A 57,671-nucleotide genomic window follows, 5' to 3' on the forward strand; every position below is an offset into this window, starting at 1 on the left:
GTTTTCTATGAATGAAATTCCCGCAAACGGTGCAATCGCAAAGAAAAGCAAAGCCATCGTAATGGAGATGGCCACCGATGTATCTCTTAGAAAGCCGAGTGACTTAGGCACTTGAATGGTTTCCGTTGATTTCTCTGGGCGCCCGACCCATTTGCCGATCATTCCCGCTGTAAAATAGCCGAACGTACTGAAATGACCGAGCGCCAAATCATCACTTCCAGTGACTTTCCTTGTAAACGGCTGAAGGATTGCGGGAGCAATGACCATCGCTGCACCTAATACGATTGAACCAGTGGTGATCAGCAGCGTCCCTTGCATGCCGGCTGTTGAAAGAACAACTGCAAGCATAGCCGCCATATATAGCGTATGATGACCAGTTAAAAAGACGTATTTAAAGGGTGTGAATTTTGCCAAAAGCAAATTGACCAACATACCAAAAATCATAATGAGCGCTGTCTGTGTACCGAATTCCTTTTGGGCAATGGCCGCCATGGCATCTGTATTTGGGACAACCCCTTGAATGTGAAAGGCTGCTTCAAACATCTTCCTGAAAACCCCAAGTGAATCAGATACGACTGTGGCGCCCGCTCCTAATATTAAAAAACCCATTGTTGTTTTTAAGGTGCCTGATACAGTATCGGCAGCTGACTTTTTCTGCAAAAGCAAACCAGCGAGTGCAAACAAACCGATGAGAATTGCGGGTGTGCCCAATATATCGTTCATGATCAGTTCTATCATGATGTGAATCCCCCTTTTTCCGTCGATTATATGTGTTTACGAAGGACGTCTTTAATGGCTTCCTGGTCTAACAAGTTATTTAATCCAGCGACCTTTCTTGTGCCGTCATCCAGCTGATCGATAATATCTGTTGCGCCAATATAGAGGTCTGCTTGTTCATTTTTGCTTGTACTGAGATCGGTGTGATCTACTTCTGCTAAAAGTCCTAATTCTTCTAATGCCTTTTTGACATTCATTTCAACAATAAAGCTGCTTCCTAAACCGTTTCCGCATACAACTAGAATTTTTTTCATCTTCTTTTTCCTCCTTTATACTTGTGAAAATTGATTGATTAGTTGTTGAATGGCTGCTAATTCCTCTGCTTCAATCAATTGTCTCACCCGTTTTTCTTCACTTAACAGCATCGTCAGCTGTTTGAGTGCTTTCAGGTGGGTCATACTGTCAATGGCAGCTAATACAATGATGAGACGAACTTGCTTTTTTCCATCCTTTGAAAAGGAAACGGGCTGATGACATGACATAAGTGACATGCTTAATTTGTTCACGCCATCCTCTGGTCTGGCATGCGGAATCGCCACTTGTGGCGCAATCACAATATAAGGGCCATTTTGATGAACAGACTGGATCATCGCTTTCACATAACTTTCCTGAATCGCTTGTTGATCAAGCAAAGGCTGCGCTGCTTTTGTAATGGCCTCCTGCCATGTGTCTGCTGTTTGCTGGAGCTGAATGGTTTCTTCTGTTAATAAATCGTTTAACACTGGTTTCCACCCTTTCTGGTGTGATACATATGTGGGATGAAGCAGCTCCTTCAGGTCATGAAGCAATGCTTTTTCATTTTGAACGATGGTATGCTGCTGAATGATATTGAATAAAGCATTCACATGGTGCTCATCAAGCTTAGGTTCTGAGCCTTCTCCATATTGAAGCAATGTTTTTTTCTCATAAGCAGTGAGAATAGGGTGAACGAGATGAACAGGTTTTCCTTTAAACGAAATAGGTGTCGTTGACACAACAAAGTCGGCATCAATGGATGTTAATTCTTCATATGAACGTTTTGATAACAGTCCGCGTATGTCGATGTAGCCGATTAATTCAAGAAGCTGCGTTTTCAGCATGTGACTTGTGCCAATTCCTTCTCCGCAGACAATGTAAACAGAACGTTTCGCAATCGATGAAATCCCTTCTCTTCTCATCCAGCCGCCAAAATGCATCGCCACATAGGCAATTTCATGATCGCTCATCTTTGAACAGGTCGCCTTCTCTAAATGGCAAGCAACCTTTTGCGTGATGTCAAACACCTCTGGCTGTGCATGTTTAATGGAATCTGTTAATTCATTGATGATATCAATGTGATAGATGAGCCTATAATAGGCCGGAATTAAATGCATGGTTAAGTTTTGTTCCAAGACTTCTACTTCCTGGAAGGAAATACACGCATAACGCTGAAAGTCAATGGTCATTTGTCTCGCAATGGTTCGAATGAGATGTTCTTCTGGTTTTTGACTTGTTGGAAGTTTTTGTTTTTTGGCACTGAGCCATAGCGTACTAAGAAAATAGATTTCATCATCATGAACCAAAAGACTGGTTTCTTTTTGAATTTGCGCCATGAAACGAATAGCAGCCAAGCATTCATCTGTTTCCTGCAATGTTCGTTTTTCTTCTGTTGAAATGTGTACAGCACGTCCTAGCTTCATCCGTTTAAAGTAGAAAAAGAGATCCATAGACAGCTGATCCAGCATGTCATCTGCAAACTCAAGCTTCAGATCTTGTTCGGACTGTTGAAGGAGAGCATGTATTCTCTTATATGAAATAGGACCCTTTAACCAAACCGATGGAAACGTTTTTTCATTTTTTATCATGGTGCGAATGAAATGAATATAAGGCTTCAGCGCCAATCGAATTGTTCTTTCTTCTCCTGAAATTAAATAGCCGCTAGCCGCCTGATAGTGAAGTGTAAGCTGCTGTTTTGAAAGTGCTTCTTTTAGTTGTTTCATATCTTCAAGCAGTGTATTGCGGCTTACCTTCGTCATCTCCATAAAATCATCAATTTTTAGATGCTTCTCACTGCATGTAATGGATAGGAGCAAGATGGCACGTCTTTCTTTTACACATGGTTCATAGTCATGACCGACTAGAACGGTGTCAGCTTTTTCGATAATGACTTCTTTCTCGTGTGGATTTAAATAGTAGCCTCGTTGATCTTTTCGCTGGACGCCACTAAGCTGATGGGTTTCCAGCCAACTATTCATTCGCTTAATTTCAGCGTAGACCGTTCGAGTAGAGACATTCAGTCGATTCTGTAAATCTTCAATTGATAGATAAGTGGTCGTGTGAAGCAGCATCGATAATAAAGTCGTGCCCCTCTTGGTTAAGTGCAGTTGGAATCCCTCCCTTCTTCCCTTTGGTTATAAGTCTAATCAACTCCCATGCGCCAAAGAAGTCCAAATGTTTTCAGTAAGTTTTGTGAAGCTTTTGGGTGCCTTTTTTCATTAAAAAAGCACACCCACATGAGTGTGCTTTCATCGGTGAGTTTTATATGAAAAGTGCCTATTTTTACCGACTTCCATCATAGCCCCTACATATATTCCCACAATTCATATGATATGTATAACTACATTGTTTAAGGGAGCTCGTTATGAAAAAAAGATATTACTGTTGTCGTTGTGGAAAGTGTTTTGAATATTGTTGCTGTATAAAAACCATTGTCGTTCCTGGAAGACGAGGACGACCTGGGCGTATTGGAGATCCTGGCCCAACCGGCGCCACTGGCGTGACAGGAGATACCGGTCCTACTGGGGCCACTGGCCCGACTGGCGTGACAGGAGATACTGGAGCTATCGGCCCGACTGGTGCTACTGGAGATACTGGAGCTATCGGCCCGACTGGTGCTACTGGAGATACTGGGGCTATCGGCCCGACTGGTGCTACTGGCGTGACAGGAGATACCGGTCCTACTGGTGCCACTGGCGTGACAGGAGCTATCGGCCCGACTGGTGCTACTGGTGTGACTGGAGCTATCGGCCCGACTGGTGCTACTGGTGTGACAGGAGATACTGGAGCTATCGGCCCGACTGGTGCTACTGGAGATACTGGAGCTATCGGCCCGACTGGTGCCACTGGTGTGACAGGAGATACCGGTCCTACTGGTGCCACTGGTGTGACAGGAGCTATCGGCCCGACTGGTGCTACTGGAGATACTGGAGCTATCGGCCCGACTGGTGCTACTGGAGATACTGGAGCTATCGGCCCGACTGGTGCTACTGGAGATACTGGAGCTATCGGCCCGACTGGTGCCACTGGTGTGACAGGAGCTATCGGCCCGACTGGTGCTACTGGAGATACTGGAGCTATCGGCCCGACTGGTGCCACTGGTGTGACAGGAGCTATCGGCCCGACTGGTGCTACTGGAGATACTGGAGCTATCGGCCCGACTGGCGCCACTGGTGTGACAGGAGATACCGGTCCTACTGGTGCCACTGGTGTGACAGGAGATACCGGTCCTACTGGTGCCACTGGTGTGACAGGAGATACCGGTCCTACTGGTGCCACTGGTGTGACAGGAGCTATCGGCCCGACTGGTGCTACTGGAGATACTGGAGCTATCGGCCCGACTGGTGCCACTGGTGTGACAGGAGATACCGGTCCTACTGGTGTTACTGGGCCTACTGGCATTGCAACATTATCAACTAAACCAATATTCTTTGCAGGGACCAATTCTGGTTTTGCAGAATTAGCAGGCTCACCAGGTCAAACATCAGAAACTCTCCCTTATGTTATCACTGGAGATACCGGTAATATTGTTGGTTTTTCTGGGAGCATTAATATCAATAATTTACAAATAGGAACCTATGTTTTTGACATTGTTATTAATATTCCAAACAATTCTAGTACTGCACCACCAGCTAATATTCTGGCTTCAGTGACACTTGTTGTGACTGCAAACATTACTGGCACCCTTAAATTTTCAAGTAAACCAACAGATGTAGGACCGCAAAGTACCTTTCTCTCGAATAATGGAGCTTATACCCTTGCGCCTGCAACTGTAACATGGGCATTTAATGTACCTGGAGCACCTGTAGTTCGAAACGATTCCCTTTCATTATTTACAACACCTACGCCTTCTACAAGTGCATTTTACACAGTTTTCGTAAGAACAGATATTTAAATTTTGTAGAATAAAAAACAAGACCTCGAAGAGTGAGCCCATAAAGTGAAACAAAAAAACACCTTTAAGTTGAAAATCGGGTATAGCATACCTGAATACAAATTGAAGGTGTTTTTGTATAGAATAAAGAGTCCATCCTTCTTTAAAGCTGAATCCATCTTCAGCAAGTACTGTGCACCTTTTGGGTGCTCTTTTATCATCAAAAAAGCACACCCGCATGAGTGTGCTTTAAACTTGTATGCAAAGAGTTTTTAGTCTTCTTTTACGTGATAGAAAACTATTGTAATGTCATGAACGTCCAGGTAAATCTTTTTGAAATCCTATATTTTAATACTTCACAATGCTTTTCGCGTTCTTCCATCACCACTATGTACTGCACCATCACCGACAAAACAACGCACTTAAAGTGCGCAATGATAAGCGTCCGCAGGTTCTTCCTTCTGGACACCATATTTCGTTCGTCTTGCTTGTCTCTATCCTACGATGATTCTTACAAAATAGGTCAATTTAAATCACCCTTTGATTTGGTTTTTTTGAGTTTGAAGCGCAATAAACACAAAAGCCTTGAAAGGGATAAAGCCCATCAAGGTTCATTTTGTTACTTCATTTTCACTGCTTTTTTCATTTCCTCTATTATTTGATTAAACCACTGTAAAGGGTTTATTGAGATCGCCGGAAAGTATATTTCTGCATTATTTTCAATAAAGCTTTCTTTTTTTTGTATTGTTAGAGTACTATTCAAAAAATCCTGACAATCCTTTATAGTAGACAGCAGACATTCTCTGCTAGCTTCATGGATAAACTCATCTAATGCTTCCTCTGGTGAATCAATATCCTGATGAAATGTCCCACCTAAAAAATCTTCTAACTTCTTTAAATAACTGGAGCTCTCATTCATTGAATCACCTCTGCAATGTATTATATCTTTTCTACTATTGAAAAAAGTTAAATAAATGAAAGGGTATAACATGTTTTATATGACGAATATGTTATACCCTTTCTTCTTAAACTAACGCACCTGTTAGCATAACAAAAAAATGATTATTTTATTTTTTTTAGCATTTTAAAATTAGCCAACTTAACCCCCTTTTTTTCAACAGTTTGTGAACAAACAATTTTGTAACCTAGATGTTCAAAAAATGGCTTAGCTGTAATACTTGCTTCGGTATCAATTTCTAAAAGATTTAGTTTCTTTGCCTCAGATTCGAGCATATCAACTAAAGCTGTGGCTATACCTTGTCCTTGATAATCTTTATGAACGAATAGTCTATCTAAGTACCCGGTATGCGTCAAATCGCTAAAACCAACAACTTTATCATTCACTTTAGCAACAAATGTTATATTTTGACCCAATGATTCCTTCCAAGAATTCATTTTAGATTCTTTCTCATCTCTTGGTGCCCAAGCATCCAACTGGACTTGGGAATAATTTTTTGAATTTACGGAATGAACTGTTTCATAAAATAATGAAACAATTTCTTTTGTATCAGTTTCCTTAAACTTTATAATCTCCACTTTCTGTTATACCTCCCCTTATTTGGATAAGCATCCTATGTTGTTATTCTCAATGAGAACTTCTTGCACCCTCATAACACATTCCTCATAAAAGATATTACCGCTTCGTCTAAAGACCTCACATTGTCCTTTCTACGCCTTAGACTTAAGCAATTGCAGCTCTTGATCCATGACCTCAGCTGCCTCGGTAATAAATTGAATGATTAAATCCAATTCTTCAGGTTTGTATTCATTTGTGAGTTTTTTGGTGGATGCCGATAAAGATAGAAAGAGTTCCTTCACTTGTGATTTCCCAGCCGTTAATGGAACAATGATGACCCTTCGCTTGTCTTTTGGGTCCTTCTCCCTTTTGACGTAGCCTGCTTTTTCTAACCGGTCAATGAGAGCGGTGACCGCACCTGAGCTAAGACCGGTTTTTTCACTTAATTCACCTGCTGTGAGTGGTCCAAGTTCGTTTAACAAATCTGCTGATTTGAGATCTGTTGGGAAAAGGCCGAGCGATTGAGCGGCTGCTTGGTGAAATAGGACTGTTCGTGTAGCAAGGCGTCTCATCGTATGAATGATCTGGTCCGCTCGATCTTCTGCCTCGTTCTTTGTTGACAACTTGTTCTCCTCCCTTTAAAATCAATTTATCTTGATCATCAAGATAAATGTTCTCTTACTTTATAATTAACTTGATCATAGCAAAAAAGTGAAGAGAACGTAAGCAGGAGGTAAATGAAATGAATAACGTGGATCATAAAGGCAAGGCATCCACTCGCTTTGTTGTCATCGGTTTGCTGTTAGGGATTTTTATGGCAGCGATGGACAACACCATTGTCGCAACAGCAATGGGAAGCATCGTCGCCGATTTGGGCAGTTTTGATAAATTTGCTTGGGTGACTGCTTCTTATATGGTGGCAGTGATGGCCGGTATGCCGATTTATGGAAAGCTTTCAGATATGTATGGTCGAAAGCGTTTTTTTCTGTTTGGACTTATTTTCTTTTTAATTGGATCTGCGCTGTGCGGCATCGCACAAACAATGGATCAGCTCATTATTTACCGTGCGATTCAAGGACTTGGAGGCGGTGCTCTTCTTCCGATCGCTTTCACGATTATCTTTGATATCTTCCCGCCAGAAAAGCGCGGGAAAATGTCCGGTATGTTTGGTGCAGTTTTTGGTCTATCCAGTGTATTAGGACCGCTGTTAGGAGCAATTATTACGGATTCGATCGGCTGGCATTGGGTGTTTTATATTAACGTACCAATTGGTATCGTCAGTGTGTTCTTGATCGCCAAATTTTATCAAGAATCGCTCGAGCATCGTAAGCAGAAAATTGACTGGTCAGGTGCCATTACACTTGTCGTTGCGGTTGTCAGTTTAATGTTCGCTCTTGAGCTTGGCGGTAAATCGTATGCATGGGATTCTGTTCAAATCTTGACACTGTTTGCTGTGTTTGTTGTCTTCGGCACCATCTTCTTCATTGTTGAACGGAAGGCAGAAGAACCGATTATTTCATTTTGGATGTTTAAAAATCGTCTGTTTGCGACATCTCAAATTTTGGCGTTTTTATATGGCGGGACGTTTATTATTCTAGCTGTCTTTATTCCTATCTTCGTCCAGGCAGTGTACGGTGAATCTGCAACAAGTGCCGGGTTCATTTTAACACCGATGATGATTGGTTCCGTGATTGGCAGTATGATTGGCGGAACGATGCAGACGAAAGTACCTTTTAGACGATTAATGACCATCTCTGTGATTTCATTTTTTGCTGGGATGCTGCTGCTTGCCAATATGTCGCCTGATACAGCAAGATTGTGGCTTACGCTCTTTATGATGATTTCAGGTTTTGGCGTTGGATTTAGCTTCTCCCTTCTGCCATCTGCTTCAATGAATGATCTCTCTCCGCGCTACCGCGGCAGTGCTAATTCTACCAATTCGTTCATGAGATCACTTGGGATGACTTTAGGCGTGACGATTTTTGGAACGATTCAAACCAATGTCCTAACAAATCGTTTAGCAGATGCTTTTAGCGGAATGAAAGGAGCTTCTTCTCAAGTTGGTGATCCACAAGCCATTTTCCAAGAGGGGGCACGCTCACAAATTCCGCCTGATATTTTAAATAAAGTGATTGATGCGATGTCACAAAGTATTACGTATGTATTTATGATTGCTTTATTCCCGATTGCACTTGCGGCGATTACGGTCGTATTTATGGGAAATGCACGAGTACGTACATCAAATGAAATGAAAGAAAACGAATAATGTGAAAAAAGCAGAGCGATGCGGCTCTGCTTTTTTTCATCTTATTGATATAAAAGTTGGGCTTTTCCTTCGCTGCCAACGATCTTTATTTTAGATGTGACCATGTCTTTGGCTGCTTGTTTTGCTTTTTGTAAATACATACGCGGATCTAAGCTTTCAGGTTCGTTTGAGAAATGATCACGAATCGCTTCAGAGTATGCATTTTTCAGTTCAGTGGACACATTGACCTTTGCCATACCGAGTGCGACACATCTTTTGACATCCTCATCTGGTACAGCTGAACCACCATGAAGGACAAGCGGCACATCGACAAGCGCTGCAATTTGTTCAATGCGGTCAAAGTCGATATCCGGCACCCCTTTATAGATGCCGTGGGCCGTGCCGATCGCAGGTGCTAAAGTAGGTACACCAGTTTCTTCTACAAATTGACGGCATTCTGATGGAATGGCTTTTTGAGCATCTTTTTCATCCACGACAATATCATCTTCTACCCCGCCTACCTTGCCTAACTCGGCTTCTACATTCACACCTACTTTTAAGGCAAGGTCCACCACTTCTTTTGTGCGGCGTACATTTTCTTCATATGAATGCATGGAAGCATCGATCATCACGGATGTATATCCCGCTCGTATACAAGTCAGAATCACATCAAAATCAGTGCAATGATCGAGATGAAGGCCGATTGGTATTTGGTATTGATCAGCTGCCGCCTTTACTGTATCTGCAATGGCTTTTGCGCCAAGCGATTGGACCGTGCCAACCGTTGTTTGCAAAATGACAGGTGATTTTAATTCAGCTGCCGTTTCGAGTACCCAGTAAATACTATCAAAGGAATGTACATTGAATGCGACAATTCCGTATTTTTCTTTTTTTGCTACTTCAAGCATAGGTGTTGTGGAAAGTAAAGGCATGGTCAAACATCCTCTCTCGTCAAAATATCTGTTTTTAATACAGCGAGCATTTCTTCATTTGTTCTTGTTTCGAGCAGTTTTTGCCGTTTCGTTTCATCCATTAATCCGCGTGAAAGAGCAGAAAGTGCTTGTAAGTGAGTGGTTCCTGCTTCACTTTTTGGAATGAGTAAGGATAAGAAGAAAAAGCAAGGCTTTCCATCAAAAGCGTCCCATTCGATTCCGGTTTCTGTACGAACGATGACGAGTGCCGGTTTTGTGATGGTGTCTGACTGTGTATGCGGAATGGCAAATCCATCTTGAAAGCCGGTTGTACTAAGAGCTTCTCTTTCAGCTAGTCCTTTTTTGACAGCCTCAGGAGATGTACAAATCCCTGCTTTAGAGGCAATGTCAGCTATGGCTGCGAAAACGCCAGCCTGTGAAGAAGCTGTTTCATGTAGATTCATATAAATATGTTCCATCATTTCTCTTCCTCCCTATTAAACTGCGGGTTTGTCTATTTTCTTGCGGTAAAGTCCGTATAGAATCGCACCTACAAGTGATCCGATGAGTATGGATAGTACCCACTGGAATGCGCCTGTGACGACTGGAAGGACAAGGAATCCGCCATGCGGAGCTGGAACCTGTACGCCAAAGAGATACGTCAATATAGCAGAGATGGCGGAACCAAACATGATAATTGGCAGGACAACGACTGGGTTTTTTGCTGCAAATGGAATGGCTCCTTCGGTAATATGAGTCGCTCCGAGAATATAGTTGATCATCCCAGCATTTCGTTCTTGTGGTGTAAAATGTTTTCGGAAAATCGTTGTGGCAATCGCAATGATAAGCGGCGGTGTGATACATGCTGCTGACACCCCTGCCATGAAGTAAAGGTTACCTTCTGCGAGTAAAGCCGTTCCTGTGACATAGGCTGCTTTGTTAAAAGGTCCTCCCATATCAAATCCACACATGGCTCCAACAATTAAACCTAAAAGCAATGGATTTGTGGATTGAACTGAGGAGAGAAAATCCATTAATGAATTATTTAGCCCTGTGATTGGAACTAATAGCGGGGTCATGACAGCCCCAATTAAGAAAATACCAATGACAGGATAGATGAAAATTGATTTTAATCCGTCAAGTGATGCTGGTAATTTTTGAAGCAGGAATTGAAGAAGTACGATGATATACCCTGCTGCAAAACCTGCGATAATACCACCTAAGAATCCAGCGCCTCCATCGTTTGCAAGCAAGCCACCGATAAATCCGACAACCATCCCTGGGCGTTTGGCGATTGAATCAGCGATAAATGCTGCTAAAATAGGTACCATTAAGCTAAAGCCGAGTCCGCCAATGTTTTTCAAGTAGGCAGCAAACGGATGATACGTTTCATGCTGAGGATCAGCTGAGTAAATACCGAATAGAAAAGATAAAGCAATTAAGACCCCGCCTCCAACAACAAATGGAAGCATATGTGATACACCGTTCATTAAATGTTTGTAGATGGTGTGTATCCACTTATTCGCTGACTTTTGTTGAGCTGATGAAGGCGCAGATGTTGTTTCTGTTCCAGAAGCTCTTCCTTTCACTTGATGAACGGGGGCTTCTCCATTGATAATGCCTTGAATCAGTTCGTTTGGTGTGCGAATACCCTTTGCTACAGGCACTTCAATGAGTGGTTTGCCGTGAAAGCGATCTGTATTCACATCTTTGTCAGCAGCGACAATGACCCCATCGGCCTCCAAAATGTCTTGATCCGTTAAAGCGTTTTCAATTCCTACTTGACCATGCGTTTCAACTTTGATGTCGACCCCTAATTGCTCAGCTGCGATTTTTAATGCCTCAGCTGCCATAAATGTGTGCGCAATGCCTGTTGGACAGCCAGTGGCAGCGACAATTTTCTTGCGGCTCATGTGAACTCCCCCTTATATGTTCTGAATGTGTATTTGCTCAATTAATGAATCAATGTCATGTAAATCACTTAACCCTTTTGAAAAGGCGGTAGATGCCCCTGTTGCAATGCCGTATCGTAAGCATACTTCATGAGGTTGTCCTTCCAGCTGTTTACTTAGGAATGCAGCGAGCATGGCATCACCAGAACAAGCCGTGTTTACGACCGTTCCTATTGGTGCATTTCCTTTTAATACGGCTTCGTTTGTAAGGAATAGTGCACCTTCTCCTCCTCGGGAAATGAGTACTTGCTCTGCACCCATCTCGATCAGCTTTCGTCCTGATTCAACGAGTTCTGTTTCTGATAAACGGTGGGTTTTTCCAAAAAATGCGGCTATCTCTTCTTCATTTGGTTTTAGTAAATATGGTTTGTATTGAAGTGTTTCTAAAACCGCTTTAGAGCTTGTGTCTAAAATAAATTTCACGTTGTTTTGATGACAAATAGCGGCTATCTCTGAGAAAATGCTAGCAGGAACGCCTTTAGGCAGACTGCCTGACATAATGAAGATGCTGCCTTTTGGAATGGTCGAGATTTTTTGGCGAAAGGCATCAAGCGCTTTTGCCTCAATAGCAGGTCCTTGATTCACAAGCTTGTATTCTTCCGTTGTGTTAATAAATACATTAATGCGTGTAATCCCATCCACTGGGATAAAATCGGTTTGAATGGAGAGATCTTTTAACGATTGTTCAATATATGAACCTGAAAACCCAGCAATAAATCCTAATGCAGTGCTGGTGAAGCCATATTTCTTTAGCATAATGGACACATTAACACCTTTTCCATTCGGCTGATAATCCTCATCTTCCGTGCGGTTGACTGTATCTGCCCGCATTTCTTTTAATGCAATATATAGGTCAATAGCAGGATTTAAGGTGCAGGTATAAATCAATTGGTTTCACCTTCTTTCTTTTCTCTAAAGAAAGTATCTCATACGATTCAGTGAAAATGTTTTCAGATTGTGTAAAGGTTTTCACGGTAAAAAGCCCCCCATCATAAAGTGTGGAAGGCTTTTTGAGTATTTATTTCATCCGAATCACATAGGCGTCTAGTAAAATGCGGGCAATGACATGAAGTGACAGGCGGGACCTGACTTCATAATCTGGGAAGAATGATTGTTCCCCTTTATATCCGACGAGTGTCATATCTGATATTTTACTTAATGTAGAATCAATTCTAGTTGTGACTGTAATGGTCGTGACCTGCTTCATACTGAGGTTTTGGCAGGCTTCCACTAGTTCTGACGTTTCTCCATTTAATGAAACAAAGATGGCAAGTTCGTTTTTATCAATGTCACGCGATTTGAGCCGAATGATATTCGGGTCGTCATGTACCTCGCATGTTTTTCCGATGAGCTGCAATTTGATGGTCATCTCTTTGGCGATCATCTCTGAAAAGCCTCTGCCAAAAATATAAATTTTATCCGCATCATGGATCTTTTGAACCGCATCCTCAATTTGCCCAATACTTTGCAGTTGAATCGTCTTTAAGACCTCTTCTTCATTTTTTCGAATGGCTAGTTTGATATCTTCGTCAATATTTTTTAGTTGATCACTATCATCTGTCATTTTCTTTTCTTGTTTCAATCGATATTTAAAGGATGTATAGCCGTTGTATCCGATTTTCTTCATCAGTCTGACAATGGTCGCCGTCGACACGTTGGCTCTTTCACTTAATGTGACGATGGATAAGGTGGAGATATCCTCTAAATGCTGGTGAATATAATGCAGTAAATAACGTTCTGTTTCACTTAACGTTTGGTACACATCACTTGGTATATTAAATAATGGTTCATTCAATGCGATTCCCCCTTACTCATTTCATACTATAATTAAATGCCCTATGAAAACAAGGTGATTCTTTTATCCTGTATTTTTTATTAGAAAGCTGGATGAGTGAAATTTTGTTTTTAACATAAGCTAACAAAAAGAACGGTTTGTGTGAAAGGAGTTGATCACTGTGCTTCAATTCTTGTTTTTTCTGATCCTTTTATATGTGGTGTATGTATTTTTGACCGCATTTGTCTTGTTTTATTTACCGTTTCAAAAAACTTGTAAAGAACATTGCATCTATAAAGCTTCTTCCATCTCAGGAGACGACCAAGGCATAAATCAAGTCATGCTGCTTGATGACGGATTTGAATCAGGTCAAGTGAGAGTTCAAATGATTCGAGAGGCTAAAAAGAACATTCGTTTGAGTTATTATTCCATTCAAAAAGGAAAAACCGCCGAATGGGTGCTTGGTGCTTTAATTGAAGCGGCTGATCGAGGAGTAAAAGTTCAGCTGTTGTTAGATGGCATTTGCCATAGCCTGCGTGGACCGCTGAAGCATTTGCGTTATGCTGTGGCGAATCATCCGAATATGGCCATTCGTTTTTATGAGCCTTTTCGTTTGTTCAAGCCATGGACGTGGCATAACCGCCTTCACGATAAGCTTCTTTTGGCGGATGGCAGGGTCGCTGTCATGGGCGGCAGAAATATTGGTGATAAATACTTTGCAGATCAGCCGCCGAAAGACTTTGCGTATGACCGAGATGTGCTGCTGTACAACGCCAAAAAAGGAAAAGTATTAGATGAAATGGAGCAGTATTTCGTTTATTTGTGGAATCATGATTTTACGAAAAGAACAAAAGATGTATTTTCCAAGGCAAAAGCGAAAAAAGGAAAAAAGTTAAGAAAACAGCTGCTTCGATCTTATCAGGAAGCCATTCGTACAAAAGAACCCTTTGTCACGTCCACATATGATTGGGCAAAAGACGCCATTCGTGCAAAGCAGATTGCATTTTTCACAAATCCAGTGGAACGCTTAAATAAACGTCCGCTCGTCTTGAAAAAGTTAAACGATCTCGCACAGCGGTCAAAGCGTTCGGTTCTTATCCAGACGCCTTATGTCATACCGACACGGCCAATGAAAGACGGACTCACGCCATTACCAAGTGATATTCAAACGACGATCGTGACGAATTCTCTTACAGCGACACCAAACCCTTTAGCATTTGCAGGATATTTAAGCACGAAAAAGGAACTCATGAAAACAGGTGTTCATTTGTATGAATATCAAGGTCCGTATTCAATTCACGCCAAATCAATGGTCATTGATGATAACTTAAGTATTATTGGAACATATAATCTAGATGCAAGATCCAGCTTTTTAAATACTGAATCGATTTTGGTGATTGATAGTGCACCATTTGCGTTATCTCTGACGGAAGCAATCGAACGAAAAATCGCTTATAGTGTTCTCGTAGCGAAAGATCGAACAGAATATAAAGCAAGCGACTATGGACAGAAAAAAAAGCCTTTCATGAAAAGGCTCCTTTTAACTGGTTTATCTACCATAACGGTTTTATGGCGGCGGTTGATTTAAATAAAAGGGCAGCTACTTTTGTGGCAGCCCTTTTTCTCTTGACTGCTCCTCTTCTATTGGTTCAAGCTTGGTTAACTTAAATACGAGGATTCCTGCCACAATGACAAGTACACCTAATAATTTTGTAAAAGAAAATGTTACTTTTTCTAACCCAAGCCAGCCAAGCGAATCAAATAGAAGCGCACAACCTAGCTGGGAGGTGAGAACAATCGAGATTCCATAAGTGGGACCGAGACGTTTGATGCTCTGAACAAGACAGATGACAACGCCTACCCCGATGGCTCCGCTTATCCAGTACCAGGCTTCCATATGCCTTAATTGAAACATGCCGGTTCCTTCTAACAAAAGACCCATCAAAAGTGAAGCGATAAAGCCCATTCCTAGAACTAGCGTCGTTGTTGACCAAGAGCCTGTCTGCTCATTGACTTTACTATTAAAAATGGTTTGTAAGCTGACAAGTGCCCCAGCAGTGACAGCTAATATTATTCCTATGATCATATATAAGTCCCTTCGTTTCTTCTATTCATAAATGTTGTGTTCTGCTATTTCTAAAAGCCCTTTTTGATCACAAATCGTAATCTTTCCTCTTCGCCTTTCAATCAGCCCTTTTTCTTGGAACTGCTGAATGACCCGATTAATATGGCGGTAGCTTGTTCCAATTAAGCTCGCTGCATCCGTGAGGCGAAGCGGCCGTGCGCGTGCGTCATCATCACTTGTTAAAACAGACAATAAATAGCTTGCAAGCCTGACCTCTACAGGGTATAAAAGGTGGAAGCTTAAATCATTTGATTTTGTATAAAATTTGTTTGTGATGCCCTTGAGCAAAAAGGTTAAAACTCGTGGATCGTCCTTTGCATGACGCATGAGGGCTTGATGAGAAATCCTGAGCATATGTACTTCTGTAACGGCTTCAACTGTATTGACCATATCTGTCTGCTGAACGTATTCAATATCTTCAATCGCTTCAAGAGGGTTTTTAAAGCAAAGAATAAATGTTTTTCCTTCTTTTGTGGTGGTGAAAATCTTTAATTTTCCTTTCACCAGCAAGTACATATACTCCCTTTTATCCCCTTTTGAACAAATCAGCTCACCTTGCTGATAGCGCCACAAGCTCACATGTGAGATGAGTTTTTGATGAAAGACATTCTGTAACTGATGCGTCTTCATATAAGAGGAAAAGAGAGATTCATCATGCAGCTCCTCCATCTGATGCCCTCCTTTATAGTTTTAAGATGATGACGCCTGCAATCATTAAAAAGATGCCTGCATAATGGGGCCATTTCATTTTTTTCTTCTGAACACCAAACCATCCTTTTGCATCGATGGCAAAGGTAAACGCAAGCTGTGCGATAAGTAAAGCAGCGATGGTGAGTGTCACACCAATGATTTGAATGGCAGTGACCTCATTAAAAATAATAATGGCTGCAAATGCACCTCCAATTAAATAAAGAGGCTGCACTTTTTTGTATTCCTTAAAGTGGCCATCCCGTACGATGAGTAAAATGACGAGAGAGATGATAAACCCTGTCAGCTGCGTGATCGTTGCCGCCTGCCACGTCCCGATATCTTGACTAATTCTGGCGTTGGCTACGCCTTGCAGTGTAATACAAGCGCCTCCTAATAATGCAAAAATAACACCTTTCATTCGTTCAAAAGCTCCTTCTTTTTTCAGTCTAGTTCCATTAAATGATAGATGCCCTCATGTTGAAAAGGACATATGTCCCACTTTGCGTATTATATCAGAAACTTTTTCTCATGCAGTTTCTCCGTTTTAGATTTTTCACAGTGGGTACAGTTTTATATGAGCTGAAAACAGAATATTGGATTGAATCACATATAAAAAGGAGACATGTCAGAATGAGAAATCAAGAGAAACACTTTATTAATGGAGAATGGGTCGCATCAACAGGAAACGAAACGACGGAGGTCATTAACCCTGCGACAGAGGAAGTCATTGGCACCATTAGTTTAGGAACGAAAGAAGATTTAGATCAAGCTGTCAAAGCAGCTCGAGCCGCCTTCCCTTCTTTCTCAAAAACATCTCGAAATGAACGAGTTGAAATGCTGGAAAACATTGTGCGCGGGTACGAAAAACGCAAGGATGAACTTGTAGAAGTGATGACAAAAGAGCTTGGTGCACCGCTGAAAGTATCCGAAGAAGTTCATTACAAAATGGGTTATGAACATTTTTCTAAAGCAGCGGAAGCACTGAAATCTTATACATTTACCGAAGACCGCGGTGGACATACGATTATAAAAGAAGCAATTGGTGTCAGCGGATTGATTACACCGTGGAACTTCCCGACGAATCAGACATCTCTTAAAATTGCGGGTGCCATTGCGGCAGGCTCAACAGTTGTCTTAAAACCAGCGGAAATTACCCCTTTTGCTGCGATGATTCTTGCAGACATTATTGATGAAGCAGGTGTACCGAAAGGAGTCTTCAACTTAGTAAACGGAACGGGTGACGTGATTGGTGACGGCATTAGCTCACATCCTGATATTGACTTCGTTTCATTTACAGGATCAGGTGCCGTCGGCTCTAAAATTATGGAAAACGCAGCGGACAATGTGAAGAAAGTAGCACTTGAGCTTGGCGGAAAATCCCCTCTTATCGTCTTAGACGATGCAGATGTGGACGAAGCAGCAGAAACAGCCATTCATCATATTGCGATGAATACAGGTCAAGTGTGTTCTGCAGCTACACGTGTGCTAATTCCAGAATCAATGAAAGACAAGTTTGAAAAAGCGCTGCTGAACGCCCTGCCAAAGTTTACAGTTGGTGATCCGAGAGAAGATCACGCTACTGGCCCGCTTGTTTCTAAAAAACAGTGGGATACGGTGCAATCTTATATTGAAAAAGGAATCGAAGAAGGTGCTACCCTTCTTGCTGGGGGAACTGGAAAGCCAGACGGAATCGATAAAGGATATTTCGCCAAGCATACCATTTTCACCAATGTGAAAAATGATATGACCATTGCGCAAGAAGAAATCTTTGGGCCAGTCATGAGTGTGATCACGTATCAAGACCTCGATCATGCCCTTGAGATCGCCAACGATACAGTGTATGGTCTTGCCGGGTATGTTGTTGGTCAAGATGAAAAAACATTAAAATATGTCGCTGAACATATTCGTGCCGGTCAAATCACCATTAACAATGCAGAAACAGATTACTTTGCCCCATTTGGCGGCTTTAAGCAATCAGGTATCGGAAGAGAATGGGGAGACTTCGGTATCGAGGAATATTTAGAAGTGAAAGCTGTGATGGGACTTCCAACGGCGTAAGTCAGGCGAAAAAGAGGAAAACGGTGATCCGTTTTCCTTTTTTTGTGCCCTTTCCCCTATTCATCCGTGTTTTGTCATTAGAAATCTTAATCATGACAATCAATATTATATATTTTACTTAATGGCAAACTTTCGGTAAAGTTCAAATTGAACCTATATATATAATTCCTATCGAATTAATCTATGTTTATATTCCTTGTGAGGTGGATATTGTTGCAACTTCATGTATTGAACAGTCCGTTTAGCCAGGAGCAGGCAGAGTTACTCAATCAGCTGCTTCCGACTTTAACAGATCAGCAAAAAATTTGGCTTACTGGTTATTTATCAGCGCAGGCAGCGCTTGCCGGCTCAGAAGCTGTCACTCCGGCGCCTTCTGCCGCAGCACCTGTACAGCCTGTGAGCAAAGATGTGACCGTGCTTTATGGGTCGCAAACAGGCAATTCCGAAGGGTTAGCAAAAAAGACAGCCCAGCATCTTGAAGAGAAAGGCTTTCAAGTGACGCTCTCTTCTATGTCCGATTTTAAACCGAATAATCTGAAAAAAATAAACAATTTACTGGTCATTGTCAGCACACATGGCGAAGGAGATCCGCCGGATAATGCCCTTTCGTTCCATGAATATGTTCACGGCAGACGTGCGCCAAAGCTCGATCATTTAAGCTTTTCTGTCCTTTCATTAGGTGACAGTTCATACGAATTCTTCTGTCAGACAGGAAAAGAATTTGATGAACGCTTCGAAGAACTTGGCGGTACACGTCTTTTTGACCGAGTGGACTGCGACCTTGATTATGATGAGCCGTTTTCAGAATGGCTACAAGGTGTTGCCTCTTCTTTGAGTGAAGGTGAAGCTGTATCACTTCCGCAAGAAACAGCGGGAGCCAACAGTACGGCCGTTTCTGAATATTCAAGAACGAATCCTTTTTATGCTGAAGTTCTTGAAAATATCAACTTAAATGGGCGTGGATCTAATAAAGAAACACGTCACTTAGAGCTTTCGCTTGAAGGTTCAGGTCTCGTGTATGAGCCAGGTGACAGCCTTGGCATTTACCCGACAAATGATCCTGCGCTTGTCGACGAACTGATTCAAACATGCGGGTGGAATGCAGAAGAATCCGTCACCGTTCATAAAAATGGAGACACTCTTCCTTTAAAAGAAGCACTCACCTCGCATTTTGAGGTCACGGTTTTAACAAAACCACTTCTTCAAAAGATCGCTGAACTGACAAAAAGTGAATCCTTGCATGCCCTTTTAGAAGAAGGAAACGAAGAAAAACTGAAAGAATATATCGCAGGTCGGGACTTAGTAGATGCGGCTCGTGATTTCGGTCCTTTTGAAGGAACCGCCGCAGATTTCACGTCCATTTTAAGAAAAATCCCTGCACGCCTTTATTCCATTGCAAGCAGTCTCAAAGCAAATGACGAAGAGGTTCATTTGACGATAGGGGCTGTCAGATATGATGCGCACGGCAGAGAACGCCAAGGTGTCTGTTCGATTTTATGTGCAGAGCGCCTGCAGCCAGGTGATACGTTACCTGTTTATATTCAGCACAACCAAAACTTTAAGCTTCCTCAAGATCCAGATGCACCGATCATTATGGTAGGACCAGGCACAGGCATCGCCCCTTTCCGTTCATTTATGCAGGAGCGTGAGGAACTGGGTGCAAACGGAAAGTCATGGTTATTCTTCGGTGATCAGCATTTTGTGACGGATTTCTTATACCAAACGGAATGGCAAAAGTGGTTAAAGGATGGCGTCTTAACGAAAATGGACGTGGCTTTTTCAAGAGATACTGAGGAAAAAGTATATGTCCAGCATCAAATGAAGAAACAAAGCAAAGAATTATTTGAATGGCTTGAGCAAGGTGCTTACGTGTATATTTGCGGAGATGAAAAGCATATGGCGCATGATGTCCACAATACCCTTCTATCCATTATTCAAGAAGAAGGTGCGATGAGCAAAGAAAAAGCAGAAAGCTATCTTGCCAACTTACAGCAGCAAAAACGCTATCAGCGTGACGTTTATTGATTTGATGCTTGAAAGAAAGGAGCTTTTACTTACATGGTGAAGACAGCATTAACAGCGCCGGATGGACCTCCGAGCGACGTAGAGGAAATCAAAGAAAAAAGTGATTATTTACGGGGTACGTTAAAAGAAGTGATGCTTGATCCGATTTCAGCGGGAATTCCGGATGATGACAACCGTCTGATGAAGCATCACGGCAGCTACTTACAAGACGATCGTGATCTGAGAAATGAACGGCAAAAACAAAAGCTTGAGCCTGCCTATCAATTTATGCTGCGTGTCCGTCTGCCTGGCGGAATCGCCACATCTAAGCAGTGGCTTGTGATGGATGAGCTTGCTCACAAATACGGAAACGGTACGTTAAAGCTGACTACTCGTGAAACCTTTCAGCTTCACGGTATTTTAAAATGGAATATGAAAAAAACCATTCAAGACATTCATTCTACTATGCTTGATACAATTGCTGCTTGCGGCGACGTGAACCGGAATGTCATGTGTACATCAAACCCCTATCAATCAGAAGTGCACCATGATGTATACGAGCTGGCGAAAAAATTAAGTGATGACCTGCTCCCGCAAACAAGAGCCTATCATGAGATTTGGCTTGATGAGGAAAAGGTTGCGGCAACGCCAGATACGGAAGTTGAACCGATGTATGGTCCGCTTTATTTACCAAGGAAATTCAAAATTGGTGTGGCGGTCCCTCCTGCTAACGATATTGATGTCTTTTCGCAGGATCTAGGCTTCATTGCCATTATCGAAAACGATCAACTGGTCGGTTTTAATGTCGCAATTGGCGGCGGAATGGGTATGACGCATGGTGATACAGCGACTTATCCGCAGCTTGCAAAGGTCATCGGCTTTTGTACACCTGAACAGGTCGTAGAAATTGCCAAACAAGTCATCACCATTCAGCGTGACTACGGAAACCGTTCCGTGCGAAAAAATGCCCGCTTTAAATATACGGTGGACCGCCTTGGTCTTGAGAATGTAAAAGAAGAGCTTGAGCGCCGTCTTGGGTTTACTCTTTTAGAGGCAAAGGATTATCACTTTGATCATAACGGTGACCGTTATGGCTGGGTAAAAGGCATCAATGGCAGATGGCATTATACGATGTTTGTGGAAGGCGGACGCATCACAGATTATGATGATTATCCGCTGATGACAGGCATCCGCGAAATCGCCAAAGTTCATACAGGTGACTTCCGTTTAACCGCCAATCAGAATTTAATCATTGGGAATGTGACAACTCATAAAAAGAAACAAATCGAACAGCTCATTCAGAAGTTTGGTTTATCAGACGGCCAGCAGCACTCTGCCCTGCGCCGCAGCTCAATGGCTTGTGTATCTTTGCCAACTTGCGGCTTAGCGATGGCTGAAGCAGAGCGCTACCTTCCTCGATTGATTGATAAAATCGAAGACATCGTTGAAGAAAACGGATTAAGTGATAAAGAAATCACCATTCGAATGACTGGTTGTCCAAATGGCTGTGCTCGTCATGCGCTTGGAGAGATTGGATTTATCGGAAAATCACCTGGTAAGTATAATATGTATTTTGGTGCCGCATTTGATGGCAGCAGATTAAGTAAATTATACCGTGAAAATGTGGGTGAGGAAGACATTCTAAAAGAACTTGGCTCTATTCTCCCCCGCTACGCAAAAGAACGAGAAGAAAATGAACATTTCGGCGATTTTGTCATTCGGGCAGGGATTGTGAAAGAGACAACAGATGGAACGAATTTTCATGTGCAATAAAAAAAGACAGGAACCATCCTGTCTTAGATTGTTGACAAAGGGCTAAAATGAACTTGATTTTAGCCCTTTGTCTTCTTTGCAGCGTGATAGAAAACCTTTGCAGCCCTAGGAAGGACGAGCATCGGCGCGGAGCGAATTTGACATTCGTGAGCACCGAAGCGCAGGACTGACACCGAATGCGAGGGTTTGTCTACACGCTGAGACAGGAACCATCCTGTCTTTTTTATTTTTTCTGTTTCTTATTCAAGTATTCGGTCAGACTCTTATATACATCTGGATTGTCTAATGAAGATAGATCGGGTGAAGGCTGATCTTCATACGCCCCTTTAAGTACACGTCGTACGATTTTTCCATTCCTTGTTTTCGGCAAAGCTGAAATGAGATGAACTTCTTTTGGTGTGAGCGCTTTTCCGGCATGTGAACCAACATGGGCTGAAAGCTCTTGGATAAGGGCAGCTTCTTCAAAAGCATGCGGACTGGTCACGATGAAACAGACGAGCGCCTCCCCTTTCACCTCATCCTTTACCCCAATCACAGCGGCTTCATGCACGGCAGGATGCCAGGTAAGGATGGATTCAATTTCAGCTGGCCCGATGCGTTTCCCTGCTGTATTAATGACATCATCCGATCTGCCGGTGATGTGGAATTCTCCGTCCTCTGTTTGCATGACCCAATCTCCGTGTGTCCATACACCATCAAATCGTTTGAAATAAGTATCTTCATAACGCTCCGGTTCGTTCCAAAAACCACATGTCATGCCGACCCATGGCTTTTTCACCACAAGCTCCCCTACTTCATTCATCACGCTTTGCCCAGCTTCATTGTATACATCTGCCGCCATTCCTAAGATCGCCGCATTAAAGAGAATCGGTTTGATGGGGCGAAGCAGCGTACTGCCTACAATGCCACCAGAAACCTCGGTTCCTCCTGAATAATTTAAGATTGGAATGTTCTTTTGACCAATGATGTGAAATAACCATTGCCACGGAGCTTCATTCCATGGTTCCCCTGTAGAAATAATGGCTTTGACATGCGATAGTTCGACCCCATCAATCGTTTGCTGCATCGCAGAACGAACAAATGTAGGGGAAAGTCCAAAATGAGTGACTTTCTTCTCGTGGATGAATGACCAGAGCTGCTGCTCATCTGGATAATCGGGAGCGCCGTCATATAAAACGATGGCAGCTCCATTGATCAAGCCGCCAAAGACGAGGAATGGCCCCATCATCCAGCCCATATCAGTCAGCCAAAACAGCCGGTCTCCTTTTGCCACATCCATACATAGCCCAGCATCAAAAGCTGCCTTTATCGGAAAGCCTGCGTGTGTATGAACGGCTCCCTTTGGTGTGCCGGTTGTGCCTGACGTATACAAGATCATCAGCGGGTCTTCATTTGTGACATAGATCGCGCCGGTGAACGGCTGTTCTTTTAACAAATCATTCAGCAGGACATCGTCCTGATATCCGGTATGAGAGGAAGTGTGCACAATCACTTTTTGCACAGTTGTGGTTTTGTTTATGGCATCAGCCACACATTCCCGCATGTTGATCGTTTTCCCTCGCCGCATCATTTCATTCGCTGTGACGACAATGGATGCGCCTGACGCACGAATGCGTACAGCGAGTGGCTCGCTTCCATAGCCTGAGAAGACTGGGCTGAAAATAACACCAATCTTTGCAAAGGCAAGCATGACGGCGACCGTTTCTGGAAGCATTGGCATATAGATGATGGCTACATCCCCTTTTTGAAGTCCTTCTTTCAAAAAGCCAGTTGCAAGACGGCTCACTTTCTCTTGAAGTTCGAGAAATGACCATCTCTTTTCTTCACCGGCTTCATTGCTCCAAATGATGGCGGGCTGATGCCTCGTCTCTTCTTTTTCTGCCCATTTGTCCACAGCCGTTTCGGTGATGTTTAGTGTGCCGCCCTGATACCATTTCGGCCACATCAATGAGTGGTGACCTAATGCCGCTTCATATGGTTTTTTCCACTGAATGCCGACTGCCTTTTCCGCTTCTCTCCAAAACCAGTCTGTGCGATCAATACTGGCTTGATAGAATGAGTCATACGTAGAAAAACCAAGAGATTTCATCCACTGATGCAAACGTGTTTTTTGGCTCTGCTTTTCTTCCGGTATCCACTCTGGTTTCTGGTTGATCATGAGGTCTGCCCCCTTTAGACCGGATAGACCGGATGTTTTCGTTTCGTAAATGTCATGTCTTTCGATGAGTAGGCTAGTAATCTATGACAAAGTTCAGTTCTTAGACGGTCAAATGGGATGACGCCATCGACAATCATTTCAGAGGCAAGCTCATAGATATTCATATCTTCCTGGTATTCCTTCCGTTTCTCTTGTATAAATGAAGCCCTCTCTTCGGGCGGGAGTTCTGCAATTTTATTTGCATAGACGGCATTTACAGCGGCTTCTGGACCCATCACAGCGATTTGCGCCGATGGAAGAGCGAGACAGCAGTCTGGCTCAAAAGCAGGGCCTGCCATTGCATATAGTCCTGCTCCGTATGCTTTACGGACGATGACGGATATTTTCGGAACGGTCGCTTCTGACATAGCGGAGATCATTTTTGCCCCATGACGAATAATGCCGGCTTGTTCCACTTTTGTTCCAATCATAAATCCTGGTATGTCCGCAAGAAAGAGCAGCGGGATATGAAAGGCATCACAGAGCTGAATAAACTTGGCGGCTTTATCAGCTGAGTCGTGGAATAATACGCCGCCTTTGACCCTTGGCTGATTGGCAATGAGACCGACAGGCTGACCGTTCATTCTGCCAAAGCCGGTGATTAACTCTGCGGCAAACAGCTTTTTGATTTCAAAAAATGATCCTTCATCAATCAGTAAATCGATGAGTTGATACATATCAAATGAGGTATTCTGGCCTTTAGGAATTAAGTCTTGGATGGTGATTTCAGATGGTTTAGGTGCTTTTGCTGCTGTCGTTTTTGGTTTTTCTGTATAGTTGGCAGGCATATAGGTTAAATAATCACGTGCAATTTGAATGGCCTCTTCCTCTGTTTTGGCTAATATATCTCCGCATCCAGAAATGCTGCAATGCATTTTCGCACCGCCCATTTCCTCAAGTGATACTTTTTCACCGATCACCATTTCAGCCATTCGCGGCGAGCCTAAATACATAGAGGCATTTCCTTCGACCATGACGACAATGTCACAAAAAGCAGGGATATACGCACCACCGGCTGCAGAAGGACCAAATAGTAAACAAATTTGAGGAATGCGCCCAGACAGCTTGACTTGGTTATAAAAAATGCGCCCTGCTCCTCTTCTGCCTGGGAACATTGCGATTTGATCAGTGATTCTTGCACCCGCAGAATCGACTAAATACAGCATAGGACAATTGAGCTTCTCGGCCGTTTCTTGAATTCGAATGATTTTTTCTACTGTTTTGACACCCCACGATCCTGCTTTAACCGTAGAGTCGTTTGCCATGACACAAACAGTCTGCCCATTCATACGCCCGGTTCCGGTGACGACACCATCTGCTGGTAAATGTTCATCTTTGCACTCTGCAAACATGGCATCTTCAATGAAAGAATCCTCATCTAACAACAAATGGAGCCGATCACGGACAAATAATTTTCCTTTTTCTTTGTTTTTTTGATGGTAGCGTTCTGCCCCGCCCTTTTCAATTCGTTGTTTTTTTAATTCATATTCTTCGATCATAAACATTCCCCTTTCTTGCTATTTCCCTCTGTAATAAGGCGTTCGTTTTTCTTGAAAAGCCTTGAGACCTTCTAGTCGATCTTCTGTATGAATAAGCCGCAGATAAGCTTCGTATTCTTTCGTCAGCCCTGTTTGTAAATCGTGATCAAGGCTGGATTGAATGGCTTGTTTTGCTTCTTTTAAAGCGATCGGCCCATTTTTGGTGATTTGTTTTGCGAGTGTGATGGCATCATTCATCAGTGAATCGGCTGTAGAGATACGTTCAATCAGCCCAATTTGAACGGCTTCTTCTGCTCGTAAAGAAGTGCCTGTGAAGATCATTTCTTTCGCTTTCCCGGGTCCGATCAGGCGCGAAAGTCTTTGTGTGCCCCCTGCTCCCGGCAGGATAGCTAGTCCTGTTTCCGGCAGGCCGAGCGCTGCACCCGCTCTTGCGATGCGGAGATCACAGGCGAGCGCGAGCTCAAGACCTCCGCCAAGTGCGTGTCCGTTTATCACGGCAATGACAGGAACAGGCAAAGATTCAATGTCTGTAAAGGTTTGCTGAATGGTCAGAACGGCTTCTTTCGCTTCTTGTTCTGTCATCAATCGCCGTTCTTTTAAGTCTGCTCCTGCGCAAAAAACTTTAGCGCCAGCTCCTGTCATGAGCAAACAGCGGATGTTTGCATCATGTTTGATTTCTTGAATCGTTTGGTTAATTTCCTCTAGCATAGCAGCTGATAGAGCATTGGCTTGTGCTGGTCTGTTTAAGGTCATGATGCCAATGTGATCATCTTGTATTGAAAAATTGATCAATGAAGTCATGTGATTCACCCTTTATCAAGTAGTGTGAGACTGAAAAGCGCGTAAACAGTGACTTGGCAGGGTTCGATCCACTTTTGCTTCAATCCATTCAGCCGCTTTAATCAAGCGAGGAAGGTCGACATTTGTTTCGATCCCGAGTTTGTGAAGCATGTGCACCACGTCTTCTGTCGCCACGTTTCCGCTGGAGCCAGGTGCATAAGGACAGCCGCCAAGCCCTCCGCTAGAGGCATCAAATATGGTGATGCCGGCTTTTAATGCTGTATAAATATTGGCAAGCCCCATTCCTTTCGTATCATGAAAATGAAGTGCGATTTTATCAGCAGGAAAGCGTTCAAGTAAAAGGTCTAACCGTCTTTCTACTTGCAGCGGATGGGCTTCCCCAATGGTATCCCCAAGTGATATTTCATCAATGCCGAAGGACAGCAGCTGTTCCGTTAATCGCAGCACTTGGTCCATCGGCACTTGTTTTTCATAAGGACATCCAAACACGGTAGAAATATAGGCCCGCGTTTGCCGTCCTTCTGCTTTTAAATCGGCTGTCATTTGTTTGATCACAGGCAGTGTTTCCTGTATAGATCGATTCATATTCTTTTTGTTATGTGTCTCACTCGATGAGATAAACATAGCCCCTACCTCAAGGTTTGCTTCAAAAAAATGAGCTAATCCTTTTTCATTTGGGATGAGTGCGGCATAGGTGATATCCTCTTTTTTGTTTAATGATTGGGCTAATTCTTTGGCGTCTTTTAAGGCTGGAACCCATTTCGGATGAACAAATGAGGTGACTTCAATATAAGGAAGATGGGCTTCTTCGAGTAAATGGATCCATGTTCGCTTCTTCATTGTGTCCAGCCAAACGGATTCATTTTGTAGTCCATCGCGCGGGCCGACCTCTCTAATGAGCACATTTTTTGGTAATGCCATGCGGCTTTCCCCCTATTCTGTCAGCTCCAAAAGTACCTCTCCCTCGTCAACAAATTCCCCCTCCGCCTTATACACTTTACTGATCACACCTGCTTCTTCTGCAACAATGGGAATCTCCATTTTCATCGATTCTAAGATGGCGACTTCCTGTCCTTTTTGCACATCATCACCCTGTTTCACAAGAAGCTTCCATAAGTTTCCGGCCATTTGTATCGTGACAGTTTTCATGAACGGTTTTCCTCCCTTTTTTTCATCAGATAATCGGTTGTGATGCGGCCATGTAAAAAGGCGGTTGATTCGGCCATTTCCTTTAAAAGCGGTACATTGGTTTTGATCCCTTCTATTTCATATGCTTGTAATGCTGCTTTTAATCGTTCTATGGCGAGTTTTCGAGTATCACCGTACACAATCATTTTCGCAATCATTGGATCGTAAAATGGGGTAATGACACTTCCGCTCGTGACGCTTGACTCATGACGGATATATGGGGCATCAGGTGTAGAAAGCCGAGTGATCGTGCCTGGCGAAGGGTAAAATGTCACAGGGTCTTCAGCGTATATTCTAACTTCAATCGCGTGCCCAATTTGATGAATATCCTCTTGGCTGAAGGACAGGGGCTCTAATGCGGCAATTTTTAGCTGCTCCTCGACAAGGTCAATCCCGGTAATTTCTTCTGTGACAGGGTGTTCTACTTGCAATCTCGTATTCATTTCTAAGAAATAAAATTGCTGGTTTTGATCGACTAAACATTCAATCGTGCCCGCATTTTCATACCCAATTGCTTTGGCAGCTTTGACGGCCATCTGTCCCATTTGCTGTCTCACCGTTTCTTCAAGACAGACGGCTGGTGCCTCTTCAACAATTTTCTGATGTCTTCTTTGGAGTGAACAATCTCTTTCAAATAAGTGAACGCCGTGACCGAACGAATCAAAAAGAACTTGAATTTCGATGTGCCGTGCGTTTTCAATCACCTTTTCCATGTATAAAGTTCCGTCTTGAAAGAAACTTTGTGCTCTTTTTTGATTTCCTTCAAACGCTCGATGCAGTTCTTCGTCGTTGCGGACGAGCTGCATACCAATCCCGCCGCCACCGCTCGATGCTTTTAGCATAATGGGATAGCCGAGTGTCTGTGCTTTATGAACACCTTCGTCTGCATCATGGAGTGGGGCTGAAACACCAGGAACGATTGGGATGCCCGCTTGTTCCATCGTTTTTCTCGCTTCAATTTTATTTCCCATCTGCTGAATGACTTGTGCAGATGGTCCAATAAAGGCAATGCCTTCGCTCCGGCAGCGCTCAGCAAATGCCGCATTTTCTGATAAAAGACCATACCCCGGGTGGATAGCATCAGCATTTGTTTGTTTGGCAACCTTAATGATCGCTTCCATGTTTAAATAGCTTTCAGAAACTTTAGCGCCGCCGATATAATAGGCGCTGTCTGCTTCTTGCACATGAAGTGCATGCTGATCAGCCTCTGAATAAACGGCAACGGTTTTGATTCCGAGCCGTTTACATGTCCGAATCACTCTACGGGCAATTTCGCCTCGATTGGCGATCAATACTTGTTCAAACATCGCTGCTTTCACTCCTTTATTAGATCAAGCGCCTGCTTTTTCAAGCGGAATTTCTGAATTTTGCCTGAGGCGGTCATTGGGTACTCATCTGTAATGAAAAAGTATTTCGGGATTTTGTAGCGTGCCATTTGCGACTGACAATAGCACGTTAATGTCTCAATTGAGACCGACTTCCCTTGTTTTAGCCGAATGAATGCGGCTGCTTCCTCGCCGTATGTCTCGTCAGGAATACCAACAACCTGTGCGTCAAGAATGGCAGGGTGAGTGTATAGGACATCCTCAATCTCTTTTGGGTACACATTCTCTCCGCCTCTGATGATCATATCTTTGAGCCGGCCTGTGATTTTCACATAACCGTCATGATCCATCTCAGCTAAATCCCCTGTATGAAGCCATCCGTCCTCATCAATGACTTCATTTGTTGCTTCTTCGTTTTTATAATAGCCCTTCATGACATGGTAACCTCTTGTACAAAGCTCCCCTTGCTGTCCTCTTGGCACTTCTTCTGACGTTCCTGATAAGGCAATTTTGACTTCAATTTGAGGAAGCGCACGTCCGACCGTTTGAACGCGTCTTTCAAACGAATCATCGGTTCTTGTTTGGGTAATGACGGGTGAACTTTCGGTTTGACCATAGGCAATCGTGAGCTCTCTCAGTCCCATTTTTTCAATGACTGCTTTCATGACGTGGGATGGGCAGAGTGAACCGGCCATAATCCCCGTTCGTAATGTGGACAGGTCATAAGAGTGGAAATTTGGATGATCGAGCTCTGCGATGAACATGGTTGGTACACCGTGAAGAACGGTGCATTTTTCTTTTTCTACTGTTTGAAGGACTCGTTCTGGATGGAATGATTCAAGTGGAATGATCGTTCCCCCTTTTGTGAGACAAGCAAGTACACCAAGAACAGAGCCGAAGCAATGAAAAAACGGCACTGGGATACACATACGGTCCTGCTCTGTTAATTTCATACAATCTGCGATCTGACTCGCATTACAGACGATGTTTGTGTGGCTGAGCATGACGCCTTTTGGATAGCCGGTTGTGCCTGAAGTGTACTGCATATTAATAACGTCATCAGGCGTGAGCTCATTCATTCGCTTCTCCCATTCATGATCTTCGGTTCTTTTGGCTGCCACTTGAAGACGATCCCAGCTGAGCATACCGTTTGGTACATGCTGACCGATATAGATACATCTTTTTAAATAAGGAAATTGTGTGGAAATGATCTCCTCTTGATGAGCGGTTTGAAGTTCTGGAATCAGCTCTTCAAGCATGTTGACATAGGACGTTTCTTTAAAGCCGTCTACAATAAACAACATTTTGCTGTCAGAATGCTTGAGTAAATAGGCGAGTTCCTGTGATTGAAAATTGGTATTCACAGTGACAAGAACAGCACCAATGGAGGCGCAGGCAAATTGAAGAATGAGCCATTCAGGTATATTTGGTGCCATAATGGCGATGTGATCTCCCTTTTGAACCCCTAATGCCATGAGACCTTTTCCTGTTTCCTTGACCTCTTGATAAAACGCTTCGTACGAATAACGTAAAGAACGTTCTGGGTAAACAATGGCTTCATGTGCTGGGTGCTGTTCTTTTTTTTCTCTTAATAGGGAGCCAATCGTTTGCGGGTGAATCGACATCATTGCTTTCCTCCCTTATGTGTAGTAAGCGTTTTCATTAAGGTATTACGCTAACAACTGTCTTGCGATCACGAGCCGCTGAATTTCAGAGGTCCCTTCTCCGATTTCCATGAGCTTGGCATCTCTCACAAGCCGTTCAACACCGCATTCTTTCATATAGCCTGTTCCGCCATGAATTTGGACCGCATCAAGACTTGCTTTTGTGGCCATTTCTGAAGCAAACAGTTTGGCATAGGCCGCTTCTTTTGTAAATGGTTTGCCTTGATCTTTCAGCCAAGCGGCTTTCCAGACCATTTGTCTTGCAAGCTCTATTTGCATCGCCATATCCGCCAGCTTAAACTGAATGGCCTGGAAGGATGAGAGGGTCTTTCCAAATTGCTTTCTTTCTTTTGCATAGGAAAGTGAAGCATCAAGTGCAGCTTGTGCAATTCCGACAGATAAGGCTGCAATGGAAATTCGTCCGCCGTCCAATGTATATAAAAATTGCTTGAATCCTTTCGATTTGTCTCCCAATATATGATGCGCTGGTACACGCACTTCGTCTAAAATGATTTCAGCCGTATCTGAACCGCGAACCCCCATTTTGTCATATGGGTTTGTAATCGACAGTCCCTTTTGCCCTTTCTCCACAATAAAGGCGGAGATGATTGGACGTCCGTTTTCATCATGATCTGTCACAGCGGTGACAATAATCGTTCTGGCATAATTGGCATTTGTGATCCAGCACTTTTCCCCACTGATGACATATTCTTGTCCGTCTTTAATGGCTTTTGTTTTTGTTCCTTTTGCATCTGATCCGGCGTTTGGTTCTGTTAATCCGAAGGAGCCAAGCGCTGTTCCAGAGGCTAATGGAACAAGATGGTCCATCTTTTGCTCCTCTGTCCCGAAGTAATAAAGTGGACTTGCGCCTAAGGAAACCGCTGCGGCATAACTTAGACCTGTACTGGCACACTGCTTGCCAATTTCCTCTACTGCCAGTGCATACGAGATCGTATCTCCTCCAGAACCTCCATATTTCTCTGGAAAGGGTATACCCATAAAACCGAGCTCCCCCATTTTTTGAAATGTGTTCACCGGAAATGTTGCCTGTTCATCAACAGTTTGAGCGTGTGGTGCAATTTCTGTTTTTGCAAATTCTTTGACCATCTGACGGATCATTTGCTGCTCTTTCGTTAATTCAAAATCCATTTTGCTTCCCCCTTTGGCGCTTTTCTATCATATTTATTATTGAAATAGCTTCTTCATGCCAAGCTTGATTGAATTCAGAAAATTAAAATAAAAATAGTAGAAAAATAGAGAAAGCAAAAAAGCATAAATGGAGGAAACCCCTCATTTATGCTGTCTTTGTTATTTTACTGTTTTTGTAGAAGGTTTGCTTTCATGATGAAGGCGATTGAGTGCCGTCACTTTATAGGTATAGCTCTTCTTTTGATTTGCTAAAATGTCTTTCGTTTGTGTGAAGGAACCTGTTTCTTTTCTGACCGTTTGCGCAAATTCGTATGTCCCTTTATTCGACAATCGATAGACTGCATAATAGGATGCACTAGAGCGCGGATCATTTTGTATCTGTAAAACTGCACCATCCTCTGTCTTTTTCACAGATTGAATGATTGGTTTTTTAGGCGCTTTTTGATGAAGCCATGGCATCTCTGGTATGAGAGCCGGTTTGCTATAGGTTTCTTCTATTAATCGTTTCTTTACATTCAAGGGATTCCGATTGATATCTTTCAGACTAAAATGCATGCTTCCTTGTACGAGCTGTGACTGCCTGTTCAGCTCGATCTGGCGAAAATACTCCTCGGGATCAGACCAAGCAGGATCACTGTTTTGATTGATTTTATACGTCGCTTGGCCAATGTACAAGTGAACAGGCTGCCCCTTCACTTCATTTGACCACCATTTCGTCAGCACATCATAGGCAGCGGGCTGAAAGCCAATACTCCAATAAATTTGCGGGGTGATATAATCAATATGGTGCTGCTGTATCCACTCTCTTGTATCAGCATACAAATCATCATAATTGGTCATCCCTGCAGTTGTGTTTGAACCGGTTGGGTCATCTTTTATGTTGCGCCATACACCAAATGGGCTAATACCAAATTTCACATACGGTTTTTCTTTCTTAATGGTGTTATTGATCTGCTTCACTAGCTCGTTCACATTATCCCTTCGCCAATCTTCTATATGAGTGAACTTCTTCCCGTAAGTTTCATACGTTTCTTGATCTGGAAATGGTACACCAGCGATTTTATTCGGGTAAAAATAATCATCCATATGCACCGCATCAATATCGTAGTTTTTCACTACTTCCTCTATCCCGTCAACAATGAAGTCCTGAGCATCAGGAATGCCTGGATTAAAGTAAAGCTGATTTCCGTAGGCGATGGTCCAATCAGGGTGTGCTTTTGCAGGATGATCGGCTGATAACCGGTTGAGATCGGTATGATTCATGGTGATTCGATAAGGGTTAAACCAAGCATGAAATTCAAGGCCACGTTTATGTGCTTCTTCTATCATAAATTCAAGCGGGTCATATCCAGGGTCTTTCCCTTGTGTACCAGTCAAATATTCAGACCATGGACCAAATTTTGATGGATAAAAGGCATCTGCTGTTGGTTTAATTTGCATGATGACGGCGTTCATATTCATCGCTTTGATGTCGTCTAACAGTTGAATGAACTCTTGTTTCTGCTCATCTGCGGGCAGTCCTTTCTTTGAAGGCCAATCTAAGTTATAAACTGATGCGACCCACACTGCACGCATCTCTCTTGTGCTCTCAAGCTTCCCTTTTGGCATCGAACGAGCTAGACTGCTAGACGGAATGAATAAGAAGACACCCATGAAAACTAGTGTCAGAACCGTCATACTGATCTTTTTCAGCATGTTTTGCATCACCTCATATTAAGTTTATTCTGCGTTTTGTGATGGAATGCCAGCAGATGGTGTAAGCAAGATGTTTTTTACTTTAAGCAGCTGAGCTTTAGGGACGTCGCAGGCTTCTACTAAATACCGCTCTGCATTTCCGTATGTATCCATCATCTCATTCAGTACATCTTCAAGATAATCTTGCTGCACACCGAGCAGGGGCTGAATTTGTTCTTTTGACACCCGATATAAACTCATCATGCGAACAAATCGTTCTTGTCTTTTCACTAGCATTTTCACGCCTTCATTGGAACGCATGTATTCACTTAAAACGGTATGCACCGGCACACCCGCTGCTAATTGAATAAGAGCAGATAAAAAGCCTGTACGGTCTTTTCCGCTTGTACAGTGAAGCATAAGCGGATAATTTTTTTCATCGGACAGTAATGTAAACAATTGCTGAATCTCTTTTTTTCGCTCATAGAGCATGCTTTGATATACATCTTTCATGATCGGTGTAAAGGATAGAGATTTTCCTTCTGCTATCAGCATACGAAACATGGTCCATTTGCTAGGCATCATGCTGTCAGGCTGCATAGGGATATGAACAATTTTGTCATGTTCCATGATCTTTGGCGGGTGTGATTTTCGTTCTGAGCTTGTACGTAGGTCACAAATCGTTTGAATTCCAAGTGTTGAGAACGTCAATATGTCTTGCTTCGTGAGACGTGATAAATCGGCAGAGCGATAAATCATTCCTTGTTTGATGACCATCTGATCCGTTGTTTGGAGTCCCCCTACTTCTCTAAAATTTGCAAGCTTTGAAAATTGTATGTTGTGTTGATTCATAGAAGTGAAAATCCTTTCTATCCTCTTTTCTCTATCATACGCTTTTATGAAAAATGAGAAAAGATAAGAGAAAAAGATCATTCGATTCTCCCATGTTGATCAGTGACATCTTTTACGTGGAATTATTGTTATAATAGAATCAGCATATTCGTATTGATTGGAGATTGTAGCATGATAAAAACAAAACGTATTCAGCAAATAAAAGAGTATGTATTTGACCGGGAATCTGCCTCTCTTGATGAGCTTGTGACGCATTTTGGCGTCTCAAAAAACACCATACGCCGAGATGTACAAGCATTGGTAGAATCCGGCGTGCTAAAGAAAGTGTACGGCGGCGTCGCTGTGAATCACTCAACATTGGTGGTGTATCAGGAGCGAAAGACTCGTCAGCTGAGTAAAAAACAATTGATCGGACAGGCTGCCGCTGCTTTTGTTGAACATGGTGATATGATTTTTGTTGATTCTGGTACAACGACACTGGAGATGCTTCCCTATTTGAAGGAGAAACGGATTACCGTTGTGACAAATAACGTGGATTTCATTACACAGGCTATGCCTTATGAACACCTCACCATCTTTTCAACCGGCGGTATGCTAGAGCGAAAAACAAATTCTTTCGTTGGTTATCAAAGTGTTGAGCGTCTAAAAGCATACAATGTCAATAAAGCATTTATTGCATCAACTGGTTTATCCATTGATCATGGCGTCACGAATTCCTCCCCGCTTGAGACAGATATTAAAAAAACGCTCGTTGAAAAAAACGCCAAAACCTTTTTATTAGTCGATGATAGTAAGTTCGACCATTATGCCTTAACCACGTTTTGTGACTTAAAAGACATAGACATCGTCGTGACGAATGAACAACCAAATGAAGATTACCTTCAATATGGAAAAGAGCATGATGTGAAATTTGTCACGCCTTAGTCCAGAGCAAAAAAGCCAAGCGCCAATGTTTTGGCTTTTTTCTTATGCGCAAAAGAGTGAAACGGCGAAGTGTTGGTTACATTATGATTGTACATTTAACACATATTTGGAGGTTGACCTGATGCCGTTGTTACGATTTGACGTGATAGAGGGCCGTTCAAAAGAGGAATTAAAGAAACTGCTGGACACTTGCCATGAAGCAATGGTTGATGCCTTTGGGGTACCTGAACGAGATCGCTATCAAATTGTTCATCAGCACCGCCCTGAAGAGATGATCATTGAAGACACTGGGCTTGGTTTTCCGAGAACAAAGGATCTTGTTGTCATTAGTGTTGTCAGTAAACAGCGGACGAAAGAGCAAAAGGAACAGCTTTATGCACAAATCGCAGAACGTATAGAAAAAGAATGCGGAGTTGCCAAGACGGATGTGATGATCTCCATCGTGGAAAATGGAGACGCCGATTGGAGCTTCGGGATGGGTGAGGCTCAATTCATAAGAGGATGGCTTTAAAAAACGGCTCAGGAGTGTGAGCCGTTTTTTGATTCATTCATTTTCAAGTTGCATGAGCAAGTTGAATAAATAGCGGTACACTGCTGAGATCACACCAATTAAAGGCGTATCTTCTTTGATGTCTTCTAGTTCAAGAAGCGGAATGTTGATATCAAATAACCCGTCTTGTCCATTAAATTGAAGCTGAGCACCATTTAATGTTGAGAGCATCTCTTTTAGTACTCCAGTATCTTTTTTAGGACGCTTCAATCCGAGTAACACGGTATACGTCTGAAATACTTCATCCCATTCTATGGCAAGTCCGTCGGCTCTCACCACATCAAACCACTTCGACTCGATATAAATGAATTCTTTTTGTTGTTTTTTTACGTATGTAAGAGGTGTATTTAAAAAGGAAGCATTTTCTGTTTGAATCATTTCCTCCGATTCCTTGTCTACACATTCTATATAAACATCAGCAAAGCGTGCTTCTTCTGTCATTTTTGCCCCTTCTAGCGGCCAATTTTGACTTGCGGCTTTGTTATATTCAAAGTCGGTGAGCGCCTGCCCTTCTTTCAATAAATCTTGTAAGCGATTTTGCAGTGACATGACTGTATCTCCTTTCATCTACTTCATATGCGTTTTTTATTTTAGCATAACACATGAAAAGAAAGATATGCCTGAGCATATGATGGTATGATAGTGTAAAAAGAAACATCTCGGAGGGGACCGTTTTGCTCACAATGACACTGGCAGAAAAAATCGTAGATGAGGTCAAAAAGGTACTGACGGAAGAAATCATCATCACACAAACAAACGGTACCATTATTGCTGCAACAGATCCAGCACGCATTGGTCAATTTCATGAAGGAGCATATGTCACATCCTTAGAAGGGCAGAAACGAATTCTCACAAAGGATGATGTGCTGCAGATGAAAGGCGTCAAAGCCGGTATCAATCTGCCTATTTATTTCAAACAAGAAGTCATTGGGGTCATTGGAATGACAGGTGATCCAAGGCATGTCTCCCCTTTTGGCGACATTTTACGGAAAATGACCGAGCTGCTCATTCAAGAGCATGAATTCTTTCAAGAAACGGAAACAGATGAACGGCAGCTTGAAGCATTTGTATTCGACTGGCTTCATCTGCCAGAGACAGCGGTTGGTATGACCGAGAAGGCGCAGCGGCTTGGCTTTGATGTCAACAAGCAGCGTGTCGCTATTCTCATTGATTGTCAAGACGAATCGTTTATGAAGCAGGATCAATACAAACTGATGAAGGACAAATTGCAACTCACCAATCAGGAGATCATTGTGCGCTGGGGGCATGCACGTTTTTTGCTCATGCTACAAGCCACACCAGATGGTCGTGATACATGGCACAAGCGCTTGTTCCATATTCATGCTGCGCTCACAGCGCTGTCACCATCGAGGATTTTAATGGGGGCAGGAAAACCAGCAGCTTCTCATGTCATGAAGCAGTCCTTTCATCAAGCTTTTCGCGCTTTAAAATTGGCGCATGCTGAAACACCGATTGTGTTTGATGAAGATTTGACGCTTGAACTTTTTATGGAGGAAATCAGTCAGGAAACAAAAGATACGTTTCTTGATCGAACGATTGCGTCCCTTTTCCCCTATCCTGAACTAGTGAAAACATTGCGGGTGCTCATCGCTTCGGATTACTCATTGAAACATACAGCAGAAGCTATGCATGTCCATATTAATACACTTCATTACAGATTAAAACGGATCCAGGATTTAACGACACTTGATCCAAAGCGCATGCAAGATGCGATGCTTTTTTATTTGGCCTTGCTGCTTTTAGATCATGATACAAAAAATACGATAAAACAGCCTGATATTTTGTAGAATCGTCTATGGTCATGTGACGGTTCTTTTTTTATACTTGTAGAAAAGAGACGTTAAATGAGCGGGAGTGATTGCATATGCTAGATTCAGAATTTTCAAATCAATTAAAAGAGATTGTCGGTGCGCCCAATGTCCAAGACAGCAAGGCGGATCGTCTTGCCTACTCTTATGATGCGACACCAAATTTTCAACAGATGCCAGATGCCATCGTGACACCTCGCACAGCAGAAGAAGTGCAGCAAATTGTGAAACTGTGCGCCTCTTACAAAGTGCCGATCGTCCCAAGAGGCTCAGGGACGAATCTGTGCGCAGGAACATGCCCTACTCAGGGCGGATTGGTGATTCTCTTTACTAGAATGAATCAATTATTAGAAATAGACGAAGAAAATTTAACCGCAACGGTGCAGCCTGGCTTAATTACGCAGGAATTGATTCATCAAGTAGAGGAAAAAGGTCTCTTCTACCCGCCTGATCCAAGCTCTATGAAAATTTCCACATTAGGCGGCAATATTAACGAAAATTCAGGGGGACTGCGGGGGTTAAAGTATGGAGTGACAAGAGATTATGTCCTTGGGCTTGAAGTGGTTTTGCCAAATGGTGATATCATCAAAACAGGCGGAAAGCTTGCAAAAGATGTCGCTGGGTATGATTTGACTCGATTGTTCGTTGGTTCAGAAGGAACAATCGGGATTGTCACAGAAGCGGTGCTAAAGCTCCTGCCGCTTCCAGAAACGAAACAAACAATGCTTTGTTTATACGAAAGCCTTGAAGAAGCTGCGACTTCTGTATCGGCCATCATTGCTGAGCGTATCATTCCTGCTACATTAGAATTTATGGATCAGCCGACCCTTGAAGTCGTTGAAGATTTTGCAAACATCGGCCTGCCCACCGACGTTCAAGCTGTGTTATTAATTGAACAGGACGGCAACCCTGAAGCTGTTTCTCGTGATATCCAAAAAATCGCAGAAGTCTGTGAGCAGCACGGGGCTAAAAGCGTCAAGATTGCACATTCAGAAGAAGAGGCAAGTGCGCTCTTAACAGCGAGACGCGCTGCTTTATCTGCCCTTGCTCGATTAAGTCCTACAACGATTTTAGAAGATGCTACCGTTCCCCGGTCTGAAATTGCCAATATGGTTCGTGCAATCGAAGACATTGCACGAAAGTACGAGGTGAACATTTGTACGTTTGGTCATGCAGGTGATGGCAACTTACACCCCACTTGTGCGACAGATGCAAGAAATGAAGAAGAAATGAAACGTGTAGAAGCTGCCTTTCAGGCCATTTTTGAAAAAGCCGTTGCACTTGGCGGCACGATTACAGGCGAACATGGCGTGGGTCTCATGAAAGCCCCCTATTTGGAGCTGAAGGTCAAAAAAGAAGGAATCGCTGCCATGAAGGCGATTAAACAGGCACTTGACCCAGCAAATATCATGAATCCAGATAAAGTGTTTGGAAAAGCCTCAAGAAAGCGAGTGGTGGTCTCATGAGTTCTTCTTCTAAGCAAAAAGAGATCCAGCAGCAGTTTCAGGAGCAAATGGATGAAAAGGAGCTGCTTAATTGCATGCGCTGCGGCTTCTGCCTCCCTTCCTGCCCTACCTATATTGAATCTGGACAACAAGAAACGCACTCTCCTCGGGGCCGAATTGCGTTAATGAAAGCTGTAAGAGATGGCGTCATTGAGCCAGATGAAGATGTTGAACATTCCCTTAATCTTTGTCTTGGCTGCCGTGCATGTGAACCAGTCTGCCCTTCTGGCGTCAAGTATGGACAGTTGCTAGAAGATGCCAGAGACATTATTCAACAACATAAAAAACAATCATTTCCTGTCAAATTGATGAGACGTGTTGTGTTTAAAGGTCTCTTTCCGTCACAAAGTCGTATGCGACAAGCTGCTAGTTTTCTTCGATTTTATCAAACATCTGGTCTGCAAACAGCCGCCAGGAAGACGCGCATACTGAAGCTGCTTCCCTCCCATTTACAGTTGATGGAACAGGCACTTCCAAAGGTACCGCCTCAAAAGAAAAAACGTTTGAATGAATATAAAGCCATTGGTCAGGCAAAAAAACGGGTGGCGTTTTTTACTGGCTGTTTAATGGATACAGTTTTCTCAAACACAAACAAAGCGACCATTCATCTCTTACAGCTGGCAGGCTGCGATGTGATCGTTCCTCCTATACAAACGTGCTGCGGCGCGCTACATGGTCATAGCGGAGAAAAAGACCAAGCAAAACAGTTAGCCAAGCGGAATATTGAAGCATTCGAGGAAACAGATGCCGATGCGATTGTCATGAACGCGGGCGGCTGCGGTGCCTTTTTAAGTGATTACGGTCATTTGCTTCAGGATGACCCAGATTTTCAAAAACGAAGTAAAGCTTTCTCACAGAAAATAACAGATATATCAAGCATCCTTGTGGAGCTGGAGTTTCACCGCCGCGTGCCACTGGTTTTGCCAGCGCAAGTGATCACCTATCAAGACTCCTGTCATTTACGAAATGGGATGAATGTACAACAGGCGCCGAGGGTGCTCATGAAAGCCATTCAAGGGGTAACGTTTAAAGAAATGAAAGATGCCGGCCGCTGCTGCGGATCTGCAGGAATCTACAATATCTTGCAGCCAGACATGTCGATGCAAATTTTAGATCATAAAATGATTGAAGCGAGCAACATAGCTGCAGCTGCCATTGTGACGTCGAATCCAGGCTGTCAATTACAAATGGCAGCAGGCGTCAAAAAGGCAGGACATATGCCTAGCATGAGAGCGATTCATCTGGCTGACTTTTTATTAGAAGCCGTTCAATATGGAAAAAAAGCGTCCAGCTCATGAAGCTGAACGCTTTTTTTATGCATATCTTCAGACGATTGGTTGGATAATAGAGGAAAATCGCGGAAGGAGATGGTTCAAGTGCTGAAGAAAAACAAATCAAAACAGAAAGACCCGAATTCAGTATTTGAGGCACTATCGCGTTCCTCTGATTTTATCAATGAATTATCAAGTTCCGGAGGTTTCCTTTATAGAATTTCTTTTTTTCGTCCTTTAATTAATGGCAATCTCCTTCATGAACAAATCTTGCCTTTTATTCAGCAATTGCATCTGACACCCACCCTTGAAGAGCTGAAAGAACACATCCCAATCGAACAAGCTGTGATTACGAGGGACCTTCAAAAAGTGGAAGAAGCTCTTCATCGAGGCAGTATTGCTGTTCGAATTGAGACAGACTGGGGCAAAGCGCTCCTTTTGCCGATTGAAGAAAAGAAAGGCAGACAAGTGAGCCAACCTGAGATTGAATTCGGGATTATCAGTGCGCAGGAAGCCTTTGTGGAAGGGCTGGATACAAACTTAAACTTGCTCAGACGCAGGCTGCCCACTCCTGACCTTAAAGTAGTTGAACACACAGTTGGTACCCTTTCTCAAACGAAAGTAGCCGTTGTATACATAGAGGATATCGCCAACCCGCAGAACATTGAAACCGTTCTTCAGCGGATTCAAGATGTTGACTATGACCAAATTCTAGATTCTAATTATCTTGCGCAAATGCTTTATGATGTGTCCAATACAATCTTTCCATTGTTTTTAAATACAGAACGGCCAGACAGGGTTTCCTCAGGTCTAACGGAAGGAAAAATAGCCATTATGGTTGACGGTTCGCCTCATACCCTGCTTGCACCTACAATTTTACTCGAGTATTTTTCTACAATGGAAGACTATAACATGTCTTGGATCGCAGCATCCTCCTTTCGGCTGTTACGCATTTTTGCTGTAATTTTTTCTATTTTTGCAACCCCTTTGTATGTAGCTGTTTTAACGTTTCACTATGAACTGATTCCTAAGGACTTATTAGAAACGATTGTAGCATCACGCTATCTCGTTCCCTTTCCGCCTATTATTGAAGCATTATTTTTAGAGATATCGATTGAGCTGCTTAGGGAAGCCGGGTCTCGCCTTCCTGCAAAAGTCGGACAGACGCTCGGGATTGTTGGAGGTATTGTGATCGGACAGGCTGCGGTTGCAGCGGGATTAACAAGTAATATCCTGCTCATTATAGTCGCATTATCAGCTCTTGCCTCTTTTGTCACCCCTATTTATAAAATGGGGACAACCATTCGTCTCTTACGTTTCCCATTCCTTTTTGCTGCACAAGTGTGGGGAGCGCTAGGGATTTCGCTGATGGGGGCTTTTCTTCTTACACATTTAATGAAATTAACGTCTATAGGACAACCTTACTTAGAGCCAATCTTTCCACTTCGATTGGCCGATTTAAAGGGTAGTTTGATTCGTCCCCAGCTCCGCTTTTTGAAAAAACGTCCACAAAATTTACGCCCGCAAAATGAAACGATACACCGCCAAAAGCCAAAGCAAGGCCGTAAGGGGAAAAATGATTTTTATGAATAAGGAAGTGAAGGCATGAGCTCTTCTTCTATGAAAGAAAAATTTCAAGTATCCCCTTTTTTTGTGTTTTTTCTTGTCAATGCCAATCAAGTAGGTGTTGGTATTTTAAATTTCCAGACGAATCTTGTCCGGACGATTAATAATGATGGGTGGATCGCCATTTTAATTGCTGGTGCAAGTGTCAATTTAATGATTTTCCTTATTTACTATTTGTTTAAAAAAGCACCTACTGACGAATTTAGTGACATTACGCAATCTGTGTTTGGTAAATGGCTCGGACAATTCATCAACATTCTCTACATTTTGTATTTTTCTTCATTATCTTTGATCGTGCTTGTTCATTATATGGATGTAATCCATGTTTGGCTGTTTAAAGAAATTCCTGGTCTTTTATTTGCATCAGTGCTCCTCATCCTCGTCTATTACATTCACACAGGCGGATTTAGAACAATCGCTGGCTGGGCATTCTTTAGCATTGTCCTAACGTACTGGATGACCTTTATCTGTTTTTATGTCATGAAATATAGTCACATCCGGTTTATGTTCCCAATGTTTGATCATTCATTTTCACAACTCATGATGGGGGTCAAAGATGCCTCTTTATCCATGTTTGGTTTTGGAACATTGCTTGTCTATTATCCCTTTATTAAAAAAGCACAAACGTCGCAAAAATTTGCACATATGGGAGTGTTGCTAACTACATGCCTGAATTTGCTTGTATTTCTCGTCTCTATAGCGTACTACTCAAGTGCTCAGCTCGAACTAACGAAATGGCCAACATTGACATTAACCAGCATTGTCAAACTTCCGTTTATCCAGCGCTTTGAATTTATTGAAGTGTCGCTATGGCTTTTGCTTATCGTTCCAAATATCGCTATTCCATTATGGGCAGCCAGCAGAATGGCAAAACAAGTGTTTCACACGAGCCAGCGCACCACGTTAATAGTTCTCAGCCTTCTCATTCTCGTTATGTTTTCATTTTTTATTAGAGCTACCTCATTTGAGACATTTAATAAATGGGTGGAATATAGCGGATACATCCTCATCTATGGATTGATTGGATGTATGATCATTGGGTTGCTGCTGAAAAAAAGGTGGGTGAAAAAACGAACATGAAACATTCTATTCTGATATGTCTCATGTTATTGAGTCTTTTCTTAACGAGCTGTGCACAGCCTCGTCTCTTAGATGAATTAAGTATCTCGCAGGCGGCGGGATTTGACTTATTGGAAGATGGAGAAATGAAGGGCTTCTTTGTTTTCCCTGTTTTTAAAAGCGAAGAACAAGGAAGTTATCAAATTGTAAGTGCTAAGTCAAATACCATTAGTAATATTCAGTTTCTTGTTTCGGAAAAATCGCCTTTCCCCGTTGTCATGGGACAAGTACTCGTGATTTTAATAAGTGAAAAGCTGGCGAAAGAAGTGGGCATGATTGATTTGATGAATTACATCTATCGTGATCCGATCATTGGGTCTCGTCAAGTATTTGCCATAGTAGACGGAGAAGTTGAAGATTTATTGCATACAAAAATGAATCAAACCAACTTAAATATCGGTGTATATCTTTCAGATTTACTGGCTCAAAACATGCGAAACGGCAATCAACCTGTGACCAATCAGCATATTTTTATGAACCAGATGATGGCAAAAGGCGTGGATGCCTACCTCCCTTACATTAAAAATACAAGCAACTCTATTAAAGTGTCAGGTGTCGCTCTTTTTGATCAAGAAAAAATGGTTGGGCATATTCCAGGGGAAGATACATTTACGTTTAAAGCGATGATTGAAAATCATAAAAATGGGATTTATGAGTTTCGATTTAATGACAGAAAGAAAACCCATGTTGTTATTGAAAATATCAAATCACATGTGTCTTATCACATTAAACCAACTGAAAACCTTTCAAAAAAGCCTCATATCACCATTGATATCAAGCTGAAAGGTGAGTTAAAAGAATTTATGAAATCAAAAAAAATCGATACGCCTTCTATCTTGCAGCATGTCGAAAAAGAAGTTGAGAAGCGTGTGGCCCAGCAAGGAAGAGACCTTGTTCAATCCTTTAAAAAGCAAAAAATTGATCCGCTTGGCCTTGGTTTGAGATATCGCTCTAAAGATAAAGCGATGACACCGGAGAAATGGCAAAAACTCTACCCTGATGCAGATGTTCAAGTGAATTGTCATATGAAGATTGTCCAAACAGGAGTCAGCCAATAAAAAAGACTGTATGAAAAGGTTCTCCCTTCTCGTACAGTCTTTTTTAATCTTCATCTTTTACGTCCGGGTCCTCAGGGATTGGTTCATTTAAGATGTCTTGAATGAGCTCTTTATATTGTTCTAGCTGTTTCATATGGGTTTGAAACTGCCCTTGATAAATGAGATACGATTCCCCGTCAAATACGTAACGAATCTTTTTTTGCTGAATTAATTTTTCAACATATGCTTCTGATACTTCTAAGTATTCAGCTGTTTCTCCAATTGTTAAATACATGCATGTGCACCACCGTTCGTTTCATCTTACAAATTATATCACGAGCTGGTGAAAAAACAGATATCGCTTGTTCATGTTTTTTTCATCTTTTCTTCACTGATTCGTCAACTCGCTTTTGTACAGTATTTATACACCCACTCAAACACTAGGAGGTGATGATCCTTCGCATGACAAAGAAAAATATTCGGACCTGTGCCACATTTTTAACTGTAGGCTCTAGCAATACGATGATTGACTTTCTGTTCTTCTTTTTTTTCACTGCTTGCTTTGTTCCCTCTTTTCTTGCACAGTGCCTGTCCTATACAGCAGGAATGCTGAACAGTTATGTTTGGAATCGAAAATGGACGTTCCAAGTAAAAAAGAAAGCGGACAGGTGGGAATGGATCAAGTGGGCCACAGTCAACGGCGCAGCGTGTCTCCTCACCTATGTTGTCTTATATGTCATGCAACAAGCAGGATTCTCATTATTCATTAGTAAAGCGATTGGTACCCTTCTTGGCATGATGATCACTTTTACTGGAAGCCGCCTATGGGTGTTTCCATCAGAAAACAAACGATCAGAAATGGAGCGATGATTCAATGAACATCAAAAAAGCCGTTATACCAGCAGCCGGATTAGGCACACGTTTTTTACCCGCAACGAAAGCACAGCCAAAGGAAATGCTGCCGATTATCGACAAACCCGCCATTCAATACATAGTTGAGGAGGCTGTTCAATCAGGCATTGAAGATATACTGATTATCACAGGAAGAAATAAAAAATCGATTGAAGATCACTTTGACCGTTCGATTGAGCTAGAACACACGTTGCTTGAAAAAGGAAAAAAAGAACAGCTGGCTGAAATCAAACATATTGCGGATATGGCCAATATTCATTATATTCGTCAAAAGGAGCCCTTAGGTCTTGGACATGCGGTATTATGTGCACGTCATTTTACTGGCAATGATCCTTTTGCGGTCCTTTTAGGTGATGATGTCATGGTGTCAGAAAGACCTGCACTCTCTCAGCTCATGGAAGTCTTTGAAGACAAACAAAGAGAGGTCATTGGCGTCCAGCAAGTGGATCGTCTAGATGTCAGTAAGTATGGTATGATAAGACCAGCTAGAGTAGACGGTCAAGTGTTTGAAGTCACAGACTTAGTGGAAAAGCCAGCTATTCATGAAGCTCCTTCCGATTTAGCCGTGATGGGCAGGTATCTGTTAACACCATCGATTTTTCCTATTCTACAAGGAATTGAGAGAGGTGCTGGGAACGAAATCCAGCTGACAGATGCGCTGAAAATCATTGCACATGAATCACCCATTTATGCAAAACAATTAGATGGGATGAGATTTGACGTTGGTGATAAGCTGGGCTCATTTAAGGCAGCGGCTGAAATTGGATTAATGCGTCATGATATGCGGCCAGCCATACTAGCATATATGCAAAGCATACTCATGAGAGAAGCAAAACAAGCATAGGCTCTTATAAGGATGCTTGAAGAAAATTCGTATTTAAAGGCAGAGTGAAATGAATGGGAACCTTGTTTAATGAAATTTTAACCTGGCTGACAAGCCTTGGTTACGCAGGTGTTGCACTTGGACTGATGATTGAAATTATTCCGAGTGAAATTGTACTTGCCTACGGCGGATATATGGTGTCAACAGGAAGCATTGGATTTGTTGGAGCCGTCATCGCTGGGGTTATTGGAGGAACACTTGCCCAGTGCTTTATTTACTGGATCGGCCTTTACGGCGGAAGACCTTTTTTAACAAAGTATGGGAAGTATTTATTCATCCATGAGCATCATATTGCCACGGCAGAACGCTGGTTTGACCGATATGGAACTGGTGTCGTATTTACAGCTCGTTTTATCCCAGTCGTGCGCCACGCGATCTCGATTCCAGCTGGTATTGCAAAGATGCCATTTCTCAAATTTGTTCTTTTGACCGGATTAGCCGCCATCCCTTGGTCCATCCTATTTATTTATCTTGGAATGCAGCTTGGGACAAAATGGGACCACATTCAAAGTGTCGCTCACACGTATACAACACCAATTATGGTCATTGCTATCGTTCTGATCGTACTGTATTTCGTTTTGAAAAAAATTCGCACAAATCGAAAACGGACAATCTAACAAAAACGCCTTTCACTCGTCATGTGAAAGGCGTTTTTTCTATGCGTGCGTCGATTGTTTTTTCATATATTGAGATAATTCCATAATCATTGCACCCATTCTTTCAAGTGATGGGGCTAGAATGCGGCTTATCCCCTGTTCTTTTAATGCTTCAGCTGTGACTTTTCCAACAGCTACAGCTAATACATGCTGCTCGAATAGATGTTGCAATTCTTCTTTTTTGCCCCATTCTTCTGCTAGTTTGAAAAAGGCATGAACCTGAACAGCGGTTGTAAAACAAACGGCATGGACCTTCCCTTCTTTCATTTCTTGAAGCAAAGTGTCCGCCGCCTCTGGTTCAGGGGGCGTGTGCTGATATGGCATGAGCTGCAAAACGTCTGCTCCCTTGTGATGTAAAAAATCAATGAGAGCTGGTGCATTTTCACCGTGAAGCTGTACCATGACCCGTTTACCTTGAAGTTCTTTGTCTTCTAACTTTGAAATGAGGTCACGAACGGTTCCATCTTCATCAGAAACATCTGGCTGAATGCCGTGTTTTTTTAGAGCCGCGAACGTTTTGTATCCTCTTGAAGCGATATGGGCACTTGATAAAATGTTCATAAAAGCTTCTCCAAGCTGCAGCTCTTGTGCACTTTCAATTAATGTGTCTGTGCCGATACCCGTTGTTAAAATGACCCAGTCAGCTCCCTTCTTTACAAAGGTTTCTATGCCTGGCTTCAATTCCTCTTTGGCTAAAAATACAGTGCCCTGAAGAGAACGAATAACAGCTTGTCCTCCTTGCTTTTCAACAAGTGTACGCATTTCTTCTGTTTTTCTTGTTCCGCATATGGCAATGGTCTTTCCAGCTAAGCCTTTACTCATTCTCATCCCTCTTTTTCTATCACATGTATGATGTATTGTATTAAATATAGATTTATTTGGAAGACGTTGCAAGTGTCTACTAAAAAAGAGCTTGACGTTTCTATCGAATTCGAGTATCTTTTGTAAGTGCAAATTGTAGGAGGTCATTATGGAAAAACAGAATGTTCAAGCAATTCGATTATCAATCGCAGACCCAACACCACTTGGTTTGTTTGGTTTAGCAATGGTGACGCTTGTTGCGTCTTCACAAAAACTAGGAATTACAGATGGCACATCCCTTATTTTACCTTGGGCTATCTTCCTTGGAGGAATCGCGCAGCTGATCGCGTCCATACAAGATTCAAAGCATCATAATATTTTTGGAGCCACTGCCTTCGGCGCATTCGGTCTTTTTTGGATGGGCGTTGGAACCACTTGGCTCATTCAAGCTGGCGTTTTTGGGAAAACGCTTGCGGGATCTGCGGACCCAAAACAACTAGGTTTTGCTTTTATTGGTTATTTGATTTTCAGCTTATTTATGACGATCGGTGCAATGGAAACACATAAAGTATTGTTTTTGATTTTCGTCTTTATTGATTTCTTATTCATTGGCCTGTCCCTAAGCTCGTTTGGTGTGATGTACGATGTGACTCATACGATGGCTGGTATTGCAGAATTGATTATTTCTCTTCTTTCATTTTATGGTTCTGCAGCTGTTGTGCTGAATACACATTTTGGTCGTACAGTACTGCCAGTTGGACAACCATTTCGCGTGTTTACTAAAGCATAAATAAAAAAGAACTGCTCTTGGCAGTTCTTTTTTTATTCTTATTTTTCTTGTTCCTCTTGAAATATCTCTGCAATGATTTCATAAGAACGCATTCTTTCTTGATGGTCAAACATATCAGAATTAATCATGACTTCATCTGCTTGAGTCGCCTCAATAAAGGCTTCTAACTCTTTTTTCACCTTTTGTTTATCCCCGATCATCGTCGAACTTAATTGTTCGTCCACCATCGCCTTCTCATATGGACTCCATAGCCCATCCATACTTTCAACAGGGGCTTTGAGTTTTCCTGGTGTATTGCGAATGAGGCTCAAGAAGCGCTGATAATGAGACGTCGCCAAATATTCAGCCCGCTCTGTTTGATCAGCAGCAAAAACCGTCACACCAACCATCGCATAAGGTTCTTTTAACACATCTGAAGGTTGAAATGCCTGTCTGTATAATTCTAAAGCAGGAATGGTATTTTTAGGGGAGAAATGTGCCGCAAAGGCAAATGGCAGTCCCAGTTCTCCTGCAAGCCTTGCACTAAAACCACTTGAACCAAGAAGCCAAATTGGTATATACAATCCTTCTCCCGGAACGGCTCTTACATGTTTTTTGACCTGACCAGTCGGTTTGAAATATTGCCGAAGTTCTTCAAGCTGCTCAGGGAAATCCTCTCCATTATGAAGATTACGTCTAAGTGCCCTTGCCGTTAACTGATCTGTTCCGGGTGCCCTGCCTAGACCTAAATCAATTCTCCCTGGATACAAAGTCTCCAGTGTTCCAAATTGTTCTGCAATAACGAGTGAAGAATGGTTTGGAAGCATAATCCCCCCAGAACCAACCCGGATCTTTTCAGTCCCTCCGGCAATATATCCAATTAAGACGGATGTTGCTGAACTCGCAACCCCTTCCATATTATGATGCTCCGCAAGCCAATATCTATGGTAGCCCCACTTCTCAGCTTTTTTTGCTAAATCCATACTATGTTCAAATGACTCTTTGATTGTGCCACCTTCTGTTACAGAGGATAAATTTAACACGGAATATGCTGCACGTTGTAAAACTGATTGACTCATACATGATGCCCCATTTCTTTCAAAAATCATACTAGTTTCATTCTTTCAACACCATAACATAAAACGATTTAACTTTTAAATGATTTGATTCGATGAACTTCGAACTAAAAAATATCATTTAGCTGAATTCCGCTTTTTAAATTTCCACATAGAATAAAATATTAACTTTTAGGAGATGGGGAATTTGTATAATCAGTACGATAACAAATGTCCCTTTTGCGGAAAAAAGCATGATTGGCAACCTCATTACAGAAAATCTCGTCACGATAGACCTTTATTTGATGATTGCCCTCTTCTTAAACGAGAATGTAAAAAGAAAAAAGTTGTTAAACATCACAGCACTTGTGCTAAAGCAAAAGGACGAAAAAAAACAAATACTAAGATTGTAAAAAGAGGTCCAACTGGTGCAACTGGACCTACCGGAGCTACTGGTGTTACTGGAGATACCGGACCTACTGGTGCGACTGGTGTAACTGGAGATACTGGTCCGACTGGAGCCACTGGTGCAACTGGAGATACCGGACCTACCGGTGCGACTGGTGTAACTGGTGATACGGGTCCAACCGGTGCGACTGGTGTAACTGGTGATACCGGACCTACCGGAGCTACTGGTGTAACTGGAGATACTGGCCCTACTGGTGCGACTGGTGTAACTGGAGATACCGGACCCACTGGAGCCACTGGAGATATCGGACCTACCGGTGCTACTGGAGCCACTGGTGCTACTGGAGATACTGGTCCAACCGGTGATACTGGTGTAACTGGTGATACTGGTCCAACCGGTGCGACTGGAGTAACTGGAGATACCGGCCCTACCGGTGCAGGATTAACAGGAATTGAAGCGTTTGATCCGGTAGTAAGTCCTACTTACCCGGTAGGGCAAGTAGTGACCTTTAATGGCAGTACGTATGTAGTAAATACTGCACCACCGACAGGTACACCAGATACTTCCCCAGACTACACATTGCTGGCTGCAGCAGGATCAACTGGAGTAACTGGTGATACTGGTCCGACTGGAGCCACTGGTGTAACTGGAGATACCGGACCCACTGGTCCAACCGGTGCAACTGGTGTAACTGGAGATACTGGACCTACCGGTGCGACTGGTGCAACCGGAGATACTGGTCCAACCGGTGCAACTGGAGTAACTGGTGATACGGGTTCTACCGGTGCGACTGGTGTAACTGGTGATACTGGACCTACTGGTACGACTGGTGTAACTGGAGATACTGGTCCAACCGGTGCGACTGGAGTAACTGGAGATACGGGTTCTACCGGTGCCACTGGTGTAACTGGTGATACTGGAGCCACTGGTGTAACTGGTGTAACTGGTGATACCGGACCTACCGGTGCGACTGGTGCAACCGGAGATACTGGCCCTACCGGTGCAACTGGTGTAACTGGTGCTACTGGACCTACCGGTGTAACTGGAGTAACTGGAGATACGGGTTCTACCGGTGCAACTGGTGTAACTGGAGATACTGGGCCTACCGGTGCAACTGGAGATACCGGACCTACTGGTCCTACTGGTGATACTGGTGATACTGGTGTAACTGGAGATACCGGACCTACTGGTCCTACTGGAGCCACTGGTGCCACCGGAGATACGGGTCCTACCGGTGCAACTGGAGTTACTGGAGATACCGGTGCAACTGGTGCTACTGGAGTTACTGGCCCTACCGGTGCAACTGGTGCTACTGGAGATACCGGACCTACCGGTGCGACTGGAGTAACTGGTGCTACTGGAGATACGGGTTCTACCGGTGCAACTGGTGCTACTGGAGTAACTGGTGCAACCGGAGATACTGGCCCTACCGGTGCAACTGGAGTTACTGGAGATACTGGTCCAACTGGAGCCACTGGTGCCACCGGAGATACGGGTCCTACCGGTGCGACTGGAGTAACTGGTGCTACTGGAGATACGGGTTCTACCGGTGCAACTGGTGCTACTGGAGTAACTGGTGCAACCGGAGATACTGGGTCAACCGGTGCAACTGGAGTTACTGGAGATACTGGTCCAACTGGAGCCACTGGTGTAACTGGTGATACGGGTCCAACCGGTGCCACTGGTGTAACTGGTGATACTGGACCTACCGGTGCAACTGGTGCAACTGGAGATACTGGTCCAACCGGTGCCACTGGTGTAACTGGTGATACTGGTCCTACCGGTGCAACTGGTGTAACTGGTGATACTGGTCCAACCGGTGCTACTGGAGTAACTGGAGATACCGGCCCTACCGGTGCAGGATTAACAGGAATTGAAGCGTTTGATCCGGTAGTAAGTCCTACTTACCCAGTAGGGCAAGTAGTGACCTTTAATGGCAGTACGTATGTAGTAAATACTGCACCACCGACAGGTACACCAGATACTTCCCCAGACTACACATTGCTGGCTGCAGCAGGATCAACTGGAGTAACTGGTGATACCGGACCCACTGGTCCAACCGGTGCAACTGGTGTAACTGGAGATACTGGACCTACCGGTGCGACTGGTGTAACCGGAGATACTGGTCCAACCGGTGCAACTGGAGATACCGGACCCACTGGTCCAACCGGTGCCACTGGTGCTACCGGAGATACTGGCCCTACTGGAGCCACTGGTGTAACTGGAGATACCGGACCCACTGGTGTAACTGGTGATACTGGACCTACCGGTGCCACTGGTGTAACTGGTGATACCGGACCTACCGGTGCGACTGGTGTAACTGGAGATACCGGACCTACCGGAGCTACTGGTGTAACTGGAGATACTGGACCTACTGGAGCCACTGGTGTAACTGGTGTAACTGGTGATACCGGACCCACTGGTCCAACCGGTGCAACTGGTGTAACTGGTGATACTGGACCTACCGGAGCTACTGGTGTAACTGGAGATACTGGCCCTACTGGAGCCACTGGTGTAACTGGTGATACCGGGCCTACTGGTCCTACTGGAGCCACTGGTGTAACTGGAGATACCGGACCTACTGGTGCGACTGGAGTTACTGGCCCTACCGGTGCCACTGGTGTAACTGGTGATACTGGACCTACCGGTGCAACTGGTGCAACTGGAGATACCGGCCCTACCGGTGCAGGATTAACAGGAATTGAAGCGTTTGATCCGGTAGTAAGTCCTACTTACCCAGTAGGGCAAGTAGTGACCTTTAATGGCAGTACGTATGTAGTAAATACTGCACCACCGACAGGTACACCAGATACTTCCCCAGACTACACATTGCTGGCTGCAGCAGGATCAACTGGAGTAACTGGTGATACCGGACCCACTGGTCCAACCGGTGCCACTGGTGTAACTGGAGATACTGGTGCGACTGGTGCGACTGGAGTTACTGGAGATACTGGACCTACCGGTGCCACTGGTGTAACTGGTGATACCGGACCTACTGGAGCCACTGGTGTAACTGGTGTAACTGGTGATACTGGGCCTACTGGAGCCACTGGTGCTACTGGTGATACTGGTGATACTGGTCCAACCGGTGCGACTGGAGTTACTGGAGATACTGGTCCAACTGGAGCCACTGGTGTAACTGGAGCCACTGGTGTAACTGGAGATACCGGACCTACCGGAGCTACTGGTGTAACTGGAGATACTGGACCTACTGGAGCCACTGGAGCCACTGGTGTAACTGGTGATACCGGACCCACTGGTCCAACCGGTGCCACTGGTGTAACTGGTGATACTGGACCTACTGGAGCCACTGGAGCCACTGGTGTAACTGGTGATACCGGACCCACTGGTCCAACCGGTGCCACTGGTGTAACTGGAGATACTGGACCTACCGGTGCGACTGGTGCGACTGGAGTTACTGGAGATACTGGTCCAACCGGTGCAACTGGAGATACTGGTCCAACCGGTGCAACTGGAGATACTGGTCCAACCGGTGCAACTGGAGATACTGGCCCTACCGGTGCCACTGGTGTAACTGGTGATACCGGACCTACTGGAGCCACTGGTGTAACTGGTGATACTGGTCCTACTGGAGCCACTGGTGCTACTGGTGAGACTGGTCCAACCGGTGCGACTGGAGTTACTGGAGATACTGGTCCAACTGGAGCCACTGGTGTAACTGGAGATACCGGACCTACTGGTGCGACTGGAGTTACTGGTGATACTGGACCTACTGGTGCGACTGGTGCAACCGGAGATACTGGGTCAACCGGTGCAACTGGAGTTACTGGAGATACTGGTCCAACCGGTGCGACTGGTGCAACCGGAGATACTGGGTCAACCGGTGCAACTGGAGTTACTGGAGATACTGGTCCAACCGGTGCGACTGGAGTTACTGGAGATACCGGGCCTACTGGTCCAACTGGAGCCACTGGTGTAACTGGTGATACCGGACCTACTGGTGCGACTGGAGTTACTGGCCCTACCGGTGCCACTGGTGTAACTGGTGATACTGGACCTACCGGTGCAACTGGTGCAACTGGAGATACCGGACCTACCGGTGCAGGATTAACAGGAATTGAAGCGTTTGATCCGGTAGTAAGTCCTACTTACCCAGTAGGGCAAGTAGTGACCTTTAATGGCAGTACGTATGTAGTAAATACTGCACCACCGACAGGTACACCAGATACTTCCCCAGACTACACATTGCTGGCTGCAGCAGGATCAACTGGAGTAACTGGTGATACCGGACCCACTGGTCCAACCGGTGCCACTGGTGCTACCGGAGATACTGGACCTACTGGAGCCACTGGTGTAACTGGAGATACCGGACCCACTGGTCCAACCGGTGCCACTGGAGCTACTGGAAGCACTGGCCCAACTGGAGCTACTGGAAGCACTGGTGCCACTGGAGCTACTGGAAGCACTGGCCCAACTGGAGCTACTGGAAGCACTGGTGCCACTGGAGCTACTGGAAGCACTGGCCCAACTGGAGCTACTGGAAGCACTGGCCCAACTGGAGCTACTGGAAGCACTGGCCCAACTGGAGCTACTGGAAGCACTGGCCCAACTGGAGCTACTGGAAGCACTGGCCCAACTGGAGCTACTGGAAGCACTGGCCCAACTGGAGCTACTGGAAGCACTGGCCCAACTGGAGCTACTGGAAGCACTGGCCCAACTGGAGCTACTGGAAGCACTGGTGCCACTGGAGCTACTGGAAGCACTGGCCCAACTGGAGCTACTGGAAGCACTGGCCCAACTGGAGCTACTGGAAGCACTGGCCCAACTGGAGCTACTGGAAGCACTGGCCCAACTGGAGCTACTGGAAGCACTGGCCCAACTGGAGCTACCGGAAGCACTGGCCCAACTGGAGCTACCGGAAGCACTGGTCCTACTGGAGCTACCGGAAGCACTGGTCCTACTGGAGCTAGCGGTCCAACTGATACGTCACTTTATGCTGGAAATACAACAGGTCCTACAATCATTACTATTGCTGGTGGTACGAACATTGCTTTACCAAGTAATCAAAATATTAATGGATTTACACCGAATGGTTTAAATGATACATTCACAGTCCAGCAAACAGGTAAATACTATATCACATATCAAGTAAATACCACTGCTGCACTTTTAGTGAGCACAAGGCTATGGTTGAATGGATCAACTGCTATTCCAGGTTCAATTCAGTCGTCTGCCGTATCTACAACTTTTATGAGCAATACAGTTATTGTCAATTTAACAGCAGGAAATACAATTTCATTACAATTTTTCGGAGCGGTTGTAACAGCCATTCTAATAGGTGGTGGTGCAACCGGTGCATCGCTTACCATCATCAGACTCAGCTAAGCTAAAAAAAGAAAGGCTCTGTCAGCCTTTCTTTTTTCTATCTTCAATTACGCTTATACAACGGTCAATATCAGGAGATTGCAAAAGGTGAAAAATAGACTGTATGATCGAAAACTCTAAATTCCACCATTCTAATAACTGAAGTTTTTCAATGATATCAGAAGAAAACCGATATTTCATGAGCCGCTGTGGGTTCCCTGCGACAATCGCATATGGAGGCACATCTTTTGTAATCAGACTATTTGCTCCAATGACTGCCCCGTTTCCTATCTGTACCCCTGACATGATTGTTGCTCCATATCCAATCCAAACATCGTGCCCTATACACACATCCCCTTTTGATCGTGGATGTCCTTCAATGTGGGCAGCATCTGTGAAAATTTGATTGAAGGGATATGTGGTGACCCAATCTGTTCGGTGTTCACCACCAAGAAAAACTTTTACTTCGTTTGCGATGGAACAAAACTTTCCTACATTCAGCGTTGTTCCTTCTCCCCACGTCAAGACTTGAAAATCTGGTCCAGCATAAGTGAAGTCACCGATATCATACGAACTGAGCTCACTTCTTTGGTTTAAAAACATAGAAGATCAGACCCCCTACAAAGTAATTGATCTTCGTATATATATGCCAGATGATAGGCTCACATTATGATTGGACAAGTGCAACGATCTGCTTTTTCTTCCATACCAGTCGATAATAGCCGTATTGGAGCAATAAGTTTACAAAAAAGGCTGCAGGATATCCTATCCAGATTCCTTTGATCCCAAGCGATGTATGATGTGATAGCACATAAGCCACTGGTACTTCAACAAGCCAAATGGAACAAATACTAAAGATGGTCGGCCATAGAACTGTGCCACTTGCTCTCATTGTGGCTGCAACGATTTGTGCTGTTCCGAAAATGAGATAGCTCCATAGGGTAATCACGACCAAACTATATGCAATGTCAATCGTTGCAGGATCTGTTAAAAAGATAGATAAAATTTGCGGTGCGAAAATATAGACGAAAATAATAATCAATCCGCCTATTGCAAAGTTTAGCCCCAGCCCAATTTTAATGACATCCTTCAAACGATTCATGTTTCCTGCGCCAATGAATTGTGCGGCGAAGATAGAAACCGCAATACCAAGGCTCACTGCAGGCATCTGTACATAACTTACGACTTGATTGACAACGCCATAAGCTGCGGTCGCCTGTGATCCATAATCGTTGACAAAAGAAATGACAGCAATTTCTGATAAAGAAATGAGAATCATATTAATACTAGAAGGGATACTTAACTTTAATAGCGTTTTTAATAAATCCCCTTTCATCAATAAATGCTTTCTAACCGACGCATCAATGCGCAGCGGGTGCTTTGTTTTATAAAGATAGATATGAAGAATGATAAACGTAACGATTGTAGAAATCACAGAAGAATATGCAGCACCATATAAACCAAATGCCGGTAAACCAAGCCAGCCGAATAATAAAATTGGCAGCAATAAAATATTGGTTCCTGTACTAATCATTAAGAAATAAAATGGTGTTTTTGAATCTCCTGTTCCTCGTAAAAAAGTTGTATAGACAAAATAAAGAAATAAGATGGGCATGGAGATGAATAGGATTCTGGCATATGCCGCACTTTCCTCCACAATATTTGCAGGTGTCCCCATCAGATGTAAAATATCTGTGGCAAAAAAACCTCCAATGACAGCTAAAGAAAGTCCGATTAAAAAGGTGAACGAAAGCGTTGTACCGATAATTTCCTTTAACCTCTGCTCATTTTTTGCTCCGTATGCTTGTCCAATAAGGATCGAGCTCCCTGATCCAATCCCAATGGAAAAAGAAACAAGTAAAAAGAAAAGTGGAAAGAATGCCGAAATCGCAGCTACTGCATCCTCTCCAATCCATCTACCGACAAGCACAATGGAAACAAGCTGTCCAATTGATTGCAAAATATTGCTTAATAAAAGTGGAATTAGAAAGATCGACATGGTTTTTACTAAAGATTGATTATTATCTAACGTCATGATGGTTCTCCTTCTCTGTCTAAAGATCCTCAGCTAACATGCTGACAATGCGGTCTTCTATCTCTTTTCCTTTTTCGTCATCAACGAGATGATTCAATAAGATGGAAAAAGCAAGCGTTTTTCCACTCTGTGTTTCAATATATCCAGATAGTGTGCTGACCGTTGATAGCGTACCTGTTTTTGCACGCACTTTTTCTAGTGTAGCTGGTTCTTTCAATCTGTTTCTTAATGTACCTCCCACCATACGCTCACTTGCCCCAGCTAACGGAAGTGCATGGACATAGGTGTTAAACCATTTTTCCTTTTGAATGTTTGTCAAAAATAACGTGAATTGATTTGCAGAAACAAGGTTAATGGGTGATATGCCTGATCCGTCTCTCAACACAGTCATAGATGCATCTATGCCATAGGCAGGAAGACGTTCATTCAGCACGTCAAGCCCTTTGTCAAAACTCCCTTTGTTCTTTACCCGCTTCCCAAGTTCTTTTAACAGAATTTCTGCATGTGTATTGTTGCTTAATTTCATCATCGGAACAAGAAGATCGGATAAAGGCATTGATGTATGGGAAGCGATTTTTTTCGCTTTTTTAGGAACTTGTTTTGTTTTGAGTGGTCCTTTCAGCTGAATCCCCTCAGCCTTTAATGCTCGTTTCATTAAGTCTAAAGCATACGTTGTCGGTTCC

At 43.4% G+C, this 57,671-nt stretch carries 50 protein-coding genes (2 of these 50 cut by a window edge); 19 read left to right on the forward strand and 31 right to left on the reverse strand.

All coding sequences use genetic code 11. The annotated features are described in order from the left end of the window. The 3 genes in view from MHH31_RS09155 to MHH31_RS09165 are tightly spaced (at most 26 nt apart) and all read right to left on the reverse strand, a layout consistent with a single transcriptional unit that may run on beyond the window. Window positions 1-738, reverse strand: the 5' portion of a protein-coding gene (locus MHH31_RS09155; protein WP_135227035.1) for a PTS ascorbate transporter subunit IIC. It extends 525 nt beyond the left edge of the window; 738 of the gene's 1,263 nt are visible here — the first part of the coding sequence; the start codon lies at window positions 736-738; its stop codon lies off the left edge, out of view. A 26-nt stretch (window positions 739-764) separates the two neighbouring features. Beyond that, window positions 765-1,031, reverse strand: a complete 267-nt coding sequence (locus MHH31_RS09160; protein WP_017359544.1) for a PTS sugar transporter subunit IIB — start codon at window positions 1,029-1,031, stop codon at window positions 765-767. Window positions 1,032-1,046: 15 nt separating this feature from the next. Then, window positions 1,047-3,119 carry a BglG family transcription antiterminator gene (locus MHH31_RS09165; RefSeq protein WP_342495492.1) on the reverse strand — a complete coding sequence of 691 codons (2,073 nt, stop codon included), beginning with the start codon at window positions 3,117-3,119 and terminating at the stop codon, window positions 1,047-1,049. Window positions 3,120-3,376: 257 nt separating this feature from the next. Here MHH31_RS09165 and MHH31_RS09170 point away from each other — a divergent pair, with 257 nt between their 5' ends. Continuing rightward, entirely contained in the window at window positions 3,377-4,906 is a 1,530-nt protein-coding gene (locus MHH31_RS09170) for a hypothetical protein (protein WP_342495461.1), read from the forward strand. 598 nt (window positions 4,907-5,504) lie between these two features. Here MHH31_RS09170 and MHH31_RS09175 read toward each other — a convergent pair. The 3 genes from MHH31_RS09175 to MHH31_RS09185 form a co-directional block, all read right to left on the reverse strand. Continuing rightward, window positions 5,505-5,804: a contact-dependent growth inhibition system immunity protein gene (locus MHH31_RS09175; protein WP_212361909.1), complete on the reverse strand. Its 300-nt coding sequence runs from the start codon at window positions 5,802-5,804 to the stop codon at window positions 5,505-5,507. A 143-nt stretch (window positions 5,805-5,947) separates the two neighbouring features. Next, entirely contained in the window at window positions 5,948-6,421 is a 474-nt protein-coding gene (locus MHH31_RS09180; protein ID WP_342495462.1) for a GNAT family N-acetyltransferase, read from the reverse strand. Window positions 6,422-6,553: 132 nt separating this feature from the next. Next, window positions 6,554-6,973, reverse strand: coding sequence for a MarR family transcriptional regulator (locus MHH31_RS09185; RefSeq protein WP_045034820.1), 420 nt, complete (start codon window positions 6,971-6,973; stop codon window positions 6,554-6,556). 170 nt (window positions 6,974-7,143) lie between these two features. On the opposite strand from MHH31_RS09185, the gene MHH31_RS09190 reads away from it, so the two are divergent. Beyond that, window positions 7,144-8,667 carry an MDR family MFS transporter gene (locus MHH31_RS09190; RefSeq protein ID WP_144680438.1) on the forward strand — a complete coding sequence of 508 codons (1,524 nt, stop codon included), beginning with the start codon at window positions 7,144-7,146 and terminating at the stop codon, window positions 8,665-8,667. 41 nt (window positions 8,668-8,708) lie between these two features. On the opposite strand, the gene MHH31_RS09195 is transcribed toward MHH31_RS09190, so the two are convergent. The 5 genes from MHH31_RS09195 to MHH31_RS09215 form a co-directional block, all read right to left on the reverse strand. Beyond that, window positions 8,709-9,578, reverse strand: coding sequence for a class II fructose-bisphosphate aldolase (locus tag MHH31_RS09195; protein ID WP_039167828.1), 870 nt, complete (start codon window positions 9,576-9,578; stop codon window positions 8,709-8,711). A 2-nt stretch (window positions 9,579-9,580) separates the two neighbouring features. Next, window positions 9,581-10,039, reverse strand: coding sequence for a fructose PTS transporter subunit IIA (locus MHH31_RS09200; protein ID WP_039167830.1), 459 nt, complete (start codon window positions 10,037-10,039; stop codon window positions 9,581-9,583). A 15-nt stretch (window positions 10,040-10,054) separates the two neighbouring features. Continuing rightward, complete coding sequence (locus MHH31_RS09205) at window positions 10,055-11,470, reverse strand: PTS fructose transporter subunit IIBC (protein WP_024718281.1); 1,416 nt, start codon at window positions 11,468-11,470, stop codon at window positions 10,055-10,057. Window positions 11,471-11,482: 12 nt separating this feature from the next. Continuing rightward, the gene (pfkB, locus tag MHH31_RS09210) at window positions 11,483-12,397 is read right to left on the reverse strand and encodes a 1-phosphofructokinase (protein WP_342495463.1); all 915 of its coding nucleotides are present in this window, start codon (window positions 12,395-12,397) and stop codon (window positions 11,483-11,485) included. Between the two features lie 130 nt (window positions 12,398-12,527). Continuing rightward, window positions 12,528-13,304, reverse strand: a complete 777-nt coding sequence (locus MHH31_RS09215; protein WP_007499235.1) for a MurR/RpiR family transcriptional regulator — start codon at window positions 13,302-13,304, stop codon at window positions 12,528-12,530. Between the two features lie 160 nt (window positions 13,305-13,464). Here MHH31_RS09215 and MHH31_RS09220 point away from each other — a divergent pair, with 160 nt between their 5' ends. Next, on the forward strand, window positions 13,465-14,871 hold the full coding sequence (locus MHH31_RS09220) for a phospholipase D family protein (RefSeq protein ID WP_024718279.1): 1,407 nt from the start codon (window positions 13,465-13,467) through the stop codon (window positions 14,869-14,871). Window positions 14,872-14,883: 12 nt separating this feature from the next. Here MHH31_RS09220 and MHH31_RS09225 read toward each other — a convergent pair whose 3' ends face one another. Genes MHH31_RS09225 through MHH31_RS09235 form a run of 3 tightly spaced genes read right to left on the reverse strand, consistent with a single transcriptional unit; the run spans window position 14,884 to window position 16,516 of the window. Then, window positions 14,884-15,369, reverse strand: coding sequence for a DMT family transporter (locus MHH31_RS09225; protein WP_268373837.1), 486 nt, complete (start codon window positions 15,367-15,369; stop codon window positions 14,884-14,886). A 21-nt stretch (window positions 15,370-15,390) separates the two neighbouring features. After that, a complete protein-coding gene (locus MHH31_RS09230; RefSeq protein ID WP_342495464.1) occupies window positions 15,391-16,077 on the reverse strand; it encodes a Crp/Fnr family transcriptional regulator in 687 nt (228 codons plus the stop codon). 13 nt (window positions 16,078-16,090) lie between these two features. Beyond that, window positions 16,091-16,516, reverse strand: coding sequence for a DMT family transporter (locus MHH31_RS09235; protein WP_008343684.1), 426 nt, complete (start codon window positions 16,514-16,516; stop codon window positions 16,091-16,093). 212 nt (window positions 16,517-16,728) lie between these two features. Between MHH31_RS09235 and MHH31_RS09240 the strand changes: the two genes are divergently transcribed. The 3 genes from MHH31_RS09240 to cysI all read left to right on the forward strand — a co-directional run bounded on the left by MHH31_RS09240 (window position 16,729) and on the right by cysI (window position 21,933). Beyond that, entirely contained in the window at window positions 16,729-18,156 is a 1,428-nt protein-coding gene (locus MHH31_RS09240) for an aldehyde dehydrogenase family protein (RefSeq protein WP_135008810.1), read from the forward strand. A 213-nt stretch (window positions 18,157-18,369) separates the two neighbouring features. Next, window positions 18,370-20,181, forward strand: a complete 1,812-nt coding sequence (locus tag MHH31_RS09245; RefSeq protein WP_342495465.1) for an assimilatory sulfite reductase (NADPH) flavoprotein subunit — start codon at window positions 18,370-18,372, stop codon at window positions 20,179-20,181. Window positions 20,182-20,214: 33 nt separating this feature from the next. After that, complete coding sequence (gene cysI, locus MHH31_RS09250) at window positions 20,215-21,933, forward strand: assimilatory sulfite reductase (NADPH) hemoprotein subunit (RefSeq protein WP_342495466.1); 1,719 nt, start codon at window positions 20,215-20,217, stop codon at window positions 21,931-21,933. A 223-nt stretch (window positions 21,934-22,156) separates the two neighbouring features. On the opposite strand, the gene MHH31_RS09255 is transcribed toward cysI, so the two are convergent. The 10 genes from MHH31_RS09255 to MHH31_RS09300 all read right to left on the reverse strand — a co-directional run bounded on the left by MHH31_RS09255 (window position 22,157) and on the right by MHH31_RS09300 (window position 34,363). Next, the gene (locus tag MHH31_RS09255) at window positions 22,157-24,091 is read right to left on the reverse strand and encodes an AMP-binding protein (protein WP_342495467.1); all 1,935 of its coding nucleotides are present in this window, start codon (window positions 24,089-24,091) and stop codon (window positions 22,157-22,159) included. A 14-nt stretch (window positions 24,092-24,105) separates the two neighbouring features. Next, the gene (locus tag MHH31_RS09260) at window positions 24,106-25,629 is read right to left on the reverse strand and encodes an acyl-CoA carboxylase subunit beta (RefSeq protein WP_342495468.1); all 1,524 of its coding nucleotides are present in this window, start codon (window positions 25,627-25,629) and stop codon (window positions 24,106-24,108) included. Window positions 25,630-25,647: 18 nt separating this feature from the next. Further along, window positions 25,648-26,430 (reverse strand): enoyl-CoA hydratase, encoded by a 783-nt coding sequence (locus tag MHH31_RS09265; RefSeq protein ID WP_045034775.1) that lies wholly within the window; start codon window positions 26,428-26,430, stop codon window positions 25,648-25,650. Window positions 26,431-26,445: 15 nt separating this feature from the next. Further along, on the reverse strand, window positions 26,446-27,351 hold the full coding sequence (locus tag MHH31_RS09270) for a hydroxymethylglutaryl-CoA lyase (protein ID WP_058337175.1): 906 nt from the start codon (window positions 27,349-27,351) through the stop codon (window positions 26,446-26,448). 12 nt (window positions 27,352-27,363) lie between these two features. Continuing rightward, complete coding sequence (locus MHH31_RS09275) at window positions 27,364-27,579, reverse strand: acetyl-CoA carboxylase biotin carboxyl carrier protein subunit (protein ID WP_017367387.1); 216 nt, start codon at window positions 27,577-27,579, stop codon at window positions 27,364-27,366. Continuing rightward, window positions 27,576-28,925 carry an acetyl-CoA carboxylase biotin carboxylase subunit gene (locus tag MHH31_RS09280; protein WP_268373846.1) on the reverse strand — a complete coding sequence of 450 codons (1,350 nt, stop codon included), beginning with the start codon at window positions 28,923-28,925 and terminating at the stop codon, window positions 27,576-27,578. Before MHH31_RS09280 ends, MHH31_RS09275 begins: the two co-directional genes overlap by 4 nt. 8 nt (window positions 28,926-28,933) lie before the next feature. Then, window positions 28,934-30,571 (reverse strand): AMP-binding protein, encoded by a 1,638-nt coding sequence (locus tag MHH31_RS09285; protein ID WP_342495469.1) that lies wholly within the window; start codon window positions 30,569-30,571, stop codon window positions 28,934-28,936. 42 nt (window positions 30,572-30,613) lie between these two features. Continuing rightward, window positions 30,614-31,756 carry an acyl-CoA dehydrogenase family protein gene (locus MHH31_RS09290; RefSeq protein WP_268431994.1) on the reverse strand — a complete coding sequence of 381 codons (1,143 nt, stop codon included), beginning with the start codon at window positions 31,754-31,756 and terminating at the stop codon, window positions 30,614-30,616. Between the two features lie 159 nt (window positions 31,757-31,915). Then, the gene (locus MHH31_RS09295) at window positions 31,916-33,451 is read right to left on the reverse strand and encodes a family 10 glycosylhydrolase (RefSeq protein ID WP_342495470.1); all 1,536 of its coding nucleotides are present in this window, start codon (window positions 33,449-33,451) and stop codon (window positions 31,916-31,918) included. Window positions 33,452-33,475: 24 nt separating this feature from the next. Then, window positions 33,476-34,363, reverse strand: a complete 888-nt coding sequence (locus MHH31_RS09300) for a tyrosine-protein phosphatase (RefSeq protein ID WP_178930241.1) — start codon at window positions 34,361-34,363, stop codon at window positions 33,476-33,478. 90 nt (window positions 34,364-34,453) lie between these two features. Here MHH31_RS09300 and MHH31_RS09305 point away from each other — a divergent pair, with 90 nt between their 5' ends. Together MHH31_RS09305 and MHH31_RS09310 are read left to right on the forward strand one after the other, a co-directional pair. Further along, window positions 34,454-35,206 (forward strand): DeoR/GlpR family DNA-binding transcription regulator, encoded by a 753-nt coding sequence (locus tag MHH31_RS09305; RefSeq protein ID WP_017359514.1) that lies wholly within the window; start codon window positions 34,454-34,456, stop codon window positions 35,204-35,206. 121 nt (window positions 35,207-35,327) lie between these two features. Continuing rightward, window positions 35,328-35,717, forward strand: coding sequence for a tautomerase family protein (locus MHH31_RS09310; protein ID WP_342495471.1), 390 nt, complete (start codon window positions 35,328-35,330; stop codon window positions 35,715-35,717). A gap of 33 nt (window positions 35,718-35,750) precedes the next feature. Here MHH31_RS09310 and MHH31_RS09315 read toward each other — a convergent pair whose 3' ends face one another. Next, on the reverse strand, window positions 35,751-36,305 hold the full coding sequence (locus tag MHH31_RS09315) for a branched-chain amino acid aminotransferase (RefSeq protein WP_342495472.1): 555 nt from the start codon (window positions 36,303-36,305) through the stop codon (window positions 35,751-35,753). Between the two features lie 125 nt (window positions 36,306-36,430). Between MHH31_RS09315 and MHH31_RS09320 the strand changes: the two genes are divergently transcribed. The 6 genes from MHH31_RS09320 (at window position 36,431) to MHH31_RS09345 (ending at window position 44,164) form a co-directional block, all read left to right on the forward strand. Next, window positions 36,431-37,564 carry a sugar diacid recognition domain-containing protein gene (locus MHH31_RS09320; protein ID WP_342495473.1) on the forward strand — a complete coding sequence of 378 codons (1,134 nt, stop codon included), beginning with the start codon at window positions 36,431-36,433 and terminating at the stop codon, window positions 37,562-37,564. 77 nt (window positions 37,565-37,641) lie between these two features. Continuing rightward, window positions 37,642-39,051, forward strand: a complete 1,410-nt coding sequence (gene glcD, locus MHH31_RS09325) for a glycolate oxidase subunit GlcD (RefSeq protein ID WP_342495474.1) — start codon at window positions 37,642-37,644, stop codon at window positions 39,049-39,051. Beyond that, the gene (locus MHH31_RS09330; RefSeq protein ID WP_342495475.1) at window positions 39,048-40,388 is read left to right on the forward strand and encodes a (Fe-S)-binding protein; all 1,341 of its coding nucleotides are present in this window, start codon (window positions 39,048-39,050) and stop codon (window positions 40,386-40,388) included. Before glcD ends, MHH31_RS09330 begins: the two co-directional genes overlap by 4 nt. Window positions 40,389-40,466: 78 nt before the next feature. Further along, a complete protein-coding gene (locus MHH31_RS09335; protein ID WP_342495476.1) occupies window positions 40,467-41,954 on the forward strand; it encodes a spore germination protein in 1,488 nt (495 codons plus the stop codon). A gap of 12 nt (window positions 41,955-41,966) precedes the next feature. Next, window positions 41,967-43,067, forward strand: coding sequence for a GerAB/ArcD/ProY family transporter (locus MHH31_RS09340; RefSeq protein WP_342495477.1), 1,101 nt, complete (start codon window positions 41,967-41,969; stop codon window positions 43,065-43,067). After that, window positions 43,064-44,164, forward strand: a complete 1,101-nt coding sequence (locus tag MHH31_RS09345; protein WP_342495478.1) for a Ger(x)C family spore germination protein — start codon at window positions 43,064-43,066, stop codon at window positions 44,162-44,164. The genes MHH31_RS09340 and MHH31_RS09345 overlap by 4 nt, the downstream gene beginning before the upstream one ends. Before the next feature lie 43 nt (window positions 44,165-44,207). On the opposite strand, the gene MHH31_RS09350 is transcribed toward MHH31_RS09345, so the two are convergent. Beyond that, window positions 44,208-44,438: an excisionase family DNA-binding protein gene (locus MHH31_RS09350; RefSeq protein WP_008346618.1), complete on the reverse strand. Its 231-nt coding sequence runs from the start codon at window positions 44,436-44,438 to the stop codon at window positions 44,208-44,210. 155 nt (window positions 44,439-44,593) lie between these two features. On the opposite strand from MHH31_RS09350, the gene MHH31_RS09355 reads away from it, so the two are divergent. The 3 genes from MHH31_RS09355 to MHH31_RS09365 are packed head-to-tail and all read left to right on the forward strand — an operon-like array spanning window position 44,594 to window position 46,555. Further along, a complete protein-coding gene (locus MHH31_RS09355) occupies window positions 44,594-45,013 on the forward strand; it encodes a GtrA family protein (RefSeq protein ID WP_342495479.1) in 420 nt (139 codons plus the stop codon). A 4-nt stretch (window positions 45,014-45,017) separates the two neighbouring features. Continuing rightward, complete coding sequence (gene galU / locus MHH31_RS09360) at window positions 45,018-45,899, forward strand: UTP--glucose-1-phosphate uridylyltransferase GalU (RefSeq protein ID WP_342495480.1); 882 nt, start codon at window positions 45,018-45,020, stop codon at window positions 45,897-45,899. A gap of 53 nt (window positions 45,900-45,952) precedes the next feature. Further along, window positions 45,953-46,555, forward strand: coding sequence for a DedA family protein (locus MHH31_RS09365; RefSeq protein WP_007499192.1), 603 nt, complete (start codon window positions 45,953-45,955; stop codon window positions 46,553-46,555). 39 nt (window positions 46,556-46,594) lie between these two features. On the opposite strand, the gene MHH31_RS09370 is transcribed toward MHH31_RS09365, so the two are convergent. After that, a complete protein-coding gene (locus tag MHH31_RS09370) occupies window positions 46,595-47,416 on the reverse strand; it encodes a uroporphyrinogen-III synthase (protein WP_342495481.1) in 822 nt (273 codons plus the stop codon). A 148-nt stretch (window positions 47,417-47,564) separates the two neighbouring features. Here MHH31_RS09370 and MHH31_RS09375 point away from each other — a divergent pair, with 148 nt between their 5' ends. After that, a complete protein-coding gene (locus tag MHH31_RS09375) occupies window positions 47,565-48,185 on the forward strand; it encodes a GPR1/FUN34/YaaH family transporter (RefSeq protein WP_072367128.1) in 621 nt (206 codons plus the stop codon). 38 nt (window positions 48,186-48,223) lie between these two features. On the opposite strand, the gene MHH31_RS09380 is transcribed toward MHH31_RS09375, so the two are convergent. Next, window positions 48,224-49,243, reverse strand: a complete 1,020-nt coding sequence (locus MHH31_RS09380; protein WP_342495482.1) for an LLM class flavin-dependent oxidoreductase — start codon at window positions 49,241-49,243, stop codon at window positions 48,224-48,226. A 382-nt stretch (window positions 49,244-49,625) separates the two neighbouring features. On the opposite strand from MHH31_RS09380, the gene MHH31_RS09385 reads away from it, so the two are divergent. Continuing rightward, on the forward strand, window positions 49,626-54,974 hold the full coding sequence (locus tag MHH31_RS09385; RefSeq protein ID WP_342495493.1) for a hypothetical protein: 5,349 nt from the start codon (window positions 49,626-49,628) through the stop codon (window positions 54,972-54,974). Between the two features lie 21 nt (window positions 54,975-54,995). On the opposite strand, the gene MHH31_RS09390 is transcribed toward MHH31_RS09385, so the two are convergent. The 3 genes from MHH31_RS09390 to dacB all read right to left on the reverse strand — a co-directional run. Beyond that, entirely contained in the window at window positions 54,996-55,556 is a 561-nt protein-coding gene (locus MHH31_RS09390; RefSeq protein ID WP_058336768.1) for a CatB-related O-acetyltransferase, read from the reverse strand. Between the two features lie 64 nt (window positions 55,557-55,620). Further along, entirely contained in the window at window positions 55,621-56,988 is a 1,368-nt protein-coding gene (locus MHH31_RS09395; RefSeq protein ID WP_035703202.1) for an MATE family efflux transporter, read from the reverse strand. A gap of 19 nt (window positions 56,989-57,007) precedes the next feature. Further along, window positions 57,008-57,671 carry the 3' end of a D-alanyl-D-alanine carboxypeptidase/D-alanyl-D-alanine-endopeptidase gene (gene dacB / locus MHH31_RS09400; protein ID WP_008346599.1) on the reverse strand. 821 nt of this gene lie beyond the right edge of the window, so only the last 664 of its 1,485 coding nucleotides appear in the window; its start codon lies beyond the right edge, outside the window; its stop codon occupies window positions 57,008-57,010.

The organism is Bacillus sp. FSL K6-1033, assembly GCF_038630765.1.
Taxonomy (GTDB): Bacteria; Bacillota; Bacilli; order Bacillales; family Bacillaceae; genus Bacillus; species Bacillus altitudinis.

Bases quoted from the DNA above. Each gene is read 5' to 3' on its own strand.
- MHH31_RS09160 (WP_017359544.1), bottom strand. From the start codon at position 1,031: ATGAAAAAAATTCTAGTTGTATGCGGAAACGGTTTAGGAAGCAGCTTT.
- MHH31_RS09170 (WP_342495461.1), top strand. From the start codon at position 3,377: ATGAAAAAAAGATATTACTGTTGTCGTTGTGGAAAGTGTTTTGAATAT.
- MHH31_RS09175 (WP_212361909.1), bottom strand. From the start codon at position 5,804: ATGAATGAGAGCTCCAGTTATTTAAAGAAGTTAGAAGATTTTTTAGGT.
- MHH31_RS09185 (WP_045034820.1), bottom strand. From the start codon at position 6,973: ATGAGACGCCTTGCTACACGAACAGTCCTATTTCACCAAGCAGCCGCT.
- MHH31_RS09190 (WP_144680438.1), top strand. From the start codon at position 7,144: ATGAATAACGTGGATCATAAAGGCAAGGCATCCACTCGCTTTGTTGTC.
- MHH31_RS09195 (WP_039167828.1), bottom strand. From the start codon at position 9,578: ATGCCTTTACTTTCCACAACACCTATGCTTGAAGTAGCAAAAAAAGAA.
- MHH31_RS09200 (WP_039167830.1), bottom strand. From the start codon at position 10,039: ATGATGGAACATATTTATATGAATCTACATGAAACAGCTTCTTCACAG.
- MHH31_RS09205 (WP_024718281.1), bottom strand. From the start codon at position 11,470: ATGAGCCGCAAGAAAATTGTCGCTGCCACTGGCTGTCCAACAGGCATT.
- MHH31_RS09225 (WP_268373837.1), bottom strand. From the start codon at position 15,369: ATGATCATAGGAATAATATTAGCTGTCACTGCTGGGGCACTTGTCAGC.
- MHH31_RS09230 (WP_342495464.1), bottom strand. From the start codon at position 16,077: ATGGAGGAGCTGCATGATGAATCTCTCTTTTCCTCTTATATGAAGACG.
- MHH31_RS09235 (WP_008343684.1), bottom strand. From the start codon at position 16,516: ATGAAAGGTGTTATTTTTGCATTATTAGGAGGCGCTTGTATTACACTG.
- MHH31_RS09240 (WP_135008810.1), top strand. From the start codon at position 16,729: ATGAGAAATCAAGAGAAACACTTTATTAATGGAGAATGGGTCGCATCA.
- cysI (WP_342495466.1), top strand. From the start codon at position 20,215: ATGGTGAAGACAGCATTAACAGCGCCGGATGGACCTCCGAGCGACGTA.
- MHH31_RS09255 (WP_342495467.1), bottom strand. From the start codon at position 24,091: ATGATCAACCAGAAACCAGAGTGGATACCGGAAGAAAAGCAGAGCCAA.
- MHH31_RS09260 (WP_342495468.1), bottom strand. From the start codon at position 25,629: ATGATCGAAGAATATGAATTAAAAAAACAACGAATTGAAAAGGGCGGG.
- MHH31_RS09265 (WP_045034775.1), bottom strand. From the start codon at position 26,430: ATGACTTCATTGATCAATTTTTCAATACAAGATGATCACATTGGCATC.
- MHH31_RS09270 (WP_058337175.1), bottom strand. From the start codon at position 27,351: ATGGCATTACCAAAAAATGTGCTCATTAGAGAGGTCGGCCCGCGCGAT.
- MHH31_RS09275 (WP_017367387.1), bottom strand. From the start codon at position 27,579: ATGAAAACTGTCACGATACAAATGGCCGGAAACTTATGGAAGCTTCTT.
- MHH31_RS09280 (WP_268373846.1), bottom strand. From the start codon at position 28,925: ATGTTTGAACAAGTATTGATCGCCAATCGAGGCGAAATTGCCCGTAGA.
- MHH31_RS09285 (WP_342495469.1), bottom strand. From the start codon at position 30,571: ATGATGTCGATTCACCCGCAAACGATTGGCTCCCTATTAAGAGAAAAA.
- MHH31_RS09290 (WP_268431994.1), bottom strand. From the start codon at position 31,756: ATGGATTTTGAATTAACGAAAGAGCAGCAAATGATCCGTCAGATGGTC.
- MHH31_RS09295 (WP_342495470.1), bottom strand. From the start codon at position 33,451: ATGCTGAAAAAGATCAGTATGACGGTTCTGACACTAGTTTTCATGGGT.
- MHH31_RS09300 (WP_178930241.1), bottom strand. From the start codon at position 34,363: ATGATCTTTTTCTCTTATCTTTTCTCATTTTTCATAAAAGCGTATGAT.
- MHH31_RS09305 (WP_017359514.1), top strand. From the start codon at position 34,454: ATGATAAAAACAAAACGTATTCAGCAAATAAAAGAGTATGTATTTGAC.
- MHH31_RS09310 (WP_342495471.1), top strand. From the start codon at position 35,328: ATGCCGTTGTTACGATTTGACGTGATAGAGGGCCGTTCAAAAGAGGAA.
- MHH31_RS09315 (WP_342495472.1), bottom strand. From the start codon at position 36,305: ATGTCACTGCAAAATCGCTTACAAGATTTATTGAAAGAAGGGCAGGCG.
- glcD (WP_342495474.1), top strand. From the start codon at position 37,642: ATGCTAGATTCAGAATTTTCAAATCAATTAAAAGAGATTGTCGGTGCG.
- MHH31_RS09330 (WP_342495475.1), top strand. From the start codon at position 39,048: ATGAGTTCTTCTTCTAAGCAAAAAGAGATCCAGCAGCAGTTTCAGGAG.
- MHH31_RS09340 (WP_342495477.1), top strand. From the start codon at position 41,967: ATGAGCTCTTCTTCTATGAAAGAAAAATTTCAAGTATCCCCTTTTTTT.
- MHH31_RS09345 (WP_342495478.1), top strand. From the start codon at position 43,064: ATGAAACATTCTATTCTGATATGTCTCATGTTATTGAGTCTTTTCTTA.
- MHH31_RS09350 (WP_008346618.1), bottom strand. From the start codon at position 44,438: ATGTATTTAACAATTGGAGAAACAGCTGAATACTTAGAAGTATCAGAA.
- MHH31_RS09355 (WP_342495479.1), top strand. From the start codon at position 44,594: ATGATCCTTCGCATGACAAAGAAAAATATTCGGACCTGTGCCACATTT.
- galU (WP_342495480.1), top strand. From the start codon at position 45,018: ATGAACATCAAAAAAGCCGTTATACCAGCAGCCGGATTAGGCACACGT.
- MHH31_RS09365 (WP_007499192.1), top strand. From the start codon at position 45,953: ATGGGAACCTTGTTTAATGAAATTTTAACCTGGCTGACAAGCCTTGGT.
- MHH31_RS09370 (WP_342495481.1), bottom strand. From the start codon at position 47,416: ATGAGTAAAGGCTTAGCTGGAAAGACCATTGCCATATGCGGAACAAGA.
- MHH31_RS09375 (WP_072367128.1), top strand. From the start codon at position 47,565: ATGGAAAAACAGAATGTTCAAGCAATTCGATTATCAATCGCAGACCCA.
- MHH31_RS09380 (WP_342495482.1), bottom strand. From the start codon at position 49,243: ATGAGTCAATCAGTTTTACAACGTGCAGCATATTCCGTGTTAAATTTA.
- MHH31_RS09390 (WP_058336768.1), bottom strand. From the start codon at position 55,556: ATGTTTTTAAACCAAAGAAGTGAGCTCAGTTCGTATGATATCGGTGAC.
- MHH31_RS09395 (WP_035703202.1), bottom strand. From the start codon at position 56,988: ATGACGTTAGATAATAATCAATCTTTAGTAAAAACCATGTCGATCTTT.